This window comes from Orenia metallireducens (assembly GCF_003001995.1).
In the GTDB taxonomy this organism is placed as follows: Bacteria; Bacillota; Halanaerobiia; order Halobacteroidales; family Halobacteroidaceae; genus Orenia; species Orenia metallireducens_B.
Genome location: NZ_PVNB01000012.1, coordinates 1 through 57,671, shown reverse-complemented (window position 1 = coordinate 57,671; position 57,671 = coordinate 1). Strand labels below are relative to the sequence as shown.

The window sequence follows — 57,671 nt, the reverse complement described above, 5'->3', positions numbered from 1 at the left end:
CGCCAAAGACACCAATAATCAAGGGTCTAGCAACTAAAACCCCATTGGCACCTAAAGCCAAAGCTTTCAAGACATCTACCCCTGATCTAATTCCTCCATCTACTAATATCTTAATCCTTCCACCTACTTCGCTAACAATCTCTGCTAAAACATCAGCAGTTCCAGGCGTACTATCCAAGACTCGTCCACCATGATTAGAAACAACAATAGCATCTACTCCAGCCTCAGCTGCTATTCTTGCTTCATCTAAGGTCATAATTCCTTTCAAAATAAAAGGTAAATCAGTACTATTAACCAACTCTTCTATCTCTTCTTTACTCTTAGGTCCTACAGGTTGCCCCTTTAAAGCCATGGTAATCAGCCCTGCTCCATCAATATCAACTCCTACCGCTAGGGCTCCTACCTTCTCTGCTTCTTTTATCCTCTTAATAATCTCTTTTTGTGACCTTGGTTTGATAATTGCTATACCAAAACCATCAGCCTGTTTAATCGCTTCTAGCCCTGAATTATACATAGTAGGGTCTGCACCATCACCAGTCATAGCTATTGTACCAAACTCTTTACTTCCTTCAACCACTATATCGGCATACTCCTCTTCAGAAAGTGATCCTCCCATATTATAGCTACTCCCTGTTACTGGTGCCTTAATGATTGGGGTAGTTAATTTTACTCCAAACAGCTCTAATTCAGTGCTAGGATTTTGAACCTGATGAATTGTTCTCATCTCCAATTTATACCTCTGCCAAGCCTCTATATTTGCTTGAAAAGCTGATCCAGTACCAGCTCCCCCCATACCTGGAACCTCTCCCCGACAGGCCTTTCCATCACAAAAGGGGCATACCTTGCAATAGCCCTTCATCTTTTCTCTAGCATTATTATAAATCTGATTCAACTCCATTCTAAACCCCTCCTCCTATATATCATTATGGTTTATTTGCTCCTTTATAAGAAATCTATATTTTAAAAGATTTTAACTCATATTGAACTGTCCTCAGCTTAAGTATAAATTTAATTATATTTTTAAATATCTAATCATCTATTTAGCTTTCTATAAATTATCAACGGACCAATCAATTTCCCTTCTCTTCTCTTAATTTATTTTATTAAAAGCAAAAACCATTTATGCTAAAATTAACCATTTAAAATATTAATTCTTTATTCTTCAGCTAAGATGAACTTCTCAATCAGCTCCGCTACGCCATCTTCATCATTTGATTTAGTAATATAATCTGCTCGTTCTTTTATCTTCTCCCTAGCATTAGCTACAGCTACTCCCAATCCCGCATATTCTATCATCTCTAAATCATTAAAGCTATCACCAACAGCAATTACCTCTTCAGAGCTAAGACCTAAATCTTCTACTATTTGGGCTAAAGTGTTACCTTTAGAGACTTCTTTATTTATAATTTCTATAAATTTAGGTTTGGAACGAGTTATATTTAGTATATCTCCAAACTCCTTTTCTAAACTCTCCTCTATAGCATCTGCTTTCTCAATATCTTCTTCTACTATCAATAGCTTAGTTGAAGGGCTTTCCAGAAAATCATTAAGATCATCCTTAATCAAGACAGGCTTTATCCCTGAGATCTGCTCATAATAATCTGCTTCAGCACCTAATTTATTGACATATAAAATATCATCAAGATAAATATTCAAATGCAAGTCTTCTTTTTTGACGATATCAATAATCTTATGGGCAGAAACTAAGTCAACTGGTTTATGTAAGATTGTATTAGCTGAATCTATCTCCTTAACTAAAGCTCCATTATATGTAATGACTTCACCATGCAATCCCATCTCCTTTAAATGGGGTAATGCTGAAGAGAACATTCGTCCAGTTGCAATTAAAACCTTAACCCCCTTATCCTCTGCTGCTTTAATAGCCTCTTTAGTTCTAGCTGAAATACTTAAACCACTTGGTAATAGAGTATCATCCATATCAATTGCTATTAACTTATATTTCATCTTATTTGATCCTCCTTATATTTTTCTCAATAATTATCTTGAGATATTTATAAAAAGACCTATCTAAGTAGGTCTAGTTAAGCTTAACTTCAAATTTATTATAAATTTGATTATTCAGCCATTAATCTAATCTCACTAAATATAACTAATCTAAAATACCTGTTAGCTTTAAGTTATACTTATTCTCTTGTACCTTGCCAAATCCTCTTGCAATTAAAAATGATGCTAAAAATAATAAAAATCCCAATCCTATTCTACCCAATTCTGTATCTATTCCTAAAGCTACTCCAGCTAGATATCCTATTACTAATCCTACTAAGGGCAATAAATAGATAAATAAGGCTGCATTTAGAAGATTACTCTCCTTCATCTCTAAGATTACCATATCTCCTAATTTAGCCTTGAGATCATTATCAACTATCAATTTCATATCATCACCTTTATGACAACCACCACATTTACCACAAGCAGAATGCTTTTTAATTACTACCTCTACTTTATGCTCATTATCTAAAACAGATACTACCTGAGCAAACTGTCTCATATTAATTCCCCTTTTCTTAAAATTACTGATTATTAATCAAAATTTATCATCATTCTTTATCATATAGTTTTATTATTTTGTAAATTTAAATATTACCTCCATCAATTCATTAATAACCTCATCACCATCTTCATTAGCTACAGCATTCTGCACACAACCATGGGTATGCTTCTCTAAGATAGTCATTCCTACCTTGGTCAATGCTCCTTTTACAGCAGCAATCTGTGTTAAAACATCTACACAATACTTCTCCTCATCTATCATCCGCTGTATACCACGAACTTGACCTTCAACCCTCTTTAATCTATTAATTAATTGTTCTTTATCAGAACTATATGAACTCATATTTTTACCTCCCAAAATCATTAATCTATTCTATATTAAAATTATACAATATAATCAGAGAAATTTAAAATTTAACTTTGCACTAACCTTAAATTTAAAACAAAAACCCCACCTTCAAAGGTAGGGTTTTCTCTCTAACTGACCTCATAACCTGCTGCTCTAACTTCATCTTTTAATTTATCCAATTTACTCTCATCCTTATTAAACTTTACTTCTACCTTCCCCATTTCTAAGTTGACTCTAGCTTCTTCTACCCCTTTTACATTCTCTAAGGCAGATTTAACAGCAGCTTTACAATGTTGACAAGACATTCCCTTTACTTCAAAAGTTTCAGTTCTCATTATTTATCCTCCTAGATTAATTATATTATATGGGTAACCTACCTCTAACTATCGCTTGTTATTTATCTATTAATTATTCTGTACTCGTTGTTAATTAATCATACCTTAAACTTTTCCACCATTTGTTGCAATCTCTGGGACATGTGGGCTAGCTCCTGTGAAGATGTTGCAATCTCTTCTGATACCTTTCCCATCTCCAAAGAAGAGTTAGATAAATCATCACTATTTTGAGCAAGGTTCTGGGCTGAAATAGCAACTTCATTAATATGCTCTACAGTCTTTTCTCCATTCTCCTTTATCTCTACAAATAATTCTTCTGTCTCTTCTAATACATGCTCTACAGAACTCAAACCTAGCTTTGCTTTTTTCTGTATAGTATTGATTAAGTTTTTTATATCTTCTGTTGACTTAGCAGTCTGTTCAGCCAATCCTCTAATTTCATCTGCTACCACTGCAAATCCGCGCCCTGCTTCACCTGCTCTAGCTGCTTCAATTGCAGCATTAAGTGCTAATAGATTGATTTGTTCTGCTATGTTAGTGATCAGCTCTACTACTTTGCCTATCTGATTAGAGCTATTATTTAAGTCTTTAATAATCTCTACAGTCTTAGACATTGTATCTTTAACATTCATACTATTTTCTTCACTCTTATTACTAGCCACCTGTGCTAGACTGGCCGTCTCTTGACTACTAGCTGATATCTGTTCTATATCTACTACTATATCATTAATCCTATCACTGGTATTAGAGACGATAGCACTACCTTCCTCTGCCGAAGCAGATAACTCCTGACTATAAGATGATAGATGCTCTACAGAGTTCCTTAAATTAATTATTACCTCTCTTAAATTACTCTTCATAATATTTAAGGCTTGAGCCAAATTACCAATCTCATCTTGACTATTTATCTTCAGATTATTATTAGTTAGCTCTCCATCGGCTATCTTTTGAGCAAAATGAATAGATTTAGAAATAGGTGTTACTATATGATTAGCTAGAAAATAACCTAGTACTATAGCTATTAATAATGATATCAGCAGAGCATATATTACTTTATTGGTTTCTCTAGCAATCTCTGAATGTACAACCTTATCCTCAATAGTTATTCCAAGCCCCCATCTCACCTTTGGTACAGGAGCATAAGCCACTATCTTATCTACACCTTCATAGACATACTCCACTACCCCCTCTCTTCCTTGCATAACCTCCTTAACAGGTGCTAAGTGGGAGGCATCATACATATCTTCTACCAAACTCTTATCTGGATGATAAATCGTCCTCCCATCTTCCGATACTATATAGAGATATTCAGATTCTCTAAATTTAATTTGAGAAGCTAAAGCTCTTAGAAAGGATAGATCAAGTTCAGTAGCAATCACCCCTACTACTTGACCTTCATTTTTGATTGGGATAGCCAAAATAACAGTTGGAACATGACGGCTTCTTGAATATATTACCTTAGAATAATAAACTTCACCTCTAATCCCTTGTTTATAATATTCTCTATCATTTCTGTCACCTAGTTGGCCAATTACCTTATAGATCTGCTTACCTTCCTTATTCAATACAGATATATTAGGAATGGCATCATACTCTTCTACAACTCCTTTTAGTAATCTCCCCATTTCAAAATTAGGGTTCATCCCCTTAATGACTTCATTATCAGCTACCATTTTCATCAAGCTTTCTGTATCATTAATTATAATCTCCAATTGACTCTTTACATTATTAAGCATTTGCTTCTGCTCTCGATTGATAGATTGATGGGTATTATCTATGACCCTCTTTATAATAATAGAATTTGTAATCAATAATGGTAATAGCATCACTATTACTATTATTAAGTTCAACTTTAATTTTAAACTTTTTTGTAAGAACATATTATTTTCCTCCTTATAGCACAAAATATTAAAATCATTAACTTCTTCTTGCTATAAGATTAATATGTATTGGTGATTTTCTATATTCTAATCGATAAATTATACATAATATTGCCATAATAATCTTTATCAGTAAGCTAAAAATAAAGGCTTATTTAGACAAAAACAAAAAGAAGCCACATTGTTGTGACTTCTCTTGTCTAGGATAATGTTTTTTTACTTGGAGATGCAAGCTATCACCCATTTGCGTGCGTCCACTAAATATTATCACCTGTAATAATTTATTTATACACTATTAAATCAAATTTTCAATTAAATTCTAAAGATATAATTTATTTCTCTCTAATAAAGGCTTATTCTGGAATCAATAGTTCTTGACCTACCTGTAAGCTAGATGGATCACTTATATTATTTAAAGCTATTAAGGCTTCTACAGTTGTATTAAACTTTCTGGCAATTAACCATAAGGAATCTCCACTTTTAACTACATATCTAAGATTACCTTCTCCTAATTCTCCACTATCTACCTCTTCTTCATCAGTCACATCTACAACAACAGGTACTCGCACTAGCTCTGTAACCATTATCTTAGCTTCTATAATTATGCTATTATTGATAGTTCTATTATCTTCTAAGGTTGCTCTTATTCTGTCTACCCTTGCCTCTACATATACTCTATTATCTTCATCTAATTGAGGAATATCGATAAATTGGCTAAAGGAAAAGCTATCTCTAACTGCATACACAGGTTGCTCAGGAGCAGTAGAAACATATAAATGATTAATCTCTCCTTGCCCATCTATAATAACCCCATCATCTAATCTATCAACATCTACCTGATTGATCTGTGCTGAGCTTCTAATCACCTTAGCAGCCTCAGGTTGATTTTCAGGAATAACCGTCTCTTTATTAACTAAAAACTTGGTCTTCTCTTCTTTGATTGACCTCTCTACCAAGATATACTCTCTTCTAGGGTATAAATCTGTCTCTATAATCTCAACAGGTAACTCTACTTGTTCTTCAGTAATTACTAATATATTAAATTGTACTGTATAGTTAAATCTAACCCTGTTTGCCCCTTGGAAGATATTATTTTCTTGGAGAATAATACCTTCTACATAAGCTTCCATCTCATCTCTGACACCATCTACCTCTAATCTCTCCTCAAAATAATTCCTTAACTCTCTACTAATAATCTCTCCATTATCACTTATATAAAGAACCGTCGTTATAACCTCACCTCTAACAATGACTCTATTCCTTCTAGTATCTACAGTATTGATTATTAGCTCCGATTCCATCGCTAATATATCCCTAGAACTCTCTATAGTCTCAGCTAAGGTCTCTGTTCTACTAATAGTTAACTCCCTTTCTGTCTCAATAACCCCTCTCTGTACCTGATAGGGCTGAGTAATTATCTTATAGCCATCCTCCTTAACTATATAACTTAAATTGTCCTGTCTATAGATTGTAACCTCATATCTTACAGGAAAGATTAATCTCACCCTCCTGTCACCAACCTGTGTTGCATCTACTTGGCTTGGAATTATATCTACATCTACCTCCATCGTTGATCTTGCTCCTTCAAAGGTTACTATCTCATCAAATTGCACAGTACGTTGATAAGTTATAACTCTACTTCTATCATCTAGTGGGCGATAAGTAATAAACCACTGCAATACTCCATCTATCTTAACCTCTCCACTTCTTGGAGTAGCCCTAATCACCTCTAGCCTTGCTCCACTATCTATAATCTCATCTATGTCTGGTAAATCTGATGGTATATTTATAGTCCTTTCAATCTCACGACTATACTCATTAATCTCTACCAACTTCTCAATTGGAATCCTGTTTGGCATCTCTCTTATCCCTCTCTTCCCTTTGGAGATGAATCACCCTTTTGATCAGTCTAGGTCTAAAGTTCATTCTGCTTTTTGCCATATTAGCTCCTCCTTTCTTTCCTTATTAGCATTATATGCAGAAAGATTAGATAGTGATAAAAAGAAAAGATGACCGACTATGGTCACCTTGATAACTTTATTTAATATTATATTGTTGTTTATGATAGTATAGAAATTGAGATAATTGAATAATATTGCGATATTTTTATAGTTAAAAATTAAGAGTTAAAAGTTAATATTTAAAAGACCTTAAACGCGAAGGAAATTAATGTTTGAGCGAAGCAAGTATTCTAAAAAAATAATAGTTAATAAGATAATCTTTGAAGTAGGACTCTTAGCTATCTTATTTTCAATTAATGTTGATTGCGTAGCGAGTTTAATTTTCTTCTTGATTGGGCTGTTTTTGCCACGGAAGGTTCTATGAACCTGTAGGTTTGGTTACTTTTTCATCAAGGAAAAACGCAACCCGCCCTTAGGCGGAACCTAAGATTTTTACTTGCTTTTTAAAAAGTAAAACTGTCGCAATATCCCCATTAATCATAAAGAACATCTAACATAAAACTATTAATAATACTTAAAATAATAGAACCAAAAATAGCTGCCAATAAACCTGATACATGAAAATTAGCCACTAAACTTGCTGTAATTAATAACATAAGTCCATTGATTACAAATAAAAATAGTCCAAAACTTAAAATAGTTAATGGAAGAGTAAGTAAGGTAAATACAGGTTTAATAAAGGTATTTACAAGACCTAAAATTAAAGCTGCCCAAAAACCTGCACCTAAACTCCCGATAACAATCCCTGGAACTATCTTCGCTGTCAATATCAAAGCCAACATAGTAATTAACAATCTAGCTATTGCCTTCAAAATAATCACTCCTTTTAATTTCAGTGACGAGTGATGGAGTGACAGGTAACGAGTTAACTTCTTAGTTTAATATCATTACTCTTTACTCACACAGACCACTCACACTATTATTAAGGTTCAATATGCTTATCTAAATACTCTCTAATCTGACTAGCAGTCTTATCACTAATTCCTTCAACCTCTGATAACTCTTCTATTGTTGCCTGCTTAATCTTTCCTAGAGATCCAAAGTACTTTAATAATGACTCTCTTCGCTTTGGTCCTACCCCTGGAATTTCATCTATCATCGAATGGGTTAGACGGCGTGAACGTAACTTACGATGATAACTGACAGCAAAACGATGAGCCTCATCACGTACCCGTTGAATTAGGTATAATGCCTGAGAATTTCTAGGCAGAATAATCGGTTCACTCTGACCTGGTAAAAAGACCTCTTCTTCTCTTTTAGCCAGACCAATTATCTGTTCTCCTGGTCTACCTAGGTTATTTAATATTTCTACAGCAGCAGCCAATTGACCTTTTCCACCATCAATCAAAATCAAGTCAGGAAACTTCTTACCTCCCTCTAATAGTCTAGAATAACGACGGGTAACAACCTCACTCATCGAGAGAAAATCATTATTTCCCTGCCCATGCTTGATCTTAAAGCGGCGATAATCACTCTTTTTAGGTTCACCATTCTCAAAAACCACCATCGAAGCTACAGTATCGGTTCCTTGTACATGAGAGATATCAAAGCCTTCAATTCGATAAGGCATCTCTTCTAACCCTAAATACTCCTGCAATTCTACAACTCCTGTACTTGCCTTGAGGGATTGAAACTTCTGCTTAAAACGATACTCCTTAAGATTATAACGAGCATTACGATAAGCCATCTGTACTAGCTCTTTCTTCTCTCCAATCTTTGGAACCTTTAATTCGACTTTACTCCCTTTACGTTCCGTTAACCATTGATTAATCAATTCTAGATCTTCAATCTCAATCTCTAAGAGAATCTCCTCAGGGATATAATAAGAATTATCATAGTATTGTTGCAAGAAAGCAGTTAAGGTCTCTTTTAAATCATCACTCTCTTTAAAAATAAAGTCCTCTTTGCCAATCAATCTACCACTTCTAACTATCAATAATTGTACACAGATATCATTATCAGCCTGAGCCAATGCTATAATATCTTGGTTGATTAATTTATCAGAGACTATCTTCTGCTTTTGGGTAACCTTATCTATTGCCCTAATCTGATCCCTCAATTTAGCAGCAGCCTCAAAGTTCAAATCTGCTGCTGCCTTCTCCATCTGACTTTCTAATTCCTTGACTAAATTACCCTCTTTTCCTTCTAAAATCATGATAGATTTCTCTATCAATCTATTATATTCCTCAACACTGATTTCGTTAATACAAGGTGCTACACATTTTTTAATATGAAAGTTAAGACAGGCTCTCTTTTCTTTCTTTTCTGTCAAACTCCTTTTACAGGTTCTTAGCTTAAACATATCATGTAACAGCTCTATAATATCATTGACAGCCTTAGCATCAGTATAGGGTCCAAAATATCTGGCACCATCACTTTTGACTATTCTAGTCTTAAAGATTCTAGGATAGACCTCATCTAAGGTTACTTTAATATAAGGATAAGTCTTATCATCCTTAAGTTGAATGTTATATTTGGGATGATATTTCTTGATTAGATTATTCTCTAAGATTAAAGCTTCTACTTCAGTATCTGTGATGATATAATCGAAGTCAATAATATTCTCTACCAATACCTTGGTCTTAAATCTCTGATGCTTAGAGCTTTGAAAGTAAGAACCAACTCTATTTTTTAAAGATTTTGCCTTACCAACATAGATAATCTTGCCTAGATTATCCTTCATCAAATAAACACCAGGTTCTTTAGGGAGGTTCTTTACTTTTTCTTTTAGTTTCATATAAATCATCCTTTGAGTTCAGTAATTATTGATGATTTTATCAAAATTTTTACTTAACCATAGTTCAGGTTTCACCCCAAGAGTACTTCCTCAGGAAAACCACCTTCAGGGCGCGCCTAAAAGGTGACTTACCTTTTTTCCATAGATAAAAAAGTAAGCAAACCTACGAGTTTTAAAAAGAGAAAACTCTTCGTGGCAAAACTAGCCCAATCATTTAAAAAATTAAACTCAATAAGCAATTATAATTGTATAATAAATAGTTAAATTAAAGCTCTGCTCAGAGCTTTAATTTAACTCAAAATTTAGATTAAGATTTACTTATTTCAAACAGTAATTTTTTATTTAAAGTTCAAAAGACTTAAGAATTCTCAATTCTACATTCTCAATTTTCAATTATTAAAGTATCTTTTTAAGAAACTGTCCTGTATACGACCCTTCTACCTCTGCTACTTCCTCTGGACTTCCTGTAGCAATCACCTCTCCACCATTGACTCCACCTTCAGGACCTAAATCAATGATATAGTCGGCAGATTTAATTACATCTAGATTATGCTCGATTACTAGGATAGTATTGCCACCTTCTTTTAATCTCTGTAATACTTGTAACAGTTTATTTACATCTTCAAAGTGAAGTCCTGTTGTCGGCTCATCTAAGATATAGATAGTATTTCCTGTATTCATCTTACTCAATTCAGTAGCTAACTTGATTCTTTGGGCTTCTCCTCCTGATAAGGTAGTCGAAGGTTGTCCCAATCTGATATAGCTTAATCCTACATCATATAATGTCTGAAGTCTGCGTTTAATAGTAGGAATATTCTCAAAGAATTCTAAGGCTTCTTCTACTGTCATATCCAATACATCAGCAATGGTCTTACCTTTATATTTAATATCTAGAGTCTCTCGATTATAACGCTCTCCCTTACATACTTCACAAGGAACATAGACATCAGCTAAGAAGTGCATCTCAATCTTAATAATTCCATCACCTTTACAGGCTTCACAGCGTCCCCCTTTAACATTGAAGCTAAAACGCCCTTTCTTATAACCACGTTCTTGTGATAAAGGTACCTTGGTAAAGACATCACGGATATAATCAAAGACCTTGGTATAAGTTGCAGGATTAGAACGAGGTGTTCTACCTATCGGTGACTGGTCGATATTGATTACCTTATCCACTTGATCTATACCTAGAATTTCATCATGTTTACCAGGTCTTAATTTAGATTTATAGAATTCCTGCATCAATTTACGATTTAAAATCTTATTGACCAAGGTACTCTTACCAGATCCTGAAACTCCAGTTACACAAGTAAAGGTTCCTAAAGGTATTTTTATATCTATATCTTTTAAGTTATGCTCCTTAGCCCCTTTAACTTCAAGATATTTGCCATTGGGCTTCAATCTCTCTACAGGTACCTCAATCTTCTTCTTCCCAGATAGATATTGCCCTGTAATAGACTCTTCTACCTCCATGATCTCCTTAGCAGTACCTGCTGCTACTACCTTTCCTCCATGGCGACCAGCCTTAGGACCGATATCAAGAATATGGTCTGCTGTCCTAATAGTATCCTCATCATGCTCTACAACTATTACTGTATTTCCTACATCACGAAGATGCTCTAAAGTATTGATTAAACGCTCATTGTCCCGTTGATGCAACCCAATACTTGGTTCATCTAAGATATAAATAACTCCTACCAAACTAGAACCAATCTGAGTAGCCAATCTAATCCGTTGAGCTTCACCACCAGATAATGTTCCAGAATTACGGCTAAGGTTTAAGTATCCTAAACCTACATTGAATAAGAAACTCAACCTTGCTCTAATCTCCTTTAAGATTTCAGTAGCGATAACCTTCTTAGAACCTACTAATTCAAGGTCAGTAAAAAAATTATAAGCATCTTCAATAGATAGATTACTAATTTCAGCAATAGACTTATCACTAACAGTAACAGCTAAACTCTCTGGTCTTAAGCGATTCCCTCCACAATCAGGGCAAGGTCTAATACTCATATAGTTCTCCAACCTCTTACGGGCACTCTCTGACTTACTCTCTCTTGCTCTCCTATGAAACAGACCAATTAAACCTTCAAATTCTGTTTCATGGGTTCTAGTTCTACCTCGCCGATTGGTATATTCAAATTCTACATAGCCTGTATCTCCATAGAGTAGGATATTTATAAATTTACTATCAACCTCTTTTAGAGGAGCATCAGGGTCAACATCATACTTGTGAGCTAAAGCATTGATAATCTGTGGATAATAGGTACTACTTGAACCTTGCCAAGGGATAATAGCTCCTCCATTGAGTGACTTATCATAGTCTAAGATTAAATCAGGATCAAATTCCCGTTTATTTCCCAAGCCATCACAAGTGTCACAGGCCCCATAAGGGCTATTAAAGGAGAACATTCTCGGTGATAACTCTTCTAAACTGATTCCACAATCAGGACAAGCAAAGTTCTCACTAAATAACTGCTCCTCTCCATCAATAACATCTATAACTACTAACCCTTCTGCTAACTCCAAAGCCCTCTCCAAAGATTCAGCAAGCCTTGCCTCTAAATCTGCTTTCATGATCAAACGATCTACTACAACCTCAATAGAGTGCTTCTTATTCTTATCCAATTCAATCTCTTCTGCTATATCTCTTATTTCACCATCAACTCTAACTCTTACAAAACCTTCGCGCTGTATCCTAGCTAAAAGCTCTTTATATTCACCCTTCCTTCCCCTAACAATAGGAGCTAAAATCTGAAACTTAGTCCTCTCTGGCAACTCCATTACCTGATCAACAATCTCCTGAACTGTCTGGGATGTGATTTCTTGTCCACAGCTTGGACAATGAGGAGTACCGATACGGGCATATAATAACCTCAAGTAATCATGAATCTCTGTTACTGTTCCCACTGTTGACCTTGGATTCTTACTGGTAGTCTTTTGATCTATCGAGATTGATGGTGATAAACCTTCTATATACTCCACCTTAGGCTTCTCCATCTGTCCTAAGAATTGGCGAGCATAAGCAGATAAGCTCTCTACATACCTTCTCTGCCCTTCAGCATAAATAGTATCAAAGGCCAGAGAAGACTTACCTGAACCACTCAACCCAGTAATAACCACCAGCTTATCACGGGGGATCTCCACATCTATATTCTGCAAATTATGTTCCTTTGCTCCTTTGATTATAATCTTATCTTTAGCCATTCATCTTCACCTCTTTTGAGTTTATTAATTCTTTTTTATAATTAGTAGACATTTTAATCCTTTATATATTAATTATTATTTTAATCTAAAATAATACACTCAATAAATATATCTCTATAGGTACCCAATAATAAAGTGAAACTTAATGAGTATATTGCGACAGTTTTTTATTAGATAGTTAGGGGTTGGGTGGTTAGGTAGTTGGATTTTCCTACCTCCTACCCACCTATCGCCTAAACGTCGCTTTTTCTCTATAAAGTTTAATTTTAAATTCATGCATCTATATAGATCTCCAAGTCTAAAGTGTAATTTATAGTGTTTTTATGTTTTGGATTTTAACTTGTCACTCATTACTTGTTACTCATCCTACGAGTTCTTTGAACTCTTTGTGATGGAAAAATACCCAAACGAATTTTTCCTATCCACTGTTATCCAACTTTACTTTAATTTTAATTTCATTCTAAAGTTGGATAACTATATCTATCGTTCTCTGAGAATCAATTAGCAATTACTTAATCATTATATCAGTAATTATTACTGATTACAACTTATCAATTGATCTAACTATATGAGTTATCTTATCCAACTAATTAAAATCATTGTGTCAGATAGGATAAGAAACTCAATTCTTTCAAGTATTCTATTTAGAAACCCAAAACTCTTTTTTCTAATGATAAAAATCAAAAAACTAACCATTGCTCAATGGTCAGTTTTTCACCTTTTAATCACCATCTCCTCTGTACTTGTCATCTTCTGAGCATAATTCTCATATCCCTTCTCCCTTATTAAATCAATACAAGCCTGTCTATCAGAACGAAAAATCAAAGCAAATACTTTAGATATAAAATTATTAAACCTCCTACATTTACTCTGATCAGAAAATTCTTTACAATCAGCACAACTTAAGTAACTATTCTCTATACAACAATTTCTAACCTTACACCAAGTAGCTCCTTCATTCTTATGACAACCTGAACATCTTCCCTTTAAGTATTTCTTACAAGCCCCACAATACAGACCACAGTAAGCTATCAAGCTTTTATCAGCAGCTATCTTCTTCAAAACCATCATCCCCCTATTATACCTAACTTATCTAAATTATAACAGAGGAAATTAGACATCAGTATGTCATATTTAAAAATATTTTTTTAAGGTTTTTTCTAACTTAGCCTTTATTATATCTCTTATTCTCATCGGTTCTATAACTTCAATATATTCTCCAAGACCAAGTAAAAACTCATACAACCATTCATTCTCCCAAATTTCTGTTTTAATTATCGCTGAGTCATCTTCCAATATTTCGAAGGATCCCCTTGGAAAATATTCATAAGATCTTTCAATATACTCTTTATCTACCTTTAAGACCAGTTTTACTTTATCAGTTATATTATTGGAATCTAAACATTCTTGAGGAGTTCCTTTCTTTCTAATGAATTTTTCCTGATTAATAGTCAAATCTCTTATTCTAGAGACCCTAAAAATTCTAAAGTCCTTCCTCAATCTACAATAACCATAAATATACCATGAATGTCCTTTTAAAATTATAGTCAATGGCTCTAATTTTCTTGAAGTTCTTTGATTTTTATTACTTAGGTAAGAAAATTCTATTAAAAAATTATTTTTAATTGCGTTTTTAATTAAATTAACCTTTTCTGTTAATTCTTCATCATTACCCCAAGGACTATAATCAATAATGAAAGTCTCTTCTTTCTCCTCTAAATCTGGATTAAATCCTTTCAATTTTTCTAAAGTATTTTCTAAATCAGAATCAGGTAAAACTTTACTAACTCCTTCTAAAGCCTTTATAATTGTTTCTAGCTCTTCTATCTTAAATATATTTTTATCCATTTTATAATTATCTAAGATACTAATCCCACCATCTACCCCTTTAGTCGTTACAACTGGTATACCCGCTTTATTTAATGTTTCTACATCTCTATAAATCGTTCTTCTAGAAACCTCAAAATTATCTGCTAACTCTTTAGCAGTCATCTTTTCTTTATTAATTAATAAGATTATAATTGCTAACAATCTATCTATTTTCATAACTTGCCCCCTACTAATTAAAATTATAAGCTCCTCTATCCCTTCCCACTACAATTGACAAAATAAAAAAACCGAGGAAGTAAGTCCCCAGTTTAAGGTATAGATATTAGCGTAAGAGATTATAATCTTTTTTGATATTATTCTGCCCCAACTCTCGTATATTATCTATTAGATCATAATTCTCCATTACCTTTGCTACTATATTTCCATCTATAGCATTCTCCTTAGCCATAGAGTCTAGAATTAATAAGGTCTTATCCTTATCCATTCCTGCTCGATAAGGTCGGTCTTCAGTAAGAGCTGTAAAGATATCAGCAACTGATAAAACCCTACTACCAACCGATAACCTCTTTTCATCATGTTTGAAAGGATAACCAGTACCATCTAAGCGCTCATGGTGAAAAGCTGCCCATTCTTTAATCTCTCCCAGTCCTTCTATTGAATCTAGTGCATGGTAAGTATAAAAGGTATGGCTTTTAATAATATTCATCTCATCAGCAGTTAATTTGCCTGGTTTCTCTAAAATTTCAGCAGGTACTGCTAACTTACCTAAATCATGTAGATAACCAGCTATCTCTAATTTTATAGCCTTCGTTTGAGACCACCCCAATAAATTAGCTATCTCTCTTGCTGTTACAGCCACCCCTTTAGAATGTGTTGCTGTAAAATTACTCCTAAAATCTATAATTCTACTATAAAACTTACTCAAATCTAATAAATCAGCAAGGTTTAACTCCAATCCCCAATTCTTGAATATTTTCTTTAAATCCTTCCTAATTATATCAGTATTTATAACTGAAAACCAGAAATCATCTTTATAAGATAATTTTTCAAAGACTTTAACTAAATTAGGGTGGAGCATATTTTCAGAATAATCCTTAATAATCTTTACTATGCTATTTCTCTGACTTAATATATTCTCTCTTTTATTAATTAAAATTGCTACTCTATCTGCTAAATGAAGTAGATGGCTAGCTAAAGGAACAGCTTCACCCTTAAATTTATTTCCTCTACCATAATTCCATTCCAAATGATGATATCTGATTATAGGTACCAGATTAGCAAAAGAATCAAAAGTACTTACTAAGTAAGCCCCTGCTTCAGCATGCTCAAAACCATTATTGGTTTCAAAGGTCAAGGTCTCTAATCTACGCTTCATTGAAAAAGCTCCAATATCATGAAGTGCTGCTGATAGGATCAAATCCTTCTTTTGATGTTCTTCTAAACTAAGTTCTTGGGCTAATCTAAAACTTATATAAGCAACTTGCTCATGGTGACTATTTAAATTTGTATCAACCATATCTATAACATGAGAGAGGCTGAACAATAATTCATATAAAGAGATATTGGTTTTTTCTATCAATTTAATTCAACTCCAAATAAACTTCTTTTTTCATTACTTGGTTACAGTATAGCACTTTAAGGTTTAAGATACAATACCATTACTGTATATATTAGTATAATACCTTTTGTAATATTATACAGTATTTTTTAAACTACTATCTCATCTATTATTATCTCTTATTCTTATTATATTTTCTCTGTTTATAACAATAAAGATCAAAGGGATACCATAATAGATTAAAGAACATATGGGCTATCATTGCTGAGACCAATCCTCTCCACCAGAATAATATTCCAAAGATTAAAGTTGTCATGAGATTAGAAAAGTAAACTATAGCTATAAAGGGCTTAGTCAGCTCACAACCTTCTTTAAAATATAATAATAACCTTTTCAGCCCCGACATAATCCCTAAAGTAATTATAGAAATAAAGACTATATAGTTATCTATCTTTCCTAAACAAATATTGAAAGCCCAAATAATTGTGCTTAAAAGCCCCCACCTCATTATAATCTCTGCTATCATCCCATCATAAATCACTCTGCCAAATAGATACCTCTTTAACCGCAAATTCTCCATAATAGCTACACTCTCTTTATTGACCCTTAATCTAAAAAATATATAGTAAAAATAGATAAAGATTATTGCTCCTATAATCCCAAAAACAGAAGCATAAAATAGCTCTATTCTTAATATCTGCCATAAATTCTCCTTCTTTATTGCAGCCATAAAGACTGGTACATCGCTTTTAATAATGGGATTCAACAATACACCTATTACTATAAAGATGCTAACTATAAGCAGATTCTTCAAAATAGAATATATAATTGAAAAGAAACTGATTAGAAACCTCTTTAGCCAAGAGATCTGCTTATTAACTAGTTTCCTTCTTAAAAATATTGGTGTATTAAGAAGAACTCCAGGAATAGATACAAATAAAATAACCAAAAACAGATACCAATTAAACATAATATTCTCCTTTCAGCTAAAATGGTTCAACTTTATAAATAAAATCATTAGTACTTCTAAAGATATAGCTTCTCTCTTCATATATACTTAAGCGAATAAAATATTAAAACTAAATATAAAGATTTCCAAAAAATAAAAATTTCTATGGCTATTAAGCCATAGAAATTTAATAATCTTTAACCCTTAAATCCTGCTACTAACCCTATGATTTTTTGAATAGAAACTATTGTTTCATCAGAAATAACAGTTAAATTTTAAGAGAAAGTTGAAATAAAATCCCTCAATTAAAATATCACCCTTTTACTACCAATACATATAATATTGTAATGATAATTAAGAAAGGAGTAATAATAATGTATCATGAACCTTATTATTTAATCAATGAAAATAATGCTCAAGCTTATATCAGAATCTTACATGCTGCTCCAAAAGCACCTGCTGTTGATATTTATGCTAATGATAATTTAATCGCTGAAAATTTAAAATATAGAAATTTTACTGAGTATATTTCTGTTATGGCTGGTCGCTATAATATCAAAGTATATCCAGCAGGTAAGAAGACAGCTCCAGTTATAGATACCTCTGTTAATATTATCTCCAATACAATCTCTACTATAGCTGCTATTGGGGAATTTCCTAAATTAAGCCTATTGCCTGTTGAAGAGCCTCGCATACCTATCCGTCCTAATAGAGCCTATATTAGAGTAGCACATCTCTCTCCAAATGCCCCCAATGTAAATATTAGTCAAGAAAATGGCATACTCTTATTTGAAAATATTGCCTATAAGGAGGTTACCGATTATCTCTCCTTAAGACCAGAAACTTATACCTTTGAAGTAAAATCTCTAGGCAGTGATAAGACTATCCTTTATGTTCCTAATGCCAGGTTGACAAGAGACCGCTTCTATACCCTTTATATTATTGGTTTATTAAGAGATACTCCACCATTACAGATGCTAATTCCGTTGGATGGTAATTCTTATTTGAGATTCTAAAGTTTATTCATCTTAATGTGGGAATATTGCAACACTTTTACTTTTTGAGTTTTTATAAAAAACTCTGCTTTACCATAGTTTAGGTTTCGCCTAAAAGGCGACCTACCTTTTTTCCATAGATAAAAAAGTAGGCAAAAAATCATTTTAAAAACAGGGAAAACGCTAGAACTTATAACTAAAATTGGAGCAATTAAATTAATTACAGTAATTCCATTATGCATTAATTCCTTCTCACTAGACCGCTTACTTTCCCAACGAAACACGCTATACTTATATAAGAAATATTAAATTTATTTTAAATTTTTGAGTTTAAAATAATATTAGATTATAACCCAAATACCGCTTGCATTTCTTTAAAAACAAGTTCATTCTTAATTAAAAAAGTATCGCTTTATCATTCCATTCTATCAATCTCTATCTTAACAACAGCTACAGCTAATAATAAAAAGGCTATAAACCAAGAAAAAATCTCAGTTTTTAGCCTCTTTTATAGCTGCTATTCTTCTAGATAGGTTCCAACAATCTCTCCAAAATAAAGAGTATGGTAATCTTTTTGAGGATACCAGTCTTTGTTATATTTTTGATCCAAATTATTAGGGTTCATCACCTGTTTAAACTTAATCTTACATTCATAATGGAGATCACATCCTTTAATAATTGGGGTATTAACATCTTGACCTGCTTGAATTGATAGACTAGACTCGCTAAATTTGTCATAATCCCTTCCTGACTTAGTTCCACAAAACTTTAAGGCTTCTTTAAGTTGACCCTTTAGTGGGATACTTACAGTAAATTCATCACTCTTCTCTATTAATTCATATGTATAACGTGAATCTCTGACCATTACCATAAAAACTGGTTTCCCCCAACAATAACCGATACTTCCCCAACCAATCGTCATAGTATTGACCTTATCATTAGATTTAACTGTTAAGAAAGCACCTTTGCTTAAAGCTCTAGTAGCCTTTTGAATATAATCATCATAAGCAATCTTCTTCAAAATAATTCCTCCTCATATCAATTTATAATATATATATTCTTTAAAAATAATCTTATTCTCTATTATCTGTTAGCTCACTTACCCATTATCCCAAAGTTTTTAACCAAAATCCTAGCTACTGCATAGGCTGGAACTGCAAATAAAGCTCCTACCACCCCAAATAGTAAGATAGAGCTTAAAACTACAAAAAGTACTATCAAGGGATGGATATTCAACTTCTCCCCTTGGATAAGAGGTCTAATTAAATTTCCCTCTAAATACTGAGAAATAGCTAGTACAATGAGCACCTTCACCAGCATTAACCAATTACTTGTTGTTGCTATAAATAAAGCAGGTAGAATCCCTAAAGTAGGACCTAAAATTGGAATCAAAGAAGTAATCATCGCAATTAAAGCTAAAGCAAAGGAGTTTGGTAGACCAATAATTAAAAACCCAATAAACATAGCTAGTCCTAATAATAAAGCCACCAGTAATTGGGAGCTAATATATGCAGCTAAGACCTGGTCGATCTCCTTTAAAACCTTTTCTACTTTCTTTTCATCTTTATCAGCAAAAAAAGAGATAATTGCTTGACTAATCTTAGTATCATCCTTTAAAAAGTAAAATAAAACAAAAGGAATTAAGACTATAATAGTTCCAAAGTTAGTCAATGATGAAAAGGTCCCCATTAAATTGTAATTACTGAGCTTATCTAAAATTCCTTGAATAAAATCAGCGGCTCTACTTTGGAGGTTAAAGTTAGCTAAAAAGTCAAGCTTACCATTACCAAATTCGATAATTTTATTGATGCTAACTTTAATGCTTGCATAATTAAGAGAGAAGTATTTTATCAACTCTCTAATTTCACCATAAATAATACTACCACCAAAATAGATAATAAAGATAATTAAAGTAATGACCAACAAAAAGGTAATTAAAATGGCCAGTGACTTATACTTTATCCTAATTGATAAAAATCTGACTATAGGTCTTAAGAGATAATAGAGAAATCCTCCTAATAATAAAGGAAATAGTACAAGAGATAAGACCTTTATTATAGGATCAACTATATAAGGAATTTGTCCTGCTAAAAAGATAATTAACAAAATTAGAATTATTTTAAGAGCTATTTTAAAAAATCTATCGTTAAACAAATCAATCACCTCCAATCAGATCTAAAAATTTATATATATCAAAATCAATAGATAATACCACTCCACTTTTTAAGTTAATAATTGAACTCAAAAGATCAAGTCAAACTGTAATACTCTGGAATTATTAATATTATTATATCAATTTATTTGCTATTATTAAATAGATTAACCTCTAAATTAATAAATTTACCAGCAGGTTTCAACTAACTGATTCAAGAATTTAATCAACAAATCAAATATTAATAAACTCATATAAGGAGCAGAAAAAATTGAAGGATTACAAATTCATATTGATAGTACTTCTTATAATTTTGATGGAACTTATACTTATTGGGGGGTGTCAGGTGAAAGAAGATTCAATAGCTCAAATTAGAGTAGCAACCTATAATATTCATCACGGTGTTAATCAAGGTGATATCTATAATCTACAAGGGATAGCAGCTACACTTAAAAACCTAGATGCAGACATTATAGCATTACAAGAGGTTGATCAAGGGTGGGGTATTAGAAGTAATTATGATAAACAATTAGATATCTTAGCTAAAGAGCTTAATATGTATTCTGCTTTTGCTCCAGCTTTAGATAGAAAAATTGGTCAGTATGGACTAGGCGTTTTAAGCAGATTCCCCATCAGCAATATAGAAACAAAATATCTATCTAGTACTTTAGAACAGAGAGTTCTATTAGCTCTAGAGGTTAAAATTAATGATATTACTCTTAATGTATATAATACTCATTTAGGTCTGTCAACTAAAGATCGCCAAGCTCAAATAAAAGATATCTTAAATTATATAACTATGAAAGCAAAGAGTAATCCTAGCCTTTTAATGGGTGATTTTAATGTCAATAAAGGCTCTACTGAATTAGAACCCATAAGTCAAAGCTTCTTTGAGGTTGAAGAGTTAAGCAACAAGGATATTGGAGAGACCTTAATAGATCAAAATCTCAAAGTTGATAATATATACTTATCAACAAAGATGCCTATTAAAGCATTAAAAACCTTCTCTTCGTCTGCCTCAGACCATTACCCTGTTGTTGTAGACCTTCTAATTTTAAAAGAAAAATGAATTAGTCCTTCAAAAAATACTAAAGACCCCAGATTAATCTGGGGTCACACATAATGCTCTAATTACCTATGTATAGAATTAAAGCTTAACTACATTATCAGCTTGAGGTCCTCTTTCTCCCTCAACGATTTCAAATTCAACAGCTTGACCTTCTTCTAAGCTTTTGAATCCATCTCCTTCAATTGCAGAGAAGTGTACAAATACGTCATCTCCACCTTCTCTTTCAATAAATCCATAACCTTTTTCATTGTCAAACCATTTTACGTTTCCTTCTAATCTCATTCTTGCATTCCTCCTAAAAAATTGCTAAAAAAATTTTAGTGATTTTATCACTTTCCAGCTAAAACTATAACATAATAAACAAAAATTGTCAACAATATCGAGCAAAGATTTGGATTAAGAATAAGATGAAGTCTAAGTTTAAGCTTTAAATTTCCCTTATAGCTCTACTTAAACTCAACCTTAGACTCACACTATATCATTTATAATATCTTGGCTAAAAACTCTTTAGTTCTCTCTTCTTGGGGATTAGTAAATATCTGCTCTGGATCTCCTTCTTCAACAACTATCCCATGATCCATAAATAATACCCGATCCCCTACCTCACGAGCAAACCCCATCTCATGAGTCACAACTACCATTGTCATACCTTCATTGGCTAAATCCTTCATAACCCCTAATACCTCTCCTACCATCTCTGGATCTAAAGCAGAAGTAGGTTCATCAAATAACATTACCTTTGGCTGCATTGCTAAAGCTCTAGCAATAGCAATTCTCTGCTTCTGTCCGCCAGATAATTGGCTTGGATATGAATCAGCTTTATCCTTTAAACCAACCTTTTCTAATAGCTCATAAGCTATCTTCTCTGCCTCTTTTTTATTAAGCCTTTTAACCTTAATCGGTGCTAAGGTTATATTATCTAAAACCGTCTTATGGGGAAAGAGGTTAAAGTGCTGAAATACCATTCCTGTCTCTTGACGGATCAAATCAATATCTGCTTGAGGTGAATTGATCTGCTCTCCTTCAATATAGACCTTTCCTGCAGTAATATCCTCTAAGAGGTTTAAGCATCTTAAGAAGGTACTCTTTCCAGAGCCACTAGGTCCAATCACAACAACAACCTCTCCTTGCTTTACCTCTTCATTAATACCTTTTAAAACTTCCAATTCTCCAAAGCTCTTGTGTAAATCCTCTACCTTAATCACTGATGCTTAACCTCCTTTCAGCATAATTAACTATCCGTGTCATAATAAAGGTCATGATAAAGTATAATACTGCTACTGCTGCAAAAATTAAAAAAGATTCATAGGTTCTACTAATAATTAATCGCCCTTGTCTAGTTAAATCCTTAACAGCAATTACCGATACTAAAGAAGAATCCTTTAATAGAGCAATAAATTCATTACCTAAAGGTGGAATTACTCTCTTAATAGCCTGAGGTAAGATTACATATTGCATAGCCTGAGGATAGCTCATCCCTACTGAACGAGCTGCTTCCATCTGCCCTTTATCAATAGATTTAATTCCAGAACGCACCACCTCACCTACATATGCTCCACTATTTAACCCCAATCCCAAAATAGCTGCAAAATAAGCACTAATATCAATTCCTATGTTTGGTAACCCAAAATATAATAGGAATAATTGAACCAATAATGGAGTCCCTCTAAAAAACTCAATATAAGCCTTTGCAATACCATTAAGTAATTTGTTATGGGAGACCCTTGCTAGTCCTAAAATCGTACCTAAAATAATACCGATTACTACAGCAAATGTAGTTAATTCTATAGTCATAAAAGCCCCTTTGAGTAAAAAGGGAATTGACTCTTTTAAAATCTCCATCTTATCAGCTAGCAATCAATACACATCCTTTCTAGTTTATTTTCACTAATTTTTTAATAAATTATTTAAATCAACCAATATAAATTTCATTATAAATATACTTCCTTAGAGAAGTGGACTAGAATATCAATTTCACTGTTAATTATAATTAAGTAGATATTAACCAAAGCAATAACATACTTAATAAAGTTAGTAACGACGATATATTAATCCCTTTCCCTTTTTTGACCATTTTTAATCATTTTCCTTATAATTATACATCACTCATTTTATTTATGCAATAATTTATTAGAATTTTAATTCTTAAGCTTTAGACTAAATTATTTGATTGTAGATTTGTAGCTCCAAAGTTATATCTAAGTCTGTTTTTATAGATATTGCGATACTTTAAAATCGATCCCAAAATCAAGGAATAAATTTAATAGTTCCATTGAATACAGCTGTTGAATACAGCTGTGAAAAATCTAAAAAGATTATCAGAGTTACATCTTGGACAGAATATAGATATTAAGATTTAATAAAAGAAAGGATGTCTTTACTTTTTCTTAATTTGATAAAAGCCACAGATTTGATATAATTAAAAGTAGTTAAATAAAGTGAGGTGATATGCATGAAGAAGGCTATCTGCCAAGAATGTAATAAGATTATGAGAACAGTCTTTGAAGCTGGTGAGAAGAAATATTTCTGTAAATACTGTGATGACTTTACCGATTATGAGATTAAGAATGTTAAAAACTTCTGTGACAAATGTGGAGATGAGTTAGAGCTATTACAAGCTTGTGGTAGTGTCAGCTTCTTCTGCCATAACTGTAATGAAGTACGTTCAAGAAGTGTCGTAGATACTAGATATTTTGAAATTGAGAATGAATAACTAAGCTTAAGGTTAAGTATAAGACTGCGTAAATTATAAGAAAGAACCTTACTTAAACCAAAACTAAGATATATCATTTAAAAGGAGGATTTTACATAATGAATAACTTTAAATTCCATAACCCCACTGAATTAATTTTTGGTAAAGGTCAAGTTGAAAAAGTAGGTAAGAAGGTTAAGGAATATGGTGATAAAGTATTAGTAGTTACAGGTGGAGGTAGTGTCAAAAGAATTGGTTTATATGATCAGGTTATTGCTTCACTACAAGAAAAGGATCTAGATATTTATGAGCTTTCAGGGATTAAACCCAACCCTAGAGTAACTAGTGTCAGAGAAGGTGTTAAAATCTGTAGAGAAAATGATATAGACCTGGTTTTAGCAGTTGGTGGAGGTAGTACTATTGATGCTAGTAAAGCAATTGCTGGAGCAGTCTTTTATGATGGTGATCCTTGGGATTTATTTTCTAAAGGAATCAGAATTAAGAAAGCCCTTCCTGTAGGTACAATCCTGACTTTAGCTGCCACAGGCTCTGAAATGAATCCAAACTTCGTTATCTCTAACCTAAAGACTGAAGAGAAGGTAGGTGCTGGTAGTCAACTGCTTTATCCTAAGTTTTCAATCTTAGATCCCGTCAATACCTTTACTGTACCAAAAGAACATACTGTATATGGAATTATAGATATAGCAGCCCATGTCTACGAACAATATTTCAGCCATACTGAATCTACACCTATCCAAGATAGATGGGCAGAAAGCATCTTAAAGACTCTAAGAGAAGAGAGTGTCAAGGTTCTTGCTGATCCTGAAGATTATGATGCTAGAGCAAATATCATGTTAGCAGGAACGCTGGCACTAAATGGTTTACTTTCTATGGGCAAAGAGACAGATTGGGCAAGCCATGGTATTGAACATGCTGTTAGTGCTGTCTATGATATCCCCCATGGTGGTGGATTAGCAATCATCTTCCCAAACTGGATGAAGTATGTGTTAGATGAAGGTACAGATAAGTTTGTACAATATGCTACAAGGGTTTGGGATATAGATCCAGCAGGTAAGTCTGACAAAGAGATCGCTTTAGAGGGAATCGAGAAGACTAGAGAGTGGTTTAATGAAATGGGTGCACCTTCTTCTTTGGCAGATTATGATATAAGTGATGAGAACCTAGAGCTAATGGCTCAAAAGGCTACAGCTAAAGGTACTAGAGGTAGCTATAAGGTATTAGATAAAAATGATATAGTAGAGATTTATAAGATGTGTTTGTAAGCAGTAAAGAGTGACCAGTAACAAGTAAAATAACTTCTTATTACTCACTATATATTGCTTAAATGTAAAACAAAGAAACCCTCTAGAATATTCTAGAGGGTTTCTTTTAGTCTAATTTAACCTTAACTACTACCTTTTTAACTCTTTCTGCTTTATCTACTGCTCGACCAGGCATATGTATATCTTGGGGCATAAAAACGGCAAAGTTTCCTGCTTTAATGGTAAAGAAATCACCTTCCCCTTCTAAGAATAAGATATCCTTCTTTTGATTATAATCTTCAAGAATCTTCATTCCCTCTAAATCACTACAGCCCATTAACTCTTGACCTTCAATTATATACTGAATATCTAAATACTTGCGGTGCCCTTCCCAACGACCTTCCTCTTTAGGCTTGGTCTGATACTCTTCAACTGAAGCGTAAATATCATCGCCAGCTATTTCATACTTCCCTACTTCTAGATTGGATAAATCCCTTTCTGCCAAAAAATTAAAAGCTGTAGCCATTCTATCATTTAAATTATAATAAAGCTTGGCATTTTTCAAATTATCAATTATCATTATTCCACCTCTTTTATCTCTTTAATTATCTTTAATTATATCAGCAAGCTTGAGTATTTAAAAATAAATTAATTGATTAAATATTTTACTCAACTATTTTAAAATTTTATGACCTCTAAATAATATATATTTGACCTAAAAAGAGGTTTTTTAGATTATTTTGTCGAAATTTATTGTTGCAAAGATCTTTATAATTTTAAGGGGGGCGATAAATATGAATAATTCAATTCTATCTGACCATCAGTCTAAGGTGAATAAAACAGTTAATATTATTATGCCTATTTTACTATTAGGATTTATTCCACTATTAATCCTTCTAAATGGAACTAATCTCTTTAGGGATACAGTTGTCTCTATTATGGCACTATCAAGCTTTAGTTTGAGATTATTACATGGAAGTAAGTACGAACATTTATGTAAATATCTATATGGCTTAATTCTATTTATAGGAAATAACATATTTGTTGTTAATTTTGGACAAAACGTTCCCGCTGCATTATATACTTGCTTTTTGTACCTTATTGCAATTTCAATGTACTTTGATAAAAAAGCTATATATTTCTATGTAATACCTACAATTATACTGTATAGTACTGAATTTTTTATATTTGAAGATAGATTTTCACTAATCATCGACCCTACAACTTGGATATTACTAGGAGTTATCTTCTTATTTGCAGGTATTCTAGATGTCTTTTTAGTAGAAAAAGCTACTAGATTAATAAAGTTGGCAGAAGATAAGGAGTTAGAATCAAATCAATTAGCAACTAACCTAAGCACAATTATGGATAATATCAAAGATGTTATAGAAAGAACAACAGCAACTAGCCAAGAGCTATCTGCTGCTGCTGAGGAAGGTAGTGCTTCAATTGAAACAACCTCTTCTTTGATAGAGAAGATGTCAAATAATATACAAGAAATTTCTAGCAGTACTAAAGAAGTAGCTGCCTTTGCCCAAGAGGCCAACAAACAAAGTAAGACTGGTAGTAGCAATATCAAGGAGACTATACAAAGTATCGAAGATATCAGCAATTCTATTGCCAATACAGTAGTTATTATAAATAATTTGGACCAAAACTCTAAAGAGATCGGTCAGATTATAGAGTTGATTAATAATATTGCTGAACAGACTAATTTGTTAGCTCTGAATGCTGCTATCGAAGCAGCACGAGCTGGAGAACATGGTCATGGCTTTGCTGTTGTAGCCGAAGAGATTAGATCATTAGCTGAAGAGACCTCCAAGGCTACTAAAGATATTGCTAATTTAATTAAGGAAACACAAAAACAATCACAAAACAGTTTAAGTGCTGCTAAAGAAGTAGAGGATAAAGCTAAACATGGTAAAAAAATAATTCTAGAAACAGGAAAGGCCTTTGAAGTTATCAAAAACTCTATTGAAAATACCTCAATAAATGTTGAACAGACAAACTCTGCTACTCAACTTTTAGCCAAAGATAGCGATGAAGTTTTAAATGCTACCTTTGAAATTAGCAATATGTCAGATGAAATAAATCACTCTTCACAAGAGTTAACAGAATTAGCTGAAAGATTAAATGAACTGGTCAATAGATAATATTAGTTTATAGAGATGTTACGATGCTTTAATGATAAATCAATAATTGCTATCGTAACATCCACCTTATGTATCAATCACTGCTTTTCCCTGATCAATAATCTACCTACTTCATTTCCTTCATCCATCAAATCCTCTATTCTATCGGAACCTAGCTCTTGTAATATCTTAATTATATTCATATTATCAAAGGGAGTCATGATCAATGAATCCTCTCCATATTCATTTACAATCTTAGTTGCTTTATCTGTATCGATATTGGTTCTAGGTCCACCAACACAACCACCATCACAGCCCATACCTTCTACAAAGTTGGCTTCTCTCTCCTTAGCTGCTAATAAATCCTCTAATATCTGCTTACATTCCTTAACACCATCGACTTTTTTAGCCCGAAGTTTAACCAACCTTCTAGGAGCGATCCGATTTACTACTGTTTTAACAGAGAAGCTAACCCCACCAGTCCTAGCATAAACCCTGCCTGCAAAGGATGCTTGATCCTTCTCATCAGAAGGTAACTCAGCTAAGTTAATATCTAAGGCTTTAAAGATCTCATCAAGCTCACTATAAGTTAAGACAAAATCAATTGCTCCAGCCAGCTCTGGCTCCTTTGCTTCAGATTTTTTAGCAATACAAGGCCCAATAAAGACTACCTTAGAGTCGGGGTAAAGCTTTTTGAGCATTCTCCCTGATAAGACCATAGGTGAAACTGAGGGCGACATATGTTCAAAGACCTCAGGATAATTGTTCTCTACAAGTCTAATCCAGACTGGACAACAACAACTTGTTAAGAAAAAGTCATCCTCCTTCTTGACTAAATGATCAAATTCAAAGGCCTCCTTGATAGTTAACATGTCAGCAAACAAGGCTACTTCAATCATATCTTGAAAACCCATATACTTAAGAGCTGTCCTAATTTGCCCCATAGTAATATCATCACCAAATTGCCCTACAATTGAGGGAGCAACTGCTGCATAAACAGTGGTCTCTTCATCCTTCAATAGATTAGTAATAGGAAGAAACTCTATCTTATCAGCGATAGCTCCAAAGGAACAGCTGCTCACACAGCTACCACAATTTAAACACTTCTCATTGACTATTATCGGTCCTTTACTTCTCTTATACATGTGGGCTTCATACTTACAACTATTATAGCAGTCCCTCTCTTCAAGCTCCTTGCCACAGGATTCACATCTTCCTTCTATCTTAGTTACAATCGGCTTTTCTATATGATCTAAGTTCTTGATATCCTCTAATTCATAAGTAAAGGACTTACTTTGACTAGGGTTAAGACCCATTGCTACTCTGATATGATCTCTAATAAAGAGGTCATCTTCATCATTATAATCATACTTCTTCTTTATCTCTGCTACCAGCTCTTCTAAATCATCATTGGTCAACAGCTTTCCATTCCATTCCCGTTTAACGACTTCTCTAAATATTTCCATCCTCTTAGCTTGAAATTCTGTAAACTTTTCTACCATAAAAATCACCTTTTCCTTCGCTTTACTCCTATTTTGCCCTATTTACCATTAAAAATTAGCTTATTATTAAAAATAAAAATTGCCCCCATGAAATCTGAGGACAATTTTAAAGAATTAATACTTAATTATCTATTACCTTATTAAAGACATCTAAAGAAGGTAATGCATTACCTTTAAAATCAAACAGTGCTTGATTTTCATATCCATTACCATATTCTTCACCAGCTTTCCAAGTGGCACCTTCGGAAGGAATTAATTCTCCCCCCCAATAAAAGATTCCAAGACCCTTATTATCAGGGACTTCATTGACTACTTCCATTACTTCTCTAACCAGATCAGCTTGGCCTTGAATACTTGGAGTTGGTAGATATCGACCATCATCAAGTGCAGCAATTGTATCAAGTCTCTCTTGATCCAGATGATTTGGCTCATCATCAGCTCCTTCTAATGTAAAGCCATAAGATGTCTCTACAACTGCAACTTCATAACCTCTATTCGCTAAGGCTGTCATCTCCTGTAAAAGGTTAGTCCACCCCGTATAATTATCACGAAGCCCTCCATGCTTCTCCCAATAAGGATAATAAGAAATTCCTACTACATCAAACCCTATAACGCCGGCTTTCTCTTCAAGATCTTTAATGAACCAGTCAACTCCTTCTCCAGCATCTGCTTTATGAATGACTGATTTTATTTCTTCCCCTGTCTCTGCTTCTATCTGATCAATAGCATCTAAACCCTCTTGTAATAATGCACCAAATCCACTCCAGCCCCCGATAACATCTTCAGTATAATCAGGAAACTCATCTAGATATGGCCATAACATTCCATCAGGCCACAACATACCGTTATTCACTTCATTTCCAATCTGCACCATATCAGGCAGAGCACCTGCAGTATTTAATTCATTAAGAGAATTATAGGTAAAATCATAAATTGCTTGCTTTAATTCTTCAAAGCTTAGCTCTTCCCACGCAGCAGGTTTATTTTGCTTTCCTGGATCTGCCCAGAAGTCACTATAATGAAAATCTAAGAATACTTTCATCTCTAAATCCTTTGCTCGCTTGGCTAATTCTTTTACTGTTTCCAGATCAGTCTCTCCTCCACCTTTTCCAGATGGATCATTCCATAATCTTAACCTAATGTAGTTAACACCACGACCTTTTAATATTTCTAGTAAATCTTTTTCTTCTCCATTTTCATAATACTTTCCGCCACTCTCCTCAATTGCTTTTAGTGCAGAAACATCCATCCCTCTAATAAAATCATCACTTACACCACTAATCGGTTCAATTTGAACCCTTTCTGTTACTGTAAAGCTTATCTCCTCTGAATTTGAAGTCAGCACTACTTTTGAGGGAATAAAGGTATATTGATTACTATCATCTACTGGAGTTACTGTTACTTCTCCTTTTAATCCAGTTGCCGACCACATATCTTCTTCATCTAATTCAGAAGTACTATCTTCTATCTCATTTCCTGATATCTTCACTTTTATTTTACTTAGATCTATATCATTAGTTTCTGCTATAACTTGACCGTTAATATTATAGCTGCTATTTTCTGCAGCACTAACATCATCTTTGTCTGAAGAACAAGCAACTGATATTACAAGTAATCCCGCTACTAACAATAATACTAATAATTTTTTCATCCTCTTACCTCCACAATATTATTTTAGCAAAATTATAATATTATAGTCTTATAAGGCTGATAAAAGATTTAGTCTTCTTTGCATTAAAGGCTTTAATTATATACTTATATAACATATCACTACTAGTTACCAATTAACTTAGATAATTTAATATTAAAGGGAAGCCTATAATAAAATAAGATATCTAACCTTATTATTTTAAGCTTCCCCTAATATCACCTAATTTCCTGTCTTATTAAACAACTTCTAGCTTATTACCACCATAGCTCTGTTTGAAAACCATAAGTCATACCACTCTCGCCTGCTTTATACTCAGCACTTCCACCATCCAAATCAACATCATCACTAACAGTAGCATAAGTAACAAATGCACGTAATTGTGGACGTGACCAGAAATCACTCTCCCAAGTAATCGTTGGAGCTACTGTAAACTTATTAATTGTTTGGGCATCATCCCAAGTATCTTGATCTTGATATTCAAAACCATATTCATATTGCATTGCAAAAGTATCATTATAGAAGTGCTCCAATCTAGCACCTACTGAAATAGTATTAATATCATTATCATCTCTATCATCCATTTGATAGATAAATTCAGGCATAATCTGTGTCTTATCACTTATATTACCGACACCATAAGTTAATAATCTAATACTTTGAGGATCATCAGTATCTAACCATGTTCCATCAGGACCGCCTAAACTAGCCCCTAATCTATTTCCATACTGAATTGCAAACTTACTAAATCCTGGTAATAAGTTATAGAAGTCACCTTTATTATATACTGCTGCTAAGCCTAAACCATACTCATCATAGTCATTATCCTTAGCCCAAGATGGAGTAACTGCAAAATCCATAGTACCATTTAATACCTTAACACCTTTTAATCTAATATCAATATTCTGCTGTGAAATTTCTCCTAGGTCATATCTAACATCTGAATCATGTCCACGACCAATAAAGGCAATATCAAAAGTTCCTAAATCAGTTTTAAGATTTTCAATTCCTGCTCCATATCCATCCATTGCCCGCCATTTGAAATCTATAATATGGATGTCATCACGACCATAAAATCTCTGTCCTACCCAAATGCTAGAATTTTCTGGAAGATAGCTAAGATTACCAGCCTCTACATAAGCATTACTAAGTAATCCAGTAGCACCATCAGTCTCCCAAGTTGAGTCTCCATGATTTTGATTAGTAAGTAAGAATTGTGCTCTCATCCAAGAACCATTTTCTTTAGTCCACTTCTTAGAAAATGTCTGCTCTACATAAGTATCTACTTCATTTCCCAATCTAAAATGCCCTAACCCAAAATCAGAATCAAAATTACTATTTGCTGCACCACCATTGATAGACATTGTATACCCTGCTCGAGCATAACCATTATATTCAAATCCATCTTCTAGGATAGATAGTTTTTCCTCAACTTGAGTCAGTCTCTGCTCAACAGATTCATCTGCATAAGCTCCTCCACTTAATAGTAACAGAACCAAGCTTAGTAACATAAGATTAAAAAGAGAACTTCCTATTTTTTTCTTTGCCAACATTACTTATCTCCTCCTTAAAATTAATCATCGACTCTTAATATAATCGAAACTTATATTATTAGCTTATTAATTCTCAATTAAGCACTAATAAGCTAATAAATCAAAAGTTTAATCCTGTAAAAATATCAATATTAAAATAATATTGATTAATTTATTGAATCATGGGGAATTGATTCTAATAAAAGATTTCTTAAGTCTAGTATTTGCTTTAGCACCTTACTTAATTTATTAAAGAAAGTTATAAACTTATAAAAGGATGATTCTAACCAATAAGTGTTACACCCCCTTTCTATTAATGGTTTAATTATATTATTATAAACTTTATATAAACTTATAGCCTTATAAAGTTGATTATCTCGTTAATTTATCTTTAAACTACATCAATCTCAATCTGCTTAATATGGTCTTCTACCTTTACTTTAAGTTCTATCTTTCCAGCTGCTCCAGAAGTCTTAAGCCAAGTCGATAGACTTCCACCATGAAGAGTGGTCAACTTCGGTCCAATGATCTCACCAACACCTGTTATTTCCAACTCTACTATACCATTATAGAACTTCAACTGATTATTCTGATTATCGACAGCTTTAATCACAACTCTTGTTGCATCCCAATCACCACTATTTAACTGATAGTCATCTGCAACTACTTCTATATCAGCCAAATAGGATTCACAAGACAATTTCTTATTAATGACTTCAACACCATTGTAATAGCCAATGAATTTAGCATCTTGCCAAGTTTTACCCCATTGACTACCAAAATCCTCAATAATAATTGGTGGATACTCTAAAGCTTTAAATTTCTGATCATCTGGATAATAGGTTCCATAGAGTTCATCACCATAATAAAAATTAACCTTATCACAATTGGTAGCAATCACCAACGGATTAATAATTGCTTCACTTCTCTCTCCTCTAGTCCAAACTGTAATTGGTTCTAATACTGTTTCTACTTCTGGTGAGACTTGAGAATGATAGACATAGGCAGCAAACTTAGGTATTCTAAATATATCCATTACACCATGATAACAGATTCTATCTTCTGAACCAAAATCTCTGTGAGTATTATAGTCAAAGGCACACCAACCAATCACACCAGAGATATAATCATCTAAATTACCTTGGTTTAAGATCTTATAATGCCTTAAAGTATGCTCTGTCTGCCTCTCCTCTGTATCATATCTTCTAGTTGGATACATATGTCCAGAGTACTCTGTAACTAAATAAGGTACCTTCTTAGATAAGCCAGTTACCTCTTCTTGCTCTCTTAAAATAGTCTCTCCATTACCCAAGATAAAATCATTGAAGGTATATACATCCTCTAGTAATTCACTATCAGTAATACACCTCACCCCTCCGGTCTGTCTAGTAGGGTCTAACTCTTTAGCAATCCTATTTGTATCTATATAAAAATCATGGTCATCAGCTGATTCATTAATTCTTACTCCCCATAGAATAATTGATGGTCTATTAAAATCTCTCTTTATCATCTCTCTTATGTTCTCTTTAGCTACCTCTTTCCACTCATCATCACCGATATGCTGCCAGCCTGGTAATTCTTCAAAAACCAATAATCCAATCTCATCACATCTATCTAGAAAATGTTTTGATTGGGGATAATGGGAGGTTCTGACTAAATTCAATCTTAAAAAATCCTTTAAAATATCGGCATCCTTCTTCTGGATTCTTTCAGGCATTGCATAGCCAACATAAGGATAGGATTGATGCCTGTTCATTCCTTTGATCTTTACTTTTTCTCCATTTAGATAAAATCCTTCTGCCTTAAACTCCGCTGTTCTAAAACCAATTCTTCTCTGATCTTTATCTAGACTCCTTAACTCAACCTCTAATTGATATAACTTAGGATTATCTATATCCCACAGTTCTATATCCTCTAAATTTTCTAATTCTAGTGAAATAACTTCCTCCAGTTTACCACTTAAGCTATAGTCTATGCTCTTCTCTTCAATAACCCTGTCACCATCTTTGAGGGTTACAGCTATAGGAATTACTGCTGTAGCTGCTTCACTATTGGCTATAGCTATATCTACATCAACCCTCTTCTTATCCTCTAATACATCAGTAGGCTTAGCAAAGATATTCTCGATAAACACCTTATCAACTACCTTCAGCTCAACCTCTCTATAGATTCCACCATAGGTCAAATAATCTATCTTGTCCCCAAAAGGGGGAATATCTGCTCTCTCTGTAGAATCAACTACAACTGACAAAGTATTATTAGCCTCAAATTTCACAGCTGAATTCAATAATATTTCAAAGCCTGTATATCCTCCCTTATGCTCTCCTAGATATTCTCCATTTAAGAAGACCTTAGCATAAGTCATAACACCTTCAAATTTGATGAAGATATTCTGATCTCTATACTCTTTGGGAATAAAGATATCTTTTTGATAAAAGGAGACAAATTGATAATCCTTCTCCTTGGTGTAATTAAAAGGAAGCGTTTTATTAGCATGTGGGATATTTACAATCTCACATATCTCATCATTATATTCAGTCCTTAGATACTCTTGCTTATAATCACTGATATATCTCCAATCTCTATTTAATGAAATTATTCTCCTCATATGTTTACCTCCAGCTCAGTTTATAACTACTAAAGACTATACTTAATCTAAATTAAACCTCTCTACTATATTATTTAAGTTACTTGCCATAACTGACAATTCATCCATAGAAGTAGATATCTGCTGTATAGTTGCCGATTGCTCTTCTGTCATTACAGATACTCCTGCACTTTTAGAGTAAATTTCTTTCCCTAAATTAGCCACTTCTCTTATCTGGTTGGCAATTAACTTAATTTTGCTATCTATTTTATTAAAGGTCTCTTTAGCTTGAACCAAGCTTTGAGCACCTGCTTCAACCTCTAAATTATTCTTTTGAATACTAGTTACTACGTTGTCTGTATTAGCAGTAACCCTATCTATGATACTTCTAATGTCACCAACTGAATTTTTAGTTCTAGCAGCCAACCCTCTAATCTCATCTGCTACAACAGCAAAACCAGAACCATGCTTCCCCCTACGGGTTCCGCTAGAACCCTCCGTAATAAAATTTGCCCTAGCAGCTTCTATAGATGCATTTAAAGCCAATAAATTGGTCTGCTCAGCAATTTCAGAGATCACCTCTACTATCTTAACCACCTCTTCAGTCTCAGCATTAAGCTCAACCATCCTGCTTGTTGATTTTTGTGAAGAGTTAATTATTTTATTCATCTTACCTTCTGTATCTTGTATCTCTTGGAATCCAGTTCCAACAAGCTCAACACTCTTGTCTATAAGATTACTTATATCAGTTGATACTTTTGCTAACTTATTGCTAGTTAAAACAAAGTCTTTAACTACATCTGCAACATCCTCTATTGAAGCACTATTCTCTTCAGTAGCAGCAGATATTTCTTCGGTAGTTACTAAAGTATTATTAGAAGCATTTAATGTCTTATAGATAACCTCTTTTAAGTTATCTATCATCATATTAATTGACTTAGCCAGTAATCCAATTTCATCTTTGCCCTTATAATTTAACTTTTCCACAGCTAGATTGCCCTTAGCTATTTCATTACTGACTTTTATAACTTTTTTCAAATTATTTTTAATTCGGGTACTTATTATTAAAATTAGTACAAACCCCAGTACCGAAGAGATGATAATAGCAGATATTAAAGTTATGATTGTCATTTTTATCTTTTCTTTAGAACCTTTAGCAATAACCTCTCTATCTTCTATTAAAATTTCTTTAGCTGTCTCTAATAAGAATATATTTTGATTTGCATTTTCAAATCCTTTTGATAGATTTGAGTTTACACTCCAGCTATTTAACTTAGAATTCTCTTTAAATAAGGGGACAATCTTTTTTAAAAAAACCTCATTAAAATTCTCATCATACTCTTGAATAGTATTAAAAAGTCTTTTTAATTTTTCATTATTTACTTCCCTGTTGAGTTTGTCTTTCAAGCCGTCATACTCTGTCTTAATCTTATTAAACTCTAGCAAATTGGCCTGACGATTGTTATAATTCTCTCCACTTGAATTTTGCTCATTAAAATCATTAATATAATTTATTACTATTGTTTTCTTCTGCATCATCAAACTTTCCATTTTAGAGATAGTAATTAATTCATTTCCTATCTCCTTAACCTTGTTATTTTCAGCTTTAATATCCAATAATAAGGTAAGGATAATTGTAAATGAAACGAAAAATAATAAGATTACGAAAAATAATGAAGCCATATATTTGCTCATAATAGTCCAATCATTAATTCTAAAAATTTTCAGAAAATAATTAGAAATTTTATCTTTATTCATCTTCTCACTCCTTTTAGCAATTTTGGAGTTCGAATATCAAACTCTATCCCTTAACTGAACCATTAAACATCCCTGATACAAACTGCTTCTGGAAGAAGATAAATAGTATTGCTATTGGAATAATTCCAATAACTGACCCTACCATGATCGGTCCGTACTTGGTAACCTGACCTGGTGCTACTAACATTGACAGCATCAAAGGCATAGTAAATTTCTCTTGAGTATTCATAACTATTAATGGCCACATAAAATTACCCCATTGCTGTAAAAAGGTTATTATTGCTAAAGCTGCACAGGCAGGTAACATATTGGGTAATACAATTTTAAAGAATATTCCTAACTCACTACAGCCATCTACACGAGCTGACTCAATCAGCTCCTCTGGAAAAGCAAACATCTGCTGTCTCATTAAAAACACACCAAAAGGAGTAACTAAGTATGGAATTATCAGAGCTTTATAACTATTAATCCATCCTAACTTCATCATAATAATAAATAGTGGAACGATTGTAACTTGATATGGAATCATCATCGTTAATAAGATAATCGCAAATAAAATTTTGCTACCTTTAAAATGAAATTTTGAAAAGGCATAGCCTGCTAAAGCAGATAATAAAACTATACTTGCGGTAGTAACTGTTGAAACAAATAAGCTATTGAAAAGACCATTCCAGATAGGCATCTGATCCAATAACATTGAAAGATTATCTAGGAAATTACCAGCTGGTATCATCTTGGGAGGCGTTTTAAATATCTGAGCTTCATTTAAGGTTGAAGCTGTCAACATCCAATAAAAGGGATAGATCGAGATAACTAAACCTAAGCCAAGAAAAATATATACTAATATTTTTGTAAATTCTTTTTTATTATTCATTTAAATCTCCCCTCCGTCAGATACTTTTAATTGTATATATGATAGGATACCTATTATCGTTGTAACAATATAAGCTCCAGCAGAAGCTAAACCAAACTTAAATGATCCAAAAGCCCGATCATAAATATAATATATAGCTGTTAAAGTTTCATTATTGGGACCACCTTTAGTTAACATATAAGGCTCTGTAAACAATTGAAGTGTCCCAATAGTAGATAAGATCATACAAAAGAGTAATACAGGCTTTAACATCGGTATGGTAATCTTAAAGAAGGTATCTATTTTATTGGCTCCATCAATAGTAGCTGCTTCATAGATAGTCCCTGGTATCGACTGTAATCCTGATAATATGATGATGCTATTGTAGCCAGTCCACCTCCAGGTCATAGCTATAGCTATCATTACCTTAGCCCAAATACCATTACTAAACCATGGTATCCCCTTCATTCCAATAGAAGTAAGGAATTGATTGATTATCCCATAACGTTCATTGAACATTAAAGAGAATACAAGAGAATAAGTAACAAGATCTATAATAACTGGAACAAAAAAACCTAAGCGAAATAATGCTTTATACTTGGTATGTTTAGAATTAATTAAAACAGCAACAACACAGGCTAACAACAGCATAATAGGAACCTGAATAACTAATATCTGTCCTGTATTCAATAATGATTTCCAAAACACCGGATCAGTCAATAAATAAAGATAATTTTGAATACCTACAAACTCTAAACCGCCTGATGTCCATTTACTAAAACTAAGAACCAATGAATAAAAGATTGGGTATAGAAAAAAGACTATAAATAACATAAAAAATGGTGCTATGAATAAATAAGGGCTTATATTCTTCATATTCTTACGAAAAAAATCTTTCATATTCTTTTCCTCCTAGTTTGGATTCTATAATATTTTTAAGTCCCCCTCTTGAAAATTCAAGAGGGGAGTAAAAATATTATTTGCTAACTGGTAAACCACTCGCTTTAGAAGCAGCCTTTTCAGCATCTTTAAAAGCCTCTTTAATATCTTTTTTCCCATTTAATATCTGCCCAAAAGCAGTTTCTAATGGTCGAGAGACATCATAAAAGTGCTCTCCAAATTTCATAGCCGGAATATCAGTAGCTAATTCACTGAACCTTTTAGCTAAAGAGAAGCCAAAGTACTTATCTACAGTAGCAAAGGATTCTGATTTATAGAATGGTTTCCAAGCTGGGAATAGTCCATAGTCCATCTGAATTTTCTGCCCTTCTTCTGTTAACAATAAGTATTTTAAGAATTTCCACGCAGCCTCTGGATGCTCAGATTGTGTTGTTACTGCAAAAACCGATCCACCAAGATTGGCTTGATTTGGTCCACCTTCAGTAAATGCAGGTAATGGCATAATACCCCACTTGCCAGCTTGGTCAGCTGCTTGGGTCTTAACAGTACCAGCCCACCAGATTGGATAAACTATTGTAGCAGTCTCACCATTAACTACTGCACGAACTCTATCATTCCATGATGGTGAATCAACAACTAAATCTTTCTCTTTTAACTCTTTGACTAATTTCATTGCTTTAATATTAGCCTCATTGGTAAAATCAATCTTACCTTGCTCATCATAAAAACGTCCACCTAATTGATTAGCTATCATCTGCCAGAAATCATAGGTCTCATTACTTGTTAAAGAGAACGTAGTCATTTTTACTCCATCTAACTTACTTTGCAATTTCTTTCCGGCTTTCATGAATTTGTCCCAAGTTGTTAAATTATCTGGATTAATTCCAGCTTCTTCAAAATAATCTTTACGATAATAAACTGCAGTTGGAGCAATATCAACTGGGATAGCATATATTTTACCATCTTTAGTTGAAGCACCCCATCCAGCATCAGAAAATTCATCTTTTCTAGGCATTAATTCATCACTTAAGTCAACGAATTGATCAGGAAATTTACCCATGAAGTTCGCAAAATCTCTCATTTGAACCGCAACAATATCAGGTGCTCCTATCCCAGCAGTTAGTGCTGGAACAATTGAGTCATAACTATTAGAAACTCTTCGCACATTAACTTTAACCTCTGATTGACTTTTATTAAACTTTTCTGCAGCTTCCTCTAAAGCATCAGCTTGCAAGTTCCAAGATGCAATAGAAATCTCAGCAGGTTTACCCTTTTCATTATCATTAGCACCTGTGTTACTAGCACCTTTATTACCACACCCACTTACAATGATACTTAACGCTAACAATCCAACTAGAATCATTATTGAATATCTTTTCATTCTCTCACTCTCCTAATTAAGTTATTTAGATTCCAAAACCTTATAAACTTATAGGATTAAATTGGTTGTATCTATTCTTTAAAATTAAGCCATATGTTTTCTTATAGTCTTATGATCTCTTATACTCCCTTATGATCTTATAATCTCTTATTTAAACCGGTTTAATTAAACCGGTTTAAATAAGAGATTATTCTAATTTAGAACTGGAATCCCGTTCAATTAATTTTACTTGATAATTGATGAAATAATCTTCTTTTTCCACTTCTTTGCCAGCTATTAATTTCAATAATATTTCAGCTGCTTTCTTACCCATCTTCTTTTTAGGAATATCTATAGTTGTTAAAGAAGGACTATAATATTTGGCTACATCTATATTATCAATACCACATACTGAGAAATCCTTTGGAATATTAAAATCAAATTTTATTAGAGTCTGCATTAATCCAATAGCTGTTTCATCATTAAAACAGATAATACCTGTTGGCTTATCTTCTAAATTATTTAACATAAAACCTGCTTTGACCCCAGATTCAAATGCATGATATTTATCAAAAATATAATCTTTATTAATCTCACAGCCAAACTCTAACATCGCATCTTTAAAACCAGCATATCTCTCTTCATCTTTTCTACCAATATAAGCAATCTTTTTATGACCCAACTTTATCAAATGGCGAGTTATTTGATAACCACCATCCTTTAAATTAGATTTTACTATAGGTATAATTCCACCATCATCACCTATTCTATCAATATAAACAACAGGTATATGGTTAGATGCAAGTTCAGTTATAAAACTATTATTTACTTCTGTTAAACATGTAAAGATAGCCCCATCAACCATTCCACTTCTAAACATATCTATATATTTTTTCTCTTCTTTGGGATCATTTTGTGTTCCACATAAAATAATACTATAATCTGATTCATTTAATTTCATCTTTATAGCTTGTGCCAAATCAGCAAAAAAAGGATTATTTATCTCTGGTACAACTAAACCAATAATCTTAGTTGACTTTTTGGTTAATGCTTTTGCCCTAGCATCTGGAATGTAATTAAGTTCTCTAGCTATCTTCTGAACCTTCTTTAGTGTATCGATATTAACTTTATCACTATTATTAAGTGCTAACGAAGCTGTAGCAGCAGAAACCCCTGCTTCCTTAGCCACATCTCTTAAAGTTACCATATTATCATATTCCTTTCACTTAAACCGGTTTAGTTATTATTAAAAATAAAAGATACCATTATATGTTAATCAGCAATCTTCTTAGACACTAATTTTAAATGAGAATTGACAAATCAGCTATTTTTTCATCTGATTTCTATTTTGCCCTATTTGTCATTCAAAATTAGCTTTATTAGAATAAAAGCGACTAATCCATCAATTATATCCTATCTATTATTTAACATATAATTATAATCTTATATTTTATTTCTGACATTCTCTTATCTTCTCAACCTAATAAGCCTCTTGTAAGGTAAAGTAACTTACATTTTCAGAGAAACTTAATTAATTAAATAAAGTAAGAAATCTAAAAAAAACAATACAATTGCTTATGTTATTAATTACATTTATTAGATATATTATAGTATACATTGATGGTGTTGTCAAATATTATTTTACATCTATAGATTCAATGTATTATTTAACATCAATTTGCCTTCATCCCTAAATACAATTTATAAGTAGTTGACTTATTTTGACTAAGGTTAAGCATCATTGCTACTTTGATACTATCCCTAATAAATAGATCATCTTTATCATTATAAGCATACTTTTCTTTTATCTCTGCTAACAACTCTTCCAAATCATCATTAATCAATAGCTTACCATTTTACTATTAAAAATTAGCTTATTATTGAAAATAAAATTCCTTCAGGAATTCCAGAAGGAATTTTATAATATTCTTATTTTTTTATTTTAAAATTAATACATTCTTTATAAAATTACACATATCTAAAAATCTATTTATTAAAATAATTCACCTATCAGTTCTATACCTTAAAAAGTTAAACGCTAATCACTTCATGGGCTCCATCTTCTATATTACAAATATAGATATCAGTCTCAATCCCTGTCTTCTCTTGATAATTCTTAGCTACTCTCTCTTTAAATTCAGCTACTGCATCCTTTTTAACTAAACTTACCACACATCCTCCAAAACCTGCTCCTGTCATCCTTGCACCTAAGACACCCTCAACACCCAAGGCTAAATCAACAATAATATCCAACTCTTTACAACTAACCTCATATAAATCTCTTAAGCTTTCATGGGACTTAATCATCAACTCTCCAACTTTATTCAAATCATCCTGAGCAAAGGCTTCAATAGTATCTTGAACACGTTTATTTTCATAAATAACATGCTCTGCTCTCTTTTTAATAACCTCTTCTAATCCATTCTTATACTCTTCAAACTCCTTGATATCAACATCTCTTAATGCCTGAATCTCTCTATCTAACACATTATTAAAATAGTCAACAGCTTTAGCACATTCTCTTAAGCGTTGATTATAAGCTGAATCCACTAGGCTATGTTCTACATTAGTATTAGCTATTACTATCTTAATCTCACTTGTATCGATTGGAACTAACTTATACTCATGAGAGCGACAATCCACGAATAGAGCATTATCCTGTTGACCTAATGCAGAGATAAATTGATCCATAATCCCACAATTAACTCCCACAAATTTGTTTTCAGCCTTCTGACAAAGCTTAGCTATCTCTACTCTATCTAACTCAAAACCACTTAGCACTTGAAAAGCCAGCGCTGTAGCCACTTCTAAAGCAGCCGAAGAACTTAGCCCTGCTCCTTGTGGGATAGTTCCTGTCAAGACTAAATTCATTCCCTGTAGCTGATACCCCTCATCTAATATCATTTGAGCTACACCCTGTAAATAATTAATCCAATTTTCTTCTTCACTATATTGAATATTATCTAAGGAGAATGACCCTTCTGTTTTATAATCTAGAGAATAGATTTTAACCTCTTTATCCTCTCGCTTTTGAGCCACTATACTAATATCTCTATCAATAGCAATTGGTAAGACAAATCCGTCATTATAATCGGTATGCTCCCCAATTAGATTAACCCGTCCTGGGGCTTTAACATATTTAATTGGACTACCATTATCTCCAAAATAATCAATGAATATTTTTTTTAATCCTTCCATCTAATTCCCTCCCCATTTATCTTCTATATAATTAATTTTTATTTGACTTGATTTAATTGCTATCATCCATTCCTATACTCCTTAAAAATTCTCTAAAGCCTTCCTTACCAGCCTCATCTCGTTTGAAGACCCCTGCATGCTCAAGCACTTTCATAAACTTCATTCCTACTTCTCTTTCTAAGGTATCTTTAGCCTCTGTTGCTTCTAAATTACTACCATAACTCTCTACCATTTCTGCTATCCAATCAACATGCTTAGCTATATCCTCTTTATTTAGGATATCCTCTCGGTCAAAGACTTCTTCTCCAGTTAGGTACCTTGCTACCTCTTCTAACTCCTGCTTCAATCTACCTGGTAATACCGCTAATCCCATCACCTCTATTAAACCTATATTCTCTTTTTTGATGTGATGTAGCTCTTGATGGGGATGGAAGATACCATCTGGATATTCTTTAGAAGTCCTATTATTCCGTAGGACTAAATCCAATTCAAAGACTCCATCCTTCTTGCGAGCAATTGGAGTTATAGTGTTATGGGGCTCTTTCTCTCCCTCTACTTCTGAAAAAGCTACTATACCTCTAGCTTGATCACTATAAGTTCTCCACTCTTTTAAAATAGTCGTTGCTAATGCAATCAATTTCTCCTTATCCTCTGAACTTAATCTCAGTACAGACATCGGCCAATTTACTATACCTGTCTTTACCTCTATAAACTCTGGATGAGTGAACTCTTCCTCAGCCTCTGCTCTTTCCATAGGAAAGATATGATGTCCTCCTTGGAAATGGTCATGGCTTAAAATCGAACCACCTACTAAAGGTAAGTCAGCATTTGAACCTAAGAAATAATGAGGAAGTTGATCTACAAAATCAAGTAGATTGACAAAAGTATCCTTATCTATTCTCATTGGCTCATGTTTTTCAGAAAAAACTATTGAATGTTCATTATAATAGACATAGGGTGAATATTGTAAAAACCACTGCTTATCATTTAAAGTAATTGGAATAACTCTGTGGTTTTGACGAGCAGGATGATTTACTCTACCTGGATATCCTACATTTTCAAAGCATAAAAAACACTTAGGATAACTACTCTGCTTCATCTGCTTAGCAGCAGCAATCGCTTTAGGGTCTTTTTCTGGCTTAGATAGATTAACAGTTATCTCTAAATCACCATAATCGGTTTTAGCCAACCAATGCATATTCTTAGCTATTCTATCTCTACGGATATAGTTGGAGTCTTGGGATAGGTTATAGAAATAATCTGTAGCTTCTCTTATATCCTCTTCAGCTCTAGTCCAAAACTCCTTTACTACTTCAGATTCCCGAGGCATCATCAATCCCATAATCTCAGTATCTAATAGATCCCGATAGGTTATTGTATTATCTTCTAAAATTCCTTTCTCCGCTGCATAATCAAGCATATTATCTAAAATTTCTTGAGGGGAATCACCAACTTCATAATCAACCTCTCCCTCATAAGGCTCTGGCAACTCTAATAAATCCATAATACTATTTCTTATAGGAACTAGGTCCCATTTAGCCAATAATCCTTTTTCCTCTCCATACTTTAGTAACTTTTCTATCTCTAAAGCAATATTAATCTTAGCCATCTCTTCAACCTCCTTATTTTAATATGTTCAACCAACAAAAATTCTTTTTAACTGGCAACATAATTATATCCACAATAAGGGCAACCATCTTCTTTAGCAGCCTTTTTATACTTAGATTTAATTTTAACTCGGCATTTGGGACAAATTCTAGTCCCATCTTCATTCTTTCCCATACCATAATACCTTACACGTCCTCTAATCTGCATTATAGCCCCTCCCCTTATAGATGTATAAACTTAAACTTTAGATAGATATTAAAACACTTTGCTTATTAGGTAGACAGGTGGTAGGCGGTTAAGAACTGTCTAACTATCTAAACATCCAAAGTGTCGCAATATATCAATATAACGCCGTGTGCTCGTAGAAGAACCGATACAACAGAGAGATATTACGACACTTTTGAATTTAAACTTAAAAAGATTTTAAGGTTTTTTAAGCCGAAAAAAATTTCTGTTTGAACGAAGCAAATATTCTCGAACAACAATAATTATAGCGTTATCTCTGAAGTAGAAGTACTATATTTTTAATTTTCAAGAGATATTGGTTGCTGAGAGAGTTAAATTTTCTTCTTGATTTTTTGGTTACTTTTTCATCAAGGAAAAACGTAACCCGCCCTTAGGCGGAACCTAAGATTTTTGTTCGCTTTTAAAAAGCAAAAATATCGCAATATACCCATAAAAAGACACTATTAATATTTAAATTAAACTAGCACAACAGATCAATATAGCTTTATATTTAAACATCGCAAAGCTATTACTATTTCTTAAAGCCTGCCGGATGATTCATATGCCACTTCCAAGCCGTCTCAATGATCGTCTTTAAATCACCATACTGAGGATTCCAAGCTAAATCTTCTCTGATTCTATCAGAACTAGCAATTAAGGTGGCAGGGTCTCCTGCTCTTCTATCACCCTCTACTGCTTCAATCTCTTTACCTACAACCTCACTGGCTACGTTAATTACCTCTTTTACTGAATAACCATCACCATTACCCAAGTTATAAATCTCACTCTCTTTACCAGCTTCCAAAGCCTCAATTCCTAGAATATGAGCTTGAGCTAAGTCTGTAACATGGATATAGTCTCTAACACAGCTTCCATCTCTAGTTGGATAATCAGTACCAAAGATAGCTAACTTATCTCTTAAACCTAAAGCCTTCTGTAATACAATCGGAATTAAATGGCTCTCTGGATTATGGTCTTCTCCAATCTTTCCAGATTCATCAGCACCACTTGCATTAAAATATCTTAAAGAGACAAATTTTAGACCATAAGCTTGATCATAATCCTTCATTATCTCTTCAAAGAATAGCTTTGATTTACCATAAACACTGGTTGGATCTTTAGGTAAATCTTCTGTAATCGGTACCTCTTCTACATCTCCATAAACTGCTGCAGTAGATGAAAAGACAATCTTTTTCACATTATGCTTGACCATTGCATCTAACAGATTTAATCCATTAACTAGATTATTACGATAATATTTAGCTGGATTCTCCATCGACTCCCCTACTAGACTATCAGCAGCCAAGTGAATTACTGCTTCAATATCATACTTACTAAAAGTTCTATCTAATAATTCTCTATCAGCTAAATCACCTTCAACAAATACTCCTCCTAAAACAGCTTCCTTATGACCCTTTTGCAAATTATCATAGACTACAACTTGATGGTCAGTCTCTAACAATTCTTTCACTACATGACTCCCAATATATCCAGCACCACCAGTTACTAAAATATTCATTACTTAATTCCCCCTTTGTTAATAATCTCTTTGACTCTTTAATCATCAGTTTTTCTTTCGTTAAATTACTAGCTCTAATCAACTTAATTAATTATTTTAATAAAGACGATAAATAAAAATAATATTGCATAAAAATTTAACCTATCTTATAGTGGATTAAATTCTTAGAGATTATACCCTTCTATAATATTATTTATTAATTATATTATAGCTTAATTTTAAAGCAACGTCAAACTTTTTTAATTAAAGAAACTAAGTTTAGGAATCAATTCTCAAAATATATCTATATTAAAAGATTATGTCTTATTTTTCTAAAATAAATTTACAACTCATTTATGTTAGACTTGCTTTAATAATATAATTATAAGCCAACATAAATGAGCCTTCTTAAAATCTAATTACCATCTATTTAGTAGCTTTTAACTTCCAAACAATACTTCTAAAATCCCCACCATTTAATAATTCATCAGGAATATTTATTCCAATATGCATTAAGAAATCTCCATCATAAGTCTTCTCAGTACCTACTAATTGATATTTAAACTCTGGATTTAATCCCTTAATCTTCAAGGCTCTACAGCCAACGTTTGCTTCTGCTAATACTTTATAGTATCCAATATAGGCTTCTTGTTGATCAGCAGAGACCACACTCCAAGCTGTTTCATTACCTTCAAAAGGACTTAATAATCTATAAAAATTACCATGCTGCACCAATTTTCTTAGCTCTTTATATTCTGCTACCTGCTCTTTAACAAGCTCTTTTTCTTCTGTTGTCATTTTAGTCAAATCTAACTCATAACCAAAGTTACCAAACATCGCTACATGCCCCCGCATATCTAAAGAAGTAATTCTTTGTACCTGATGATTTGGCACTGCTGAAACATGAGCACCGATAGCACTTAATGGATAGACAATACTTGTTCCATACTGAATCTGTAGCCTCTCTACAGCATCAGTATCATCACTAGTCCAGGTTTGGGGCATATAATAAAGCATACCTGGGTCAAACCTTCCACCACCACCAGAGCAACTTTCAAATAAGATATCAGAAAACCTAGTAGTTAACTCTTCTAAAATTCTATATAGTCCTAGCATATACCGATGAGCAGTCTCTTGTTGCCTTTCTGGTGGCAACTTAGCAGAACCGATCTCCGACATATTCCGATTCATATCCCATTTAACATAGGTAATTGGAGCACTTTCTAAAATAGCCGAAATCTTTTCTATAATATAGTCACATACATCTTCACGGGATAAATCCAAGATCAATTGATCCCTTGCTGTTGAACGCTTTCGATTTGGAACATGAAGGCACCAATCAGGATGAGCACGATATAAATCACTATCTGGTGAGACCATCTCAGGTTCAAACCACAGACCAAACTCCATTCCTAAATTATTTATCTGTTGACCTAGCTTACCTAAGCCATTAGGAAGTTTATTCTTATCTACAAACCAATCACCTAAAGAACTTGTATCATCATCTCTTTTACCAAACCAACCATCATCTAATACAAATAACTCCAAGCCCAGCTCTTTTCCTGATTTAGCTATCTCTAGAATCTTATCTTCATCAAAGTCAAAATAAGTTGCTTCCCAATTATTAATCAAGATCGGTCTGACCTTATCTCTAAATTTACCACGAGCAAGACGAGTTCTATATAGCTTATGATAAGTCTGGGACATCTTATTAACCCCTTGATCTGAATAAACCATAACTACTTCTGGAGTTTGAAAATCTTCTTGCGGTTCTAATAACCAATTAAAATCAAAGGAATTAATTCCCATAGAAACTCTTGTTTGACTATATTTATTAACCTCAATCTGAGCTAAAAAGCTTCCACTATAGACAAGACTAAAACCATAAACTTCACCTTGATATTCAGTTGTATTATCCCTTAGTAATGCAATAAAAGGATTTTGAGAGTGGCTGCTAGCTCCTCTTTTACTTTCAATTGCTTGTAGTCCTTGTACTAAAGGTCTTGTTTTAATATGCCTTTCTCTAGCCCAAGCTCCAGACAGCTGTAATAATTCAAAATCACTATCTTTAAAATCAAGACTAGAACTTAAAGCACGAGATAAATTAATAGCCTCATTTCCTTCATTAATAAAGTAAACTGACCTGGTAATAGCATCCAAATCTTCATAGACTGTATAAGAAAGTCTTGCCTTAAGCTTAGTTACTTTATCAATTAGTGTTATCTCTAAGCTTTCAGCTTCTGACTCATCTTCTACATAAGTTGCTGGTAAGCCCTTTAGCTTCTTCTTGCCTTTAAAAATATCATGTTCTAAATACTTTAGCTCAGAGATTCTAGAACCATTCTCCAACTTAACTTGATAAGCAGGTTGGCGAAAATCAGAATTTCCATAGCTTGGGTATTCTTTTGAGATCACATCCATCGCAAAGGAATGTCCCTCTTTTTGTGATAATAAATAAGGGTTTAATGCTAATTCATGATAATCTTTCAACTCTGTTGATTTGATTTTTTTACCCCAATATCCATGTGCTAACTCTCCATTGTCCAAAATTTTAATCAGATAACTTGTATCATTAGCTTGTAAGTGAAACATATTATTCTGTTTATTATAATAGATTCCCATAACCTTCCTCCTAATTTAACTATTAGTTAATTAATTATTTCTCGTATTAACCCTTAACTGACCCCTTCATTACACCACTAATAATCCATTTTTGAGCAAAAATATAGACAAGTATCATTGGCGCTAATGCCAAGAGATAAGAAGCAAATGCTAAATTGTAATTTGTACTAAATTGAGACTGAAATACATATTGGACTAAGGGTAAGGTCATTAATTTTCGATCATTTAACATAATTAATGGTAACATAAAATCATTCCAGGCCCATAAAGCAGTTAAAATAGCTATTGTAGCATTAATAGGTTTTAATAGTGGAAAGATAATCTTCCAAAAAATCTGCCAAGTACTAGCTCCATCTATAATTGCTGCTTCCTCTAAAGAACCAGGTAGTGATTTAATATAGCTGATATAGATAAAGATATTCATTGACAATCCATAAACAATATATAAGATCGTTAATCCCAGCCTATTATCTAAACCTAAAAAACTCATCTCTTTTACAATAGGTAACATAATAATTGGAAAAGGAATAAATAAGGCAGCAATAAAGTAATAGTACAGAAATTTGAAGAATTTTTTATCTAAATTTCTAGCAATAGCATAAGCAACCATAGAATTTGTTAGTAATGTTATAATTACAGTTGGAACAGTAACCAAACTACTATTCTTAAAACTCCTAAAATAATGGGTTAACTCCATTGCCTTAGTAAAGTTCTCCCAATGAAGTTCTTTTGGGAATGCAAGTATAGATTGGGCTAATTGTTGGGGACTTTTTAATGCTACATTTATTGCCAAATAGAGAGGAAATAATATAGCTAGTGAGCCGATTAATAATAAGATAGTAGCTATCCAATTTATATCATTATCTTCAAAAAATTTAAAAGAACGATTTGATTCCTTACTTTCTTTACTTTTTAAATTAGTTTCTAAAGTAGCTTCTTCTTGGCTAATCACTATAGCTCTACCTCCCTTTTTTGTAGTACTTTAATTTGGAAGACTGATACAACTAAGATAACAATAAAATAAATAACGGCGTTAGCTGTCTGATAAGCAAACTCCCCACCTGCAAATCCTCCACGGTAGATTAACAAAGAGATTGATTCTGTAGCTCGACCTGGTCCACCACTTGTTAAAGCCATAACATGATCAAAGACCATCAAAAATCCTTTCATAGCTAGTACCATATTGATAGTAAAAAATGGTGAAATTAATGGGAAAGTAATGTTAGTAAATTGCCTCCATCTGCCTGCACCATCAATACTTGCAGCTTCATATAAGTTATCTGGGATTGTCTGTAATCCAGATAAATATAATAAAGTATTAAATCCACATGATTGCCATACTGCTAAAATTACTACACCAATCCAAGCCAAATCTGGGTTTCCTAAAATACTCTTAGTTAAAGTATTAATCCCTAAGGTTTGAGCAATATCTGGTAAGAAGAAAGTAAAGATATAATTAAAGATATATCCAACAACCAAAATGCTTAAGATATAAGGTGTAAAATAAATAGCTCTAAGAGCAGTCTTAAATTTAATCTTTGCATTTAAACCCATAGCAATTAATAGACTGATTATATTAACTAAGATAGTAGCTATAACTGCAAATTTAAAAGTAAAGATATAAGAATCTAAAGCACGACTATCCTTAAATAAATTAATATAATTTTTGAAGCCTACAAAATCCCAAGTCCCATATCCCTTCCAATCAGTAAAACTATACAGGATTCCAGTTAATGCTGGTAAAGTATGAAAAGTAAAAAATAAGACTAAGGCTGGAATTGTCATCAAATAAAATGTTTTATTACACTTATTCTGCAATTTAATACCTCCTTTGATAATAATAATTGACAATCGACAATCTAGAATTTACAGTAAAAAATTAATAGTTTTTAATTGATTATCAATTGCCAATTATGCTTTATCTCTTACTGTCTAGCCTGTACTTTATCCCATTCATTATCCAATTTCTCTAAGAAGGCATCAACATCACCCTTTAATAGGAACTCTTGAATCAAATTAGCCATTTGTAGCCCTGCTGGATAGTAGTGATCTGAAAATGGAACTAAACGCCCAGTTTCAAAATACTCTTGAAGACTTGCTAAAATTGGATCTTGCTGATAAACCCCCTTAAGAGTTGAAAATAGCTTCTGTTGCTCTATATAATATTTTGTACTCTCTTTTTCTAATAAGAAATGAATAAACTTCTTAGCTGCCTTAGCTTCTTCTCCTTTGAGTTTAGCAGACATAGTCAACACAGTATCTACCCCTGAAACAAGTTTATTTTGACTTGCATCATTAACTGCTGGATAGGCAAAAACTCCTAGATTAATATCAGGATTAGCCTGTTTAATCTGTCCAAGCGCCCAAATACCTTGTAAATACATAACAGATTTACCATTAGCAAAGGCTATATTTCCTTGATTATATCCATTTCCAAAGTTATCATTATGACCATACTCTAATAGAGAATACATTCTCTTAGCAACTTCACGATAACCTTCTTTAAAGGTAGCTTCACCCTCTACTTTAGCTTTGACAAAATCTATTCCAGCTAGATTAGAGGCTAATGCATTCCAACTAGGTAATGTCGTCCAAGCCTCTCTAAATGTTAAATAAAATGGAGTTTCGCCAGCTTCTTTAATCTTCTCTGCTGTAGCAATCAATTGATTCCAAGTTTTTGGAATTTCTAAACCTAACTCTTCGAATTTGTCTTTATTATAAATAATAGGAACAGCATTTGCCGTATAGGGTATTCCATAACTTGTATCAGCATCACCATGTAACTCTCGTATCATCTTGATATAAGCCTCTTGAACATCTTCTAAAATAGGATCATTAGTGAAATCAGCGTATATTCCTGAACTAGCTAATTCACGATAGATAGCTCCTCCATTAACTGTCATAATAGCTGGAATATCATTTTTAGCCAGCCTTGACCTTAATACTGTATCAGCTTCTGGAACATTATTCTGTTCAATCTTAATATTTGGATTTTCCTTCTCGAACTCAGCAATCAAATGATCAAAAGTCCCTACTGCTTCTTGTTTATATTGGAAAAACTCTAAAGTTATCTGCCCATCTTTATTACTAGCTTCTTGATTTCCACCACATCCAGTCAACAATATCCCTACTAGTAAAAAGACTGCTAAGGTACTGATGATTTTTTTCATAATATCCTCCTTTTTTTATATAAGCTAACAATTAGCAACTTTGTTAAAAAAGTAAATAAAGTGATTAATAAAATAAATTTTAATACTAACTTATCTAATTTATACCCCCTCTCTCCTCCTTTTTTTAGCTAGTTGATAAATACCCCATTTTTAATAGTATCCAAAGCAAGAAAAATTATCTACTATTAAAAATAGGGTATGGGATTATATACTTATAGAATTATACCTATTATGCTCTATTATTATAGAATGATCAATCTAATAATTATTATCTTATGTTTACATCATCTTAAAGTTATTGATATAATGTAGACATAAGATTTTAAATTAATAATATCTTATCTGCTTATAAAATTATCCTTATTAATTAGTAATATTGCTTTTATCTGCCACTTAATTAATTAGATTAACTATTACCTTATACTTGCATTATATCTATTTGACTGAATAATGTAAATGATAGTATGTTGACTGAATATGACTTAATGTTGAATATATATTAAAACTAATAATAATGGAGGATCACTATGTTAAATAACTATGGACATCAAGCACTAGATATTGAGATTAATAGATTAAACCTCACAGATATGGATATATACGTAAGCGGATTTCAAAACTGTAAAACCAATCACTCTTTTGGACCCGCTGTTAGAGATTATTTTCTAGTTCATTATATCTATAAAGGAAAAGGGAAGTTCATAGTAAACAATAAGACATATTACTTAAGTGCAGGACAAGGGTTTCTAATCTGTCCAGATATAGTTACCTACTATGAAGCTGATAGTAATGATCCTTGGACTTATGCTTGGATTGGTTTTAATGGCTTAAAAGCTAAAACTTATCTAGAACAAGCAAATCTAACCCAAGATAATCCTATCTTCTCCACCACAGAAAAGGAAAATTCAATCAAAAAAATATTTGATAAAATGAAAGTAGTTAATGATCTAAAAAAAGGTAAAGAACTAGAACTACTTGGACTGCTATATTTATTTTTATCTAAACTCATTAAAGACAATGATAATTTAAATTCTGATAAAGAAAATCCTAAAGAAATTTATTTGAAAGAAGCTATAAAGTATATTCATAAAAATTATAATAGATATAATTTAACAGTCTCTCAAATAGCTGAATATATTGGAGTAGATAGAACTTATCTCTGGTCTATCTTCAAAAGTTACCTTAACTTATCACCTCAACAGTTTCTAATTGAATTTAGAATAGATAAAGCATGTAGATTAATGAAAAATAAAAAATTATCAATCGGAGATATTTCTCGCTCTGTAGGATATCAAGATCCTTTAACCTTCTCCAAGATTTTTAAAAAAATCAAGGGAGTCGCCCCATCAAAATATAAAAAAGAGACTGATAACAAATAGAAACTAAGCTTAAAGTCTTTAGCTAAAGACTTTAAGCTTAGTTTTGCTAAAGATCAAATCATATATTCTGACTTTATCTACTTTTAAATAAATTATTAACCTTAATAAATAATAAAATTACTAAACAGACAAAAGTAAAGGCATTTGCAGCAGTTATTGGAAATACATTGATACTTAAACCATAGATCAGCCATAAAAAGACCCCTGTGATGAACATAAGCAACCAACTCCAAGACATATCATCTGTTGATTTGCTCTTTAATGTTTTGATTACTTGAGGTAGAAAAGCAGTTGTGGTCAAAACAGCTGCCATATTACCAATAAATTCAACCATACTAAACACCTCCTCTTCTTTAACAATTACAATAAAATAAAACTGAACTTCTTAATTAAGAAGAAGCTCAGCAATAGTATAGCTTTATTTAAATTCAGGTAACCAATCACTATGTGCTTCAATTAAATCATCACACAAAGCAACTATATCGTCTATTGATAACTCTGCAGAAGTATGTGGGTCTAACATAGCCGCTTGATAAATATATTCCTTCTTTTGAGTTAAGGCAGCTTCTATTGTTAATAAATGAACATTAATATTGCTTCTATTTAAAGCAGCTAATTGTGGTGGTAACTCTCCAACATAACAAGGTGTGACCCCACTTTTATCTACTAAACACGGTACTTCTACAACAGCATCACTAGGTAAATTAGTAATCAATCCAGTATTTAAAACATTAGCACCAATCTTATAAGGCTTTCCAGTTTCCATTGCTTCTATAATATAAGAACCATATTCATTACTGCGTTCATGCTCTAAATCCTGATTATTAACTAATTCATCTCTCATTGTTTCCCACCTCTTAATCTGCTCTTCACAACGACGTGGATACTCATCTAAAGGAATGTTAAATTTTTCAATTAATTCAGGATAATTATTTTTAATAAAGTAAGGCAGATACTCTGCATTATGCTCACTAGATTCTGTTACATAATAGCCAAAACGCTTCATAATTTCATAACGGACCATGTCATCATGAGGAGCCCCTCTCTCTAATACTCTCTTCTTAATCTCTGGATAAAGATCTTTTCCATTATCAGTAATTTCTAAAAGCCATGACATATGGTTAATTCCCGCAATCTTAGATTGTAATCCTTCTGTATCCATTCCTAATGGTTCCAAAAGTTCAGGGACACATTTTTGAACACTATGGCAAAGACCAACTGTTTTAATCTCAGTAGCCTTTAACATAGCACCTGTTAAAATTGACATTGGATTTGTATAATTTAAAAACCAAGCATCAGGACAGACCTCTTCCATATCCTTAGCAAAATCAAGTAAAACTGGGATTGTTCTTAAAGCTCTAAAGATACCACCAATCCCTAAGGTATCACCTATTGTTTGTTTTAATCCATATTCTTTAGGTATCTCAAAATCAGTTACTGTACAAGGTTTATAGCCACCTACTTGAATAGCATTTATTACATAGTTGGCATCTCTTAAAGCCTCTTTACGGTCTGTATAAGCAACTATTTCTGCATAGTCTCCGTGATTTTTATTAATATTATTGAGCATCATCTCAGAATCTTTTAATCTTTGCTGGTCAATATCGTATAAAGCAATGTGAGAATCCCTTAGTGCTGGTGATAAGATACAATCTCCTAAAATATTCTTAGCAAAAACTGTACTTCCTGCTCCCATAAAAGTAATCTTTCTCATAATTATATTCCTCCTTTGAATTATTAGCTTATTTATATTCTACTCTTTTATTATCATAATTTGAATGGAACTATGTTAGTTGCTTATGGTATAATGTTAGATATAATAAAAATTGAAAGGAGAGGATTTATATGCCCTATGATCTTATGGATATAGATATTAACAGATTAAATCTTACTGATTTAGATATGTATCAATGTGGGATGCAAATTTGTCGCCCTAATCATTCCTGGGGACCTGGAATTAGAGATCATTTTTTAATCCATTATATTTTTGAAGGAGAAGGTATTTTTGAAATTAATAATAAAACTTATCAACTGCAAGCAGGAGATGGCTTTCTAATCCCCCCAGATACAATTACCTATTATGAAGCTAAAAGAGATAATCCATGGCATTACGCTTGGGTAGGATTTAATGGAATTAAAGCAGAATCTTACCTCAAGCAAGCAAACTTAACACTGAACAATCCTATATTTTCAGTTACAGAGACTTCTTTTATTAAAAAATGTTTTACTAAAATGATCTCTACACAAGAGCTAATAAGAAGTAGAGAAATCAGATTAACAGGTCTTTTGTATATCTTTTTATCCCATCTTATTGAAATAAGAGAGAATAATTCATCTGATAACAATGATATTGATAGAACTGAACTGTATATTAAAGAGATAATAAATTTTATTGCTAAAAATTATTATCGGAAGATTAGCATTACTGAAATAGCTGATCACATTGGTCTAGATAGAAGTTATATGTGGTCAATTTTTAATGAAAGTCTTCATACTTCACCACAACAGTTTTTAATTAACTTTAGAATAGATAAATCCTGTGAACTGATGAAAAAAAAGAACTTATCAATCGCTGATATATCCCGCTCTGTAGGCTACCAAGACCCTTTAACCTTCTCCAAGACCTTTAAAAAAATCAAAGGAATCCCCCCATCAAAATACAGAAAGGACTTATATAATAAATAAAGGAAAACAAAGATTGCTCCTCTTGTTAGACTTTAATCAAAAAAGGTCAGCAATAATTTATTAATTTCTTCATATATCTCTTCAAATAATAAAAAATTAGCGTAATTAGAGGAATATAAATACCAATTACAACATTAGATATTAAACTAATTCCAAGTCCAAATTGAACATGTTGCCAATAACTCTTAGCTACAATATTGGCTAAATAAATAGATATTATAAGAACAAAAAATACCATCTTTTTATAAGAAACTTGGAAAAGTTGGGAATAGCCTTTAATCCCAGCATAAGCCAAAACTGATGCCTTTACAATTAAAACCAAATTAGTTACTAAAACAATAATAATATTAAACTTTAATAAGTCACCTTGAGTAAGCTGAGTTGCTTGAATAATAGGAAAACTTAAATTTTCTGCTAGATATATTCCTAAAACTGAAATTAACATTACAGTATCAAATAGTATTATTAAAGAGCCCCAAATATTAGCTAAAATTAATAGATTCTTTATTTTATTAAAAGTAATATTAACATGAGGAATAATCATCATAGAAACAGTTAACTCAGCATAAGGAAAGCCCATAAGCTTAGAATGAACTGTACTTAAGACTAATCCTTCATGTAAGATAGGCTTTAAATTATTAAAATCACCACTAACCATCATAAGATAAGAATCGGAAATTAGTATATATACAAAAACGACAGGAAAGATAAAACAAGTAACTCTAATCAGCACCTCTATTCCTTGATATAAAGCATATATCATCAAAATGACCATTAGGGTAAGAATCACCACAATGTTAATATCAGATAAAAAATTATGGGTAATTTGCTCAGCAAAATCTCTAATATTTCTAATCGAAATATAAATACACCAAGTCGCATAGATAAATCCCACAAACCAGCCCAAGTATTTACCAAATATCTCTTGGGTTATCCCAATAAATGTAGCACCAGGATATAATGAATTTATTTTTACAAATAACAAACATAGAAATATTCCGTAAGTCATCCCAACTAAAATAGCTAGCCAAGCATCTTGTTTTGCGTCAATACCAATTGGGAATATAATTGTTCCACCTATCATAAAGTTAGTCATGGTTAATAGAAATTGAAAGCCAGATATCTTCTTCATCAAAACACCTCATAGTTATTTATTATAATTAGATTTTACAATTGATGTAAATTTATTCGTATGAGGTTAATAAATAGTTATTAATTAAATTTCTTCTAGCAAATAAAAAAGCTAAGCCCTTGGTTAAAGAACTCAGCAAATACTAATTTATGAATTATTCATACTTCCTAATTAATTTTATTTTAAACTGAGGTTCCCCCATTAAATTAGACACATAGTTTAGTGGTTTTTCTCTCATTTTCGTATTCTTCTGGACTTTTATAATCTAAAGTAGAATGCATTCTAAATTTGTTATAAAAAATTTCAATATACTCAAATATATCTTGTCTTGCTTGTCGTCTAGTTTGATAAATTTTATGATGGGTTAATTCAGTCTTCAATGTACCAAAAAAGCT

49 protein-coding genes (1 of these 49 running past the window's edge) are annotated in these 57,671 nt (G+C 32.6%); 7 read left to right on the top strand and 42 right to left on the bottom strand.

Annotated features, from left to right (window positions below; all coding sequences use genetic code 11):
- The 14 genes from BX659_RS09700 to BX659_RS09635 form a co-directional block, all read right to left on the bottom strand.
- Positions 1-898: the 5' portion of an alpha-hydroxy-acid oxidizing protein gene (locus BX659_RS09700; protein ID WP_097018047.1), read on the bottom strand. Its footprint begins 128 nt before the window's first position; the window shows 898 of its 1,026 coding nt (coding positions 1-898); the start codon lies at positions 896-898; its stop codon lies beyond the left edge, outside the window.
- Between the two features lie 257 nt (positions 899-1,155).
- Positions 1,156-1,965 carry a Cof-type HAD-IIB family hydrolase gene (locus BX659_RS09695; protein ID WP_097018046.1) on the bottom strand — a complete coding sequence of 270 codons (810 nt, stop codon included), beginning with the start codon at positions 1,963-1,965 and terminating at the stop codon, positions 1,156-1,158.
- A gap of 145 nt (positions 1,966-2,110) precedes the next feature.
- A complete protein-coding gene (locus BX659_RS09690; protein ID WP_097018045.1) occupies positions 2,111-2,509 on the bottom strand; it encodes a SoxR reducing system RseC family protein in 399 nt (132 codons plus the stop codon).
- A 72-nt stretch (positions 2,510-2,581) separates the two neighbouring features.
- Positions 2,582-2,854 (bottom strand): metal-sensitive transcriptional regulator, encoded by a 273-nt coding sequence (locus tag BX659_RS09685; RefSeq protein ID WP_097018044.1) that lies wholly within the window; start codon positions 2,852-2,854, stop codon positions 2,582-2,584.
- 134 nt (positions 2,855-2,988) lie between these two features.
- The gene (locus tag BX659_RS09680; protein ID WP_097018043.1) at positions 2,989-3,195 is read right to left on the bottom strand and encodes a cation transporter; all 207 of its coding nucleotides are present in this window, start codon (positions 3,193-3,195) and stop codon (positions 2,989-2,991) included.
- A 98-nt stretch (positions 3,196-3,293) separates the two neighbouring features.
- Positions 3,294-5,075 (bottom strand): methyl-accepting chemotaxis protein, encoded by a 1,782-nt coding sequence (locus BX659_RS09675; RefSeq protein WP_097018042.1) that lies wholly within the window; start codon positions 5,073-5,075, stop codon positions 3,294-3,296.
- Between the two features lie 353 nt (positions 5,076-5,428).
- Positions 5,429-6,934: an SPOCS domain-containing protein gene (locus tag BX659_RS09670; protein ID WP_097018041.1), complete on the bottom strand. Its 1,506-nt coding sequence runs from the start codon at positions 6,932-6,934 to the stop codon at positions 5,429-5,431.
- 575 nt (positions 6,935-7,509) lie between these two features.
- Positions 7,510-7,857, bottom strand: a complete 348-nt coding sequence (locus BX659_RS09665) for a phage holin family protein (protein ID WP_253250732.1) — start codon at positions 7,855-7,857, stop codon at positions 7,510-7,512.
- Positions 7,858-7,958: 101 nt separating this feature from the next.
- Positions 7,959-9,773 (bottom strand): excinuclease ABC subunit UvrC, encoded by a 1,815-nt coding sequence (gene uvrC / locus BX659_RS09660; RefSeq protein ID WP_097018039.1) that lies wholly within the window; start codon positions 9,771-9,773, stop codon positions 7,959-7,961.
- 396 nt (positions 9,774-10,169) lie between these two features.
- A complete protein-coding gene (gene uvrA / locus BX659_RS09655) occupies positions 10,170-12,980 on the bottom strand; it encodes an excinuclease ABC subunit UvrA (RefSeq protein WP_097018038.1) in 2,811 nt (936 codons plus the stop codon).
- A gap of 714 nt (positions 12,981-13,694) precedes the next feature.
- On the bottom strand, positions 13,695-14,048 hold the full coding sequence (locus tag BX659_RS09650) for a DUF3795 domain-containing protein (protein ID WP_097018037.1): 354 nt from the start codon (positions 14,046-14,048) through the stop codon (positions 13,695-13,697).
- 66 nt (positions 14,049-14,114) lie between these two features.
- Positions 14,115-15,026: a helix-turn-helix transcriptional regulator gene (locus BX659_RS09645; RefSeq protein WP_097018036.1), complete on the bottom strand. Its 912-nt coding sequence runs from the start codon at positions 15,024-15,026 to the stop codon at positions 14,115-14,117.
- Between the two features lie 106 nt (positions 15,027-15,132).
- Positions 15,133-16,389, bottom strand: a complete 1,257-nt coding sequence (locus BX659_RS09640) for an HD-GYP domain-containing protein (RefSeq protein WP_253250731.1) — start codon at positions 16,387-16,389, stop codon at positions 15,133-15,135.
- A gap of 151 nt (positions 16,390-16,540) precedes the next feature.
- A complete protein-coding gene (locus tag BX659_RS09635) occupies positions 16,541-17,338 on the bottom strand; it encodes a hypothetical protein (protein WP_097018035.1) in 798 nt (265 codons plus the stop codon).
- 353 nt (positions 17,339-17,691) lie between these two features.
- Between BX659_RS09635 and BX659_RS09630 the strand changes: the two genes are divergently transcribed.
- The gene (locus BX659_RS09630) at positions 17,692-18,333 is read left to right on the top strand and encodes a DUF4397 domain-containing protein (RefSeq protein ID WP_097018034.1); all 642 of its coding nucleotides are present in this window, start codon (positions 17,692-17,694) and stop codon (positions 18,331-18,333) included.
- Positions 18,334-18,829: 496 nt separating this feature from the next.
- Here the strand turns inward: BX659_RS09630 and BX659_RS09620 are convergent, their stop codons facing one another.
- Positions 18,830-19,333, bottom strand: coding sequence for a flavin reductase family protein (locus BX659_RS09620; RefSeq protein ID WP_172431907.1), 504 nt, complete (start codon positions 19,331-19,333; stop codon positions 18,830-18,832).
- 74 nt (positions 19,334-19,407) lie between these two features.
- The gene (locus BX659_RS09615; protein WP_097018031.1) at positions 19,408-20,466 is read right to left on the bottom strand and encodes an AI-2E family transporter; all 1,059 of its coding nucleotides are present in this window, start codon (positions 20,464-20,466) and stop codon (positions 19,408-19,410) included.
- Positions 20,467-20,810: 344 nt separating this feature from the next.
- Between BX659_RS09615 and BX659_RS09610 the strand changes: the two genes are divergently transcribed.
- Positions 20,811-21,533, top strand: a complete 723-nt coding sequence (locus tag BX659_RS09610) for an endonuclease/exonuclease/phosphatase family protein (RefSeq protein ID WP_172431906.1) — start codon at positions 20,811-20,813, stop codon at positions 21,531-21,533.
- 78 nt (positions 21,534-21,611) lie between these two features.
- Here BX659_RS09610 and cspD read toward each other — a convergent pair whose 3' ends face one another.
- From cspD to ehuC, 3 genes are all read right to left on the bottom strand, one after another.
- Complete coding sequence (gene cspD / locus BX659_RS09605; RefSeq protein ID WP_097018029.1) at positions 21,612-21,815, bottom strand: cold-shock protein CspD; 204 nt, start codon at positions 21,813-21,815, stop codon at positions 21,612-21,614.
- A gap of 200 nt (positions 21,816-22,015) precedes the next feature.
- A complete protein-coding gene (locus BX659_RS09600; protein ID WP_097018028.1) occupies positions 22,016-22,738 on the bottom strand; it encodes an amino acid ABC transporter ATP-binding protein in 723 nt (240 codons plus the stop codon).
- Positions 22,731-23,375 (bottom strand): ectoine/hydroxyectoine ABC transporter permease subunit EhuC, encoded by a 645-nt coding sequence (gene ehuC / locus BX659_RS09595; protein WP_097018092.1) that lies wholly within the window; start codon positions 23,373-23,375, stop codon positions 22,731-22,733. The genes BX659_RS09600 and ehuC overlap by 8 nt, the downstream gene beginning before the upstream one ends.
- A gap of 610 nt (positions 23,376-23,985) precedes the next feature.
- On the opposite strand from ehuC, the gene BX659_RS09590 reads away from it, so the two are divergent.
- Entirely contained in the window at positions 23,986-24,246 is a 261-nt protein-coding gene (locus tag BX659_RS09590) for a YfgJ family double zinc ribbon protein (RefSeq protein ID WP_097018027.1), read from the top strand.
- Between the two features lie 98 nt (positions 24,247-24,344).
- On the top strand, positions 24,345-25,508 hold the full coding sequence (locus BX659_RS09585) for an iron-containing alcohol dehydrogenase (RefSeq protein ID WP_097018026.1): 1,164 nt from the start codon (positions 24,345-24,347) through the stop codon (positions 25,506-25,508).
- Between the two features lie 106 nt (positions 25,509-25,614).
- On the opposite strand, the gene BX659_RS09580 is transcribed toward BX659_RS09585, so the two are convergent.
- Entirely contained in the window at positions 25,615-26,067 is a 453-nt protein-coding gene (locus tag BX659_RS09580; RefSeq protein WP_097018025.1) for a YhcH/YjgK/YiaL family protein, read from the bottom strand.
- A 214-nt stretch (positions 26,068-26,281) separates the two neighbouring features.
- Between BX659_RS09580 and BX659_RS09575 the strand changes: the two genes are divergently transcribed.
- Positions 26,282-27,640, top strand: a complete 1,359-nt coding sequence (locus tag BX659_RS09575) for a methyl-accepting chemotaxis protein (RefSeq protein ID WP_097018024.1) — start codon at positions 26,282-26,284, stop codon at positions 27,638-27,640.
- Positions 27,641-27,717: 77 nt separating this feature from the next.
- Here the strand turns inward: BX659_RS09575 and BX659_RS09570 are convergent, their stop codons facing one another.
- The 18 genes from BX659_RS09570 to BX659_RS09495 all read right to left on the bottom strand — a co-directional run bounded on the left by BX659_RS09570 (position 27,718) and on the right by BX659_RS09495 (position 52,080).
- The gene (locus BX659_RS09570) at positions 27,718-29,121 is read right to left on the bottom strand and encodes a [Fe-Fe] hydrogenase large subunit C-terminal domain-containing protein (protein WP_097018023.1); all 1,404 of its coding nucleotides are present in this window, start codon (positions 29,119-29,121) and stop codon (positions 27,718-27,720) included.
- A 121-nt stretch (positions 29,122-29,242) separates the two neighbouring features.
- Positions 29,243-30,772 (bottom strand): glycoside hydrolase family 53 protein, encoded by a 1,530-nt coding sequence (locus BX659_RS09565; protein WP_097018022.1) that lies wholly within the window; start codon positions 30,770-30,772, stop codon positions 29,243-29,245.
- Positions 30,773-31,026: 254 nt separating this feature from the next.
- Complete coding sequence (locus BX659_RS09560) at positions 31,027-32,322, bottom strand: carbohydrate porin (protein ID WP_097018021.1); 1,296 nt, start codon at positions 32,320-32,322, stop codon at positions 31,027-31,029.
- Positions 32,323-32,692: 370 nt separating this feature from the next.
- The gene (locus BX659_RS09555) at positions 32,693-34,909 is read right to left on the bottom strand and encodes a glycoside hydrolase family 2 protein (RefSeq protein WP_097018020.1); all 2,217 of its coding nucleotides are present in this window, start codon (positions 34,907-34,909) and stop codon (positions 32,693-32,695) included.
- A gap of 42 nt (positions 34,910-34,951) precedes the next feature.
- Entirely contained in the window at positions 34,952-36,646 is a 1,695-nt protein-coding gene (locus BX659_RS09550) for a methyl-accepting chemotaxis protein (protein ID WP_097018019.1), read from the bottom strand.
- 43 nt (positions 36,647-36,689) lie between these two features.
- Positions 36,690-37,520 (bottom strand): carbohydrate ABC transporter permease, encoded by an 831-nt coding sequence (locus BX659_RS09545; protein ID WP_097018018.1) that lies wholly within the window; start codon positions 37,518-37,520, stop codon positions 36,690-36,692.
- Positions 37,521-38,399, bottom strand: coding sequence for a carbohydrate ABC transporter permease (locus BX659_RS09540; RefSeq protein WP_097018017.1), 879 nt, complete (start codon positions 38,397-38,399; stop codon positions 37,521-37,523).
- A gap of 76 nt (positions 38,400-38,475) precedes the next feature.
- Positions 38,476-39,780: an ABC transporter substrate-binding protein gene (locus BX659_RS09535; protein ID WP_097018016.1), complete on the bottom strand. Its 1,305-nt coding sequence runs from the start codon at positions 39,778-39,780 to the stop codon at positions 38,476-38,478.
- Between the two features lie 187 nt (positions 39,781-39,967).
- Positions 39,968-40,966, bottom strand: coding sequence for a LacI family DNA-binding transcriptional regulator (locus BX659_RS09530; RefSeq protein WP_097018015.1), 999 nt, complete (start codon positions 40,964-40,966; stop codon positions 39,968-39,970).
- A gap of 466 nt (positions 40,967-41,432) precedes the next feature.
- The gene (locus tag BX659_RS19020; RefSeq protein WP_172431905.1) at positions 41,433-41,603 is read right to left on the bottom strand and encodes a hypothetical protein; all 171 of its coding nucleotides are present in this window, start codon (positions 41,601-41,603) and stop codon (positions 41,433-41,435) included.
- Positions 41,604-41,790: 187 nt separating this feature from the next.
- On the bottom strand, positions 41,791-42,957 hold the full coding sequence (locus BX659_RS09525) for a galactokinase (protein ID WP_097018014.1): 1,167 nt from the start codon (positions 42,955-42,957) through the stop codon (positions 41,791-41,793).
- A 52-nt stretch (positions 42,958-43,009) separates the two neighbouring features.
- Positions 43,010-44,566: a UDP-glucose--hexose-1-phosphate uridylyltransferase gene (gene galT / locus BX659_RS09520; RefSeq protein WP_097018013.1), complete on the bottom strand. Its 1,557-nt coding sequence runs from the start codon at positions 44,564-44,566 to the stop codon at positions 43,010-43,012.
- Between the two features lie 47 nt (positions 44,567-44,613).
- The gene (locus BX659_RS19015; RefSeq protein WP_172431904.1) at positions 44,614-44,772 is read right to left on the bottom strand and encodes a hypothetical protein; all 159 of its coding nucleotides are present in this window, start codon (positions 44,770-44,772) and stop codon (positions 44,614-44,616) included.
- A gap of 550 nt (positions 44,773-45,322) precedes the next feature.
- The gene (gene galE, locus BX659_RS09515; protein ID WP_097018012.1) at positions 45,323-46,309 is read right to left on the bottom strand and encodes a UDP-glucose 4-epimerase GalE; all 987 of its coding nucleotides are present in this window, start codon (positions 46,307-46,309) and stop codon (positions 45,323-45,325) included.
- A 405-nt stretch (positions 46,310-46,714) separates the two neighbouring features.
- Positions 46,715-48,910, bottom strand: coding sequence for an alpha-galactosidase (locus tag BX659_RS09510; RefSeq protein WP_097018011.1), 2,196 nt, complete (start codon positions 48,908-48,910; stop codon positions 46,715-46,717).
- 46 nt (positions 48,911-48,956) lie between these two features.
- Positions 48,957-49,766, bottom strand: coding sequence for a carbohydrate ABC transporter permease (locus BX659_RS09505; protein WP_097018091.1), 810 nt, complete (start codon positions 49,764-49,766; stop codon positions 48,957-48,959).
- 95 nt (positions 49,767-49,861) lie between these two features.
- Positions 49,862-50,695, bottom strand: coding sequence for a carbohydrate ABC transporter permease (locus BX659_RS09500; protein WP_097018090.1), 834 nt, complete (start codon positions 50,693-50,695; stop codon positions 49,862-49,864).
- A gap of 140 nt (positions 50,696-50,835) precedes the next feature.
- Positions 50,836-52,080 (bottom strand): ABC transporter substrate-binding protein, encoded by a 1,245-nt coding sequence (locus BX659_RS09495; RefSeq protein ID WP_097018010.1) that lies wholly within the window; start codon positions 52,078-52,080, stop codon positions 50,836-50,838.
- 527 nt (positions 52,081-52,607) lie between these two features.
- On the opposite strand from BX659_RS09495, the gene BX659_RS09490 reads away from it, so the two are divergent.
- Positions 52,608-53,459, top strand: a complete 852-nt coding sequence (locus BX659_RS09490) for an AraC family transcriptional regulator (protein ID WP_097018009.1) — start codon at positions 52,608-52,610, stop codon at positions 53,457-53,459.
- A gap of 73 nt (positions 53,460-53,532) precedes the next feature.
- Here BX659_RS09490 and BX659_RS09485 read toward each other — a convergent pair whose 3' ends face one another.
- Both BX659_RS09485 and BX659_RS09480 read right to left on the bottom strand, forming a co-directional pair.
- Positions 53,533-53,793 carry a SemiSWEET transporter gene (locus tag BX659_RS09485; RefSeq protein WP_097018008.1) on the bottom strand — a complete coding sequence of 87 codons (261 nt, stop codon included), beginning with the start codon at positions 53,791-53,793 and terminating at the stop codon, positions 53,533-53,535.
- An 84-nt stretch (positions 53,794-53,877) separates the two neighbouring features.
- Positions 53,878-55,173, bottom strand: coding sequence for an alpha-glucosidase/alpha-galactosidase (locus tag BX659_RS09480; RefSeq protein WP_097018007.1), 1,296 nt, complete (start codon positions 55,171-55,173; stop codon positions 53,878-53,880).
- Between the two features lie 131 nt (positions 55,174-55,304).
- Here BX659_RS09480 and BX659_RS09475 point away from each other — a divergent pair, with 131 nt between their 5' ends.
- Entirely contained in the window at positions 55,305-56,144 is an 840-nt protein-coding gene (locus BX659_RS09475) for an AraC family transcriptional regulator (RefSeq protein ID WP_097018006.1), read from the top strand.
- Positions 56,145-56,190: 46 nt separating this feature from the next.
- On the opposite strand, the gene BX659_RS09470 is transcribed toward BX659_RS09475, so the two are convergent.
- Positions 56,191-57,276, bottom strand: coding sequence for a GerAB/ArcD/ProY family transporter (locus BX659_RS09470; protein WP_097018005.1), 1,086 nt, complete (start codon positions 57,274-57,276; stop codon positions 56,191-56,193).
- 206 nt (positions 57,277-57,482) lie between these two features.
- Positions 57,483-57,671: IS3 family transposase (locus BX659_RS09465; protein ID WP_143786669.1), on the bottom strand; the 189-nt coding region annotated here is incomplete at its 5' end.

Coding starts and splice junctions, on each gene's coding strand:
- BX659_RS09695 (WP_097018046.1), bottom strand. CDS start 1,965: ATGAAATATAAGTTAATAGCAATTGATATGGATGATACTCTATTACCA.
- BX659_RS09690 (WP_097018045.1), bottom strand. CDS start 2,509: ATGAGACAGTTTGCTCAGGTAGTATCTGTTTTAGATAATGAGCATAAA.
- BX659_RS09685 (WP_097018044.1), bottom strand. CDS start 2,854: ATGAGTTCATATAGTTCTGATAAAGAACAATTAATTAATAGATTAAAG.
- BX659_RS09680 (WP_097018043.1), bottom strand. CDS start 3,195: ATGAGAACTGAAACTTTTGAAGTAAAGGGAATGTCTTGTCAACATTGT.
- BX659_RS09675 (WP_097018042.1), bottom strand. CDS start 5,075: ATGTTCTTACAAAAAAGTTTAAAATTAAAGTTGAACTTAATAATAGTA.
- BX659_RS09670 (WP_097018041.1), bottom strand. CDS start 6,934: ATGCCAAACAGGATTCCAATTGAGAAGTTGGTAGAGATTAATGAGTAT.
- uvrC (WP_097018039.1), bottom strand. CDS start 9,773: ATGAAACTAAAAGAAAAAGTAAAGAACCTCCCTAAAGAACCTGGTGTT.
- uvrA (WP_097018038.1), bottom strand. CDS start 12,980: ATGGCTAAAGATAAGATTATAATCAAAGGAGCAAAGGAACATAATTTG.
- BX659_RS09650 (WP_097018037.1), bottom strand. CDS start 14,048: ATGGTTTTGAAGAAGATAGCTGCTGATAAAAGCTTGATAGCTTACTGT.
- BX659_RS09645 (WP_097018036.1), bottom strand. CDS start 15,026: ATGAAAATAGATAGATTGTTAGCAATTATAATCTTATTAATTAATAAA.
- BX659_RS09635 (WP_097018035.1), bottom strand. CDS start 17,338: ATGTTTAATTGGTATCTGTTTTTGGTTATTTTATTTGTATCTATTCCT.
- BX659_RS09630 (WP_097018034.1), top strand. CDS start 17,692: ATGTATCATGAACCTTATTATTTAATCAATGAAAATAATGCTCAAGCT.
- cspD (WP_097018029.1), bottom strand. CDS start 21,815: ATGAGATTAGAAGGAAACGTAAAATGGTTTGACAATGAAAAAGGTTAT.
- ehuC (WP_097018092.1), bottom strand. CDS start 23,375: ATGGAGATTTTAAAAGAGTCAATTCCCTTTTTACTCAAAGGGGCTTTT.
- BX659_RS09590 (WP_097018027.1), top strand. CDS start 23,986: ATGAAGAAGGCTATCTGCCAAGAATGTAATAAGATTATGAGAACAGTC.
- BX659_RS09585 (WP_097018026.1), top strand. CDS start 24,345: ATGAATAACTTTAAATTCCATAACCCCACTGAATTAATTTTTGGTAAA.
- BX659_RS09580 (WP_097018025.1), bottom strand. CDS start 26,067: ATGATAATTGATAATTTGAAAAATGCCAAGCTTTATTATAATTTAAAT.
- BX659_RS09575 (WP_097018024.1), top strand. CDS start 26,282: ATGAATAATTCAATTCTATCTGACCATCAGTCTAAGGTGAATAAAACA.
- BX659_RS09570 (WP_097018023.1), bottom strand. CDS start 29,121: ATGGTAGAAAAGTTTACAGAATTTCAAGCTAAGAGGATGGAAATATTT.
- BX659_RS09565 (WP_097018022.1), bottom strand. CDS start 30,772: ATGAAAAAATTATTAGTATTATTGTTAGTAGCGGGATTACTTGTAATA.
- BX659_RS09560 (WP_097018021.1), bottom strand. CDS start 32,322: ATGTTGGCAAAGAAAAAAATAGGAAGTTCTCTTTTTAATCTTATGTTA.
- BX659_RS09555 (WP_097018020.1), bottom strand. CDS start 34,909: ATGAGGAGAATAATTTCATTAAATAGAGATTGGAGATATATCAGTGAT.
- BX659_RS09550 (WP_097018019.1), bottom strand. CDS start 36,646: ATGAATAAAGATAAAATTTCTAATTATTTTCTGAAAATTTTTAGAATT.
- BX659_RS09545 (WP_097018018.1), bottom strand. CDS start 37,520: ATGAATAATAAAAAAGAATTTACAAAAATATTAGTATATATTTTTCTT.
- BX659_RS09540 (WP_097018017.1), bottom strand. CDS start 38,399: ATGAAAGATTTTTTTCGTAAGAATATGAAGAATATAAGCCCTTATTTA.
- BX659_RS09535 (WP_097018016.1), bottom strand. CDS start 39,780: ATGAAAAGATATTCAATAATGATTCTAGTTGGATTGTTAGCGTTAAGT.
- BX659_RS09530 (WP_097018015.1), bottom strand. CDS start 40,966: ATGGTAACTTTAAGAGATGTGGCTAAGGAAGCAGGGGTTTCTGCTGCT.
- BX659_RS09525 (WP_097018014.1), bottom strand. CDS start 42,957: ATGGAAGGATTAAAAAAAATATTCATTGATTATTTTGGAGATAATGGT.
- galT (WP_097018013.1), bottom strand. CDS start 44,566: ATGGCTAAGATTAATATTGCTTTAGAGATAGAAAAGTTACTAAAGTAT.
- BX659_RS19015 (WP_172431904.1), bottom strand. CDS start 44,772: ATGCAGATTAGAGGACGTGTAAGGTATTATGGTATGGGAAAGAATGAA.
- galE (WP_097018012.1), bottom strand. CDS start 46,309: ATGAATATTTTAGTAACTGGTGGTGCTGGATATATTGGGAGTCATGTA.
- BX659_RS09510 (WP_097018011.1), bottom strand. CDS start 48,910: ATGGGAATCTATTATAATAAACAGAATAATATGTTTCACTTACAAGCT.
- BX659_RS09500 (WP_097018090.1), bottom strand. CDS start 50,695: ATGACAATTCCAGCCTTAGTCTTATTTTTTACTTTTCATACTTTACCA.
- BX659_RS09495 (WP_097018010.1), bottom strand. CDS start 52,080: ATGAAAAAAATCATCAGTACCTTAGCAGTCTTTTTACTAGTAGGGATA.
- BX659_RS09490 (WP_097018009.1), top strand. CDS start 52,608: ATGTTAAATAACTATGGACATCAAGCACTAGATATTGAGATTAATAGA.
- BX659_RS09485 (WP_097018008.1), bottom strand. CDS start 53,793: ATGGTTGAATTTATTGGTAATATGGCAGCTGTTTTGACCACAACTGCT.
- BX659_RS09480 (WP_097018007.1), bottom strand. CDS start 55,173: ATGAGAAAGATTACTTTTATGGGAGCAGGAAGTACAGTTTTTGCTAAG.
- BX659_RS09475 (WP_097018006.1), top strand. CDS start 55,305: ATGCCCTATGATCTTATGGATATAGATATTAACAGATTAAATCTTACT.
- BX659_RS09470 (WP_097018005.1), bottom strand. CDS start 57,276: ATGAAGAAGATATCTGGCTTTCAATTTCTATTAACCATGACTAACTTT.